The organism is Shinella agrisoli, assembly GCF_046557955.1.
Taxonomy (GTDB): Bacteria; Pseudomonadota; Alphaproteobacteria; order Rhizobiales; family Rhizobiaceae; genus Shinella.
Genome location: NZ_JBJIEP010000022.1, coordinates 1 through 54,890, shown reverse-complemented (window position 1 = coordinate 54,890; position 54,890 = coordinate 1). Strand labels below are relative to the sequence as shown.

The following is a 54,890-nucleotide window of genomic DNA, read 5'->3' as shown; positions in this document are numbered from 1 at the left end:
GAACTGCGGCGTCGGCGCGTCCGACATCCTCTCGTCCCTGCTCGACATGACGGACGCCGACCCGTCCGCGACGGTCGTCGTCAAGGGCAACTGCGGCATCCCGGAATACCGCGGGGCGGAAATCCACTACTCCGGCACGCCCCCGCTGATGGCCGAATATGCGCGCCTTGCCCGCGATGCCGGCGCGCGCATCATCGGCGGCTGCTGCGGCACCTCCTGCGAGCACCTCGCCGCCATGCGCACGGCGCTCGATGCGCACGAGCCGCGCGAGCGCCCGACGCTCGAAACGATCATCGAGAAGATCGGCCCGCTGCGCAACAAGACCGCCAATGAAGGCGCCGCCCAGCCGGCCCGCGAACGCAGCGGCCGGCGCCGGGGCTGACGCCCGCCCGAAGGCAGGCCGGCGTAGCTGCCGGCATTACCTGCAAGGTAATCGATCTGCCGCCGGCAAGGCCGTAGGTTTCCCGTCGAAGAAAACCTTCGCAGGAGAAACCCGATGAAAACCTACGCTCTCGCCCATCTTCGCAGCGTCACGATGGGGCCGGACATCGTCGCTTATCTGGAGGCCATCGACGCCACGCTTATGCCCTTCGGCGGAAAGTTCGTGCTGCACGGCGACGGCAACAAGCGCGTGCTCGAGGGCACGTTCGCCGGCGACGTCATCCTCTTGTCCTTTCCCGACCGCAAGGCCGCCGAAGCCTGGTACGCCTCGCCAGCCTACCAGGCGATCCTGCCGCTGCGCACGAGGAATTCGGAAGGCGACGTGCTGCTGATCGACGGCGTCGAGGACGATCACAGGGCGACCGACATTCTCGGCCGGAAATAGCTTGCGGCAGGGCTTGCAGCCCCTTTTTCGTCGTCCTATCCAGAAGCGGGACGATTCACCGGGGGATGATCATGAGCGCCGACCTTGCAGCCTTTCCGGACCGGGAGACCGTGGCCGACAAGTTCGGCGCGCTGGGCGAAGGCGACCAGGCCTATCTGCGCCTGCTGATGGAAAACCCGCAGCAGGACGAGAACCTGCTGGAGGGGCTCGCCCTTCACCTCGACCGTGCCGCCGGTGCCCGCTTCCTCAATTCGCTGAAGCTGGAAAAGCTCGGCGAATGGCTGGGCGAAGCTGCGCCCGCGCGCCTGCAGATCCGTCTGATGGAGATCGCCCGCTCCAGCCAGCATGCCGCCCATGCCGCCTTCCGCGCCGGTCTCACCCGCTCGGGCGGGCTCGAACGCGCCTATCCGAAAGCCTGATCCGCCGCGGTCTTCAGCGGCCCGAAGGATTTGCGGATCACGTCCGCCATGCCGTCGATCGCCGGCCCGCCGCGGCGCGGATTCCGCTTGAGGATGACGCGCGAGGAATCGATCGGCGGAAAGCCATCCGCCGCGGTGAGCTCGCGCGCGCCGGGCGGGATGTTGCTGCGCGAGAGCGGCGCGATGGCAAGCCCGCTCGCAACGGCGGAACGCAGGCCCCCGCTCGTATCGCAGGTATAGGCGATGCGATGGGCGATCGTATGCCGCTCCAGCGAGCGTAATGCAAAGTCCCGGCACCAGCTCGACCGCCAGTAGACGGCGACAGGCACGGGCTGCTCCAGATGCCGGTTGTGCGCGACGGAGGTGACCCAGACGGTCGGGTCGATCGCCAGAAGCTCGCCGGAAATCCCATCGCACCAGTCGAAGATGACGGCAAGGTCGAGCTCGTCCGCCTCCAGGGCACCGAGCTGCTGCGCGCTATATCCGCACAGCACCGTCACCTCGATATTGGGATGGATCTCCGCGAAGGCGGCAAGGGCGCCGGGCAGGACCGTCCGGTTGTACTCCTCCGGGATGCCGACCCGCACCGGCCCGTCGAGCGGCGCCGTGCGCATCGCCGCCGTCGTCTCGTCGACAAGGCCGACGATGCGCCGCGCATAGGGCAGCAGGCGCTTGCCTTCCATCGTCAGCGCCACGCCGCGCGGGCCCCGTTCGAAGAGAGTCGCGCCCACGGATGCCTCCAGCTTGCGCACCTGCATGCTGACCGCCGATTGCGTCCGCCCGAGCCTTTCGGCGGCATGGGTGACGTTGCCGGCGTGGGAGACGGCAACGAAAATCCTGAGCAGGTCGCTTTCGAGAGGTGGATACATGACGCCATCGCTTTATCTGATACCAGCCATCATCGCTATTCGTTTGTGAAATGTCTACAGCTTTGCTTGGCTGTCTCCAGGAAATGGAAGGCGACGGGCATGACGATCTGGGAAAAGCTTCTTGGAATGTGGACGTCCTATAGCCAGCGGCAGGCGGAACGGAAGGCCTTGCGGCTGCTCGTGGCACGAAAGGACAGGCGGCTGCTGCGCGATGCCGGTCTGAATCTGATCGAAGGGAGTGCGCCGCGCTGCGAACCTCTTCCCCGAAGGAAGGAAAGGCGCTGGACCGCGCCCCTCATCCGGCTGCCGCCTCCTTCTTTCCGGTTGCGGGGCGAAGGACACGGGACGCCGTTTTCTTCAGACAATGCGCAAGGGACCGAGGAAAAGCCCGCCGCATAGTTCCTTCTCCCCGCTTGCGGGAGAAGGTGGCCGGCAGGCCGATGAGGGGCGGTCGCCCTACTCCGCCTTCTCGCCGGCAAGGCCGCCGGCGAGCTGGACGAGCTTCACGAACTCTCCCCGGTAGCCGAACGGGTCGTTGCCCTTTGCGGCTTCCGCCAGGCCGAGGATCGAGCCGTAGGCATAGTCCTCGAGCGCCGTCACGCCATTCAGCTTCTGCCCGAAGGCGGCGACGGCGACGGAGAAGCGGATGTCGGCGGACGCCGCATTCACGTCGGCTACCGCGTCGGCGTCGGTCACCGGCACGGTGGAAAGCTCGCTCGTGTCGCTGTCCGGCTTCTTCCAGCGCATCTTCAGGAAGGCAAGTTCGTCGCCGCCCGCGGCCGGCGCCGCCGCCGTTTCCTCCTTGCCGTAGCGCAGCGGATCGTTCAGCATGGCGGGGCTCCCCTTCGGCGTCACCTCGTAGATGGCGGTGACGCGATGGCCGGAGCCGATGTCGCCCGCATCCACCTTGTCGTTGTTGAAGTCCTCGCGGTTGAGCAGGCGGGTCTCGTAGCCGATCAGGCGGTATTCGGCGATGCGCGCCGGATTGAACTCGATCTGGAACTTGACATCCTTGGCGATCGGGAAGAGCGAGGACCCCGCCTCCTCCACCAGCGTCTTCTGCGCTTCGGCGAGCGTGTCGATATAGGCGGCCGTGCCGTTGCCGTTCTGCGCCAGCGTCTGCATCATGCCGTCATTGTAGTTGCCGCGGCCGAAGCCGAGCACGGAAAGGAAGATGCCGCTCCTGCGGCGCTCCTCGATGATGCGCTTCAGCTCCGCATCGCTCGCCGGGCCGACGTTGAAATCGCCGTCCGTCGCCAGCATGACGCGGTTGACGCCGTCCTTCCTGAACGCCTTCTCGGCCAGCCGGTAGGCCGTCTCGATCCCTTCCGCGCCGGCCGTCGAGCCGCCCGGCTGGAGGCCGTCGATGGCGGAGAGGATCTTGTCCCGCTCCTTCACCGCCGTCGGCTCCAGCACCACGCCGGCATTGCCGGCATAGGTGACGATCGAGACCGTGTCCGTATCCTTCAGCTTGCCGACGAGCAGGCGGAAGGCGCTCTTGAGCAGCGGCAGCTTGTCCGCCGCATTCATCGAGCCGGAGACGTCGATGAGGAAGACGAGGTTGGCGGCGGGCTGCGCCGCCGGCACCGTCTCGAACCCCTTGATGCCGACATGGAGAAGCTGCGTGCCCTTGTTCCACGGCGTCGGCATGACGGTGACGGTGGCGTTGAACGGCTTCTCCGCCGTTTCCGGCCCCTTCCAGTCGTAGGGGAAGTAGTTCACCAGTTCCTCGACGCGCACGGCATCCGGGTCCGGCAGGCTGCCGCCGAGCAGCGAGCGGCGCACGTAGGAATAGGAAGCCGTGTCGACATCCGCCGAGAAGGTCGAGACCGGATCGGTCGCAACGCTCTTCACCGGGTTCGGATCGGCCGAGGCGAAGCGTTCGCGGTCCTCGGCCGGCACGGGCATGGCGATGCTGTCCGCCGTGCCGGACGGCCGGGTGGCCATGCGCGTCAGCGTCTGCGTGCTGGCGGCACCGCCGACCGCAAGCGATTCCGGCACGGCGGCAGCGGCCTCCTCCTCGCGGCTTTCGGCAAGCGGTGCCGGCTCCACGGCCTGCGTGTTGGTGGCCTGCGCCGTATCGGCGGCAGTCCTTGCGGCGGCGTCCGCCTCGGCCTTGGCCTTCTCCGCCTCCGGCTTGCGGGCGCGCTGGTCCTGCTCGGGCCCGGCCGCGATCTCCGTCCCGGACGTCAGCGGCACCGTGCCGCTCACCAGTTGATAGGTGACGAGGCCGGCGACGGGCACGACGAGAAGCGTGGCAAGGGCCGAGCCGGCGAGAAATCTGCGGTTCATGACGGGGCTCCATATCCGGTTGAAGATGGAGCTTCGACGCCCGCCGCTGGTCGATCCTTGGGAGGCGTCCGATATTTTTTCCGCATCGTCGAAAGCCTGCATGGCGGCGGCGAGCGTTTTCGCACGGGCGGACGAATCCGGGGCCGGCGGCTTGCGGCGGGCGAGTTTGTCGAGGTCGAGATCGGTCATCGTCTGTCCTTCCGTCACGCGGCGGCGTCGCGCAGCAGCACCTTCAGGCGCTTGCGGGCCTCGTGCACATGCCAGGAAATCGTCGTTTCGGCGCAGCCGAGCACCTCGGCGGCAGCGGCGTGGCTGAGACCCTCGCCGTAGATGAGCAGCACGGCGTCGCGCTGCTTGTCGGGAAGCTGGCGCACGGCCTGCCAAAGCTCCTCGCTGCCGTCCTCGTCGGCACCGCCCTCCATCACCGCCTGCTCGCGAAGATATGCGGCCTCGCGCCATTCGGCCCTGCGCCGCTTGCGCATCTGGTCGCGCGCCGCGTTCAGCGTCACCGTATAGAGCCAGGTGCCGAAGCGGCTCGCCCCCTTGAAGCCGCGGATGGCGCCGGCGAGGCGCATGCACACCTCCTGCGCCACGTCCTCGGCGTCCTGCCGGTCGCCGCACCATCGCCAGGCGACGGCATGGATGAAATCATAGCGGCTTTCGACGAGCGCGGCGAAAGCCTGCCTGTCGCCCATCGCCGCCTTTTCGACGAGTTCTGTTTCCACGGGCCCATCCCGATTGCGTGCACTATCCTGTGAGACGTCCGGCGGACGGCAATCCTTGGGCGGCGGACGGATTTTTTTCTCACCAGGGCAGATCTTTCACGACGGCGATGATCGTGCCCATGAGCGCATCGCGATCGTGGCGGCGGATTTCCGGGGAATAGAGGCTGGAAATGCTGCCGTCGAGGAAGAGCGCGTTCCGGCAGCCGAGCCGGTCGCGGAAGAGCGTCGCGAAGTCATGGAAGCGCACCGGATCGTTGGAGATCGCGAAGACGACGCGCCCGTCCGGCAGGACGCCGACACCGTTGCGGATCTGCAGGCTCGTGGCATCCGGCAGGAACCGCGGATGGATCCTTCCGTCGATGACCAGCATCGGCCCGGACTGCGTCGCCTCGCGCGGCGAAAGGCCGGCCTTCGCGAAGGCTTCCGTCTCCATCACACCCGCCTTGCCGTCTCCCACCCAGAACACGCCGTTCGGCTTCATGAAGAAATTGCCGAACGCATCGCCGCGGTTGAGCGCGCCCGTCGCCCGGCCATGCTCCACCAGCAGCCCCACGGGCCCGTAGTCCGGATGGTACATGCCGCCGTTCATGGCGAAGCTCACATGCTGCCCGTTGCGCAGGAGATGCGTGTTGAGCCGGCCGTATGTCGCCCCGCCCTTGCCCAGCGTCGCCGCGCCGAAAAGCCGGATCGTGTCCCTCGCCGGGTCGAAGGTGCAGACGGTGTAGCGGCCGGAAAGATGCTCGATCCCGGCGCATTTCGGCGGTTCGGCCATGGCAGGCCCCTGAAAGGAGAAAAACAGCGAAAGCAACAGCGGATAGCGCAGCACGGCAAACTCCGGCCTCCCGTCAGCGGGCAAGTCCGATGAAGACAACGAGAGCTTGGCCGAGGCGCCGCATATCCTCTCCCGAGAGCATTCCGACCCGCATGCCAAGCTTAGACTTGTGCACTGTCGTGATCTTGTCGGCCATAATGCGGCTTTCCAGCTTCAATCCGTTGCCGGGCTCCGGCGATACCTTGACGCGAAACAGCGGCAGATCGGCGGGATCGCTGGTGAAGGGGCAGACGGTGACGGACGCGAGCGCATCGAAAGCATCGTCCTGCACGATGACGACAGGGCGTGGCTTGCCGCCATAGTCGCCGCCATCCGAGACGGTCCAGACCTCCCCGCGCCTCATTCGTCGGAGAACGCGGACATGCTGTCGACAAAGGCTTGATCGCCTTCGGCAAAGCCGCTTTGCCGCGCCGCCTTCGCCTGCCGGCGCGCTTCCTCCATGAACGTGTCCAAACGCATGTCCGGCACCCAGAGCTGAATCGGCCGCAGGCCCTGCTTGCGCAGGCGTGTGCGGTGCTCTTCCACCCGACGGCGATTTTCTGCTGGCGAACGCGCCATGGCTCGGCCTCCGATTACATGTAACCTAACATGGGCATGGCAGGCCGGCAATCAAAACGACAGCGCGGCCATGTGGAAGCGCAGCTGGGCGTCGTTGTAGCGGTAGGCGGCGCCGACGGGACAGGCGGCGCGGGCGAGACAGCCGGAGGCTACGCAGCCGCCCTGCCCTTCGGGCGTGCGAAGGTGGGTGCGGCAGGCGGCGACGTCGAAGGTCTCCATGCGCACCGCCGCGGCCGGACAGGTCGTCAGACAAGGCTTGTCGGGACAGTGATCGCAGGGGTGCGGTTCCGCTTGAGGGATCGGCGCGTCGATCCTCTCCGCAAAGCCGAGGGCGCCGCGATAACCGTGCCAGAGGCCGTAGACGGGATGGACGAGGATGCCGAGCGGCGAGGCCTTCAGCCCTTCGGCGCGCATCGCCCACTGCTGGAACGGCTGCCAGGGCGGATCGGAGGGGAACCAGGCGGCGGCGCCCGCCGAAGCCGCGACCTTGCGGATGACCGCCTTCGACCAGGTGTCGAGCGGATCGCCGCCGCCGCGGTCGGGCCGCGCCTCGCGCCAGCGGGAAAAGGCCGGCCAGATGGAGCTGCCGACATTGCCGACGAGCAGGACGCTGGCGGCAGGACGGCCGTCCGCCAGTTGCGGGGCGGCCTCGCCTTCCCTGAAATTGACGAAGCCGCGCAAAAAAAGACCGTGCGGCCCAAGAGCCGCACGGATGGTTTCGAGATCGGGGCGACGCGCCCTCACCGGGTCACGTCCCCTTTGAGTTCGTAGTGCGGGCGCCAGACTTCCTTCTGGATCATGTCTGCCACCTTCGCCGCTCCGCCTTGCTCCCTGGCGCGATCGGGACCCTTTCAGGTGAACGCGTCGGGCATCGATTCCTTGCGCTTGGCGACATACTCGATGAGCGCATCGTCGATCGCCGGGTCGAGATAGGGCGCCTCGTAGCTTTCCAGCCAGGTGCGGCAGAGTGCGTTGGCGCGCTCCTCGATGCGCTTCTGGCCTTCGATCTCCCACTGCTCGAACGAGTTGTTGTCGGCGAGCGCCGAGCGGTAGAAGGCCGTCTGGAAGTTGGCCTGGGTATGGGCGCAGCCGAGATAGTGGCTGCCGGGGCCGACCTCGCGGATGGCATCGAGCGCCTGCGCGTTCTCCGAAAGGTCCACGCCCTCGGCGAACTTCTGCTGCATGCCGAGCTGGTCCTGGTCGATCATGAACTTCTCGTAGGAGGCGACGAGGCCGCCTTCCAGCCAGCCGGCCGCGTGCAGCACGAAGTTCGTGCCGGCGAGCAGCGTCATGTTGAGCGTGTTGGCCGATTCGTGCGCCGCCTGGGCGTCCGGGACCTTCGAGCCGCAGAGCGAGCCGCCGGTACGGAACGGCAGGCCGAGGCGCCGGGCGAGTTGGGCGGCGCCGTAGGAGACGAGCGAAGGCTCGGGCGAACCGAAGGTCGGCGCGCCCGACTGCATGGAGATCGAGGCGGCGAAGGTGCCGAACAGCACCGGCGCGCCCTTGCGGATGAGCTGGGTGAAGGAGGCGCCGGCGAGCACCTCGGCGAGGATCTGCGTCAGCGTGCCGGCGACCGTGACCGGGCTCATGGCGCCCGACAGGATGAAGGGCGAGACGACGCAGGCCTGGTTGTGGCGGGCATAGACCTTCAGCGCGCCCACCATGGTCTCGTCGAAGACCATCGGCGAGTTGGCGTTGATGAGGTTGAGCGTCACCGTGTTGTTCTCGACGAAATCCTCGCCGAAGACGAGCTTGGCCATGGCGATCGTGTCTTCCGCCCGCTCCGGCGCGGTGACGGAGCCCATGAACGGCTTGTCGGAATACTTGATGTGGCTGTAGACCATGTCCAGGTGGCGCTTGTTCACCGGAACGTCCACCGGCTCGCAGACCGTACCGCCGGAGGAATGCATGGACGGCGCCATGTAGGCGAGCTTCACGAAGTTGCGGAAGTCCTCGATCGTCGCATAGCGGCGGTTGCCCTCGAGGTCGCGCACGAAGGGCGGGCCGTAGACCGGGGCGAAGACGGTGGCCTTGCCGCCGATATGGGCGCTGCGCTCGCCGTTGCGGGCATGCCAGGTGAAGTCGGAGGGCGCGGTCTTCAGGAGCGCGCGGCAGAGGCCCTTGGGGAAGTGCACGCGCTCGCCCCTGACGTCGGCGCCGGCCTCCTTCCAGAGCTTCAGCGCTTCCGGATCCTCGCGGAATTCGATGCCGATCTCCTCCAGCACGCGGTCGGCATTCGCCTCGATCAGCGTCAGGCCTTCCTCGTCGAGGACCTCGTATTCCTTGATCTTGCGGGTGATGTAGGGCAGCGACGGGCCCGGACCGCCCCCCGTGCGCGATGCGCGCCGCGCGGCGGCGCCGCGCCCCTCACGCGAGCGGCGACCGCCGCCCTCGCTTGCCACCTGCTGAATGTCCTCGCTCATGATCCGTCTTTCCTTGTTATTCCCGCGCCGCAGGGACGCCTCTCATCTATGCTAGCAAGCCGCCGGGGCGGGGCGGTTCTCAATGCGCCAAGCGGTGGCGCACGCTGGATACCGGCCCGGCGGGACTATAGCGGGATTGCGACGGCGATCGTAGCGCCATTGTCTTGTTTGCGCTGTCAATTCACGGCTTTACGGGCTATGGAGGGAACAAGCGCCGGGCGGGTCGCTTTTCACTGTATGCGACGTCGCTTTCAAAATCAGGTTCGCGCAAGAGGAAGGCTATTCCTTGTAGAGCGAACCTGCCGAGCGCAGCGCCAATGGAGCCGAGGAACCACCATGTCTGACGACGAAATCATTCTCGCCGATCTCTCCGACGAAGAGCTTGTGCAGCAGATGCACGACGACCTCTACGACGGCCTCAAGGAAGAGATCGAGGAGGGCACGAACATCCTGCTCGAGCGCGGCTGGACGCCTTACGACATCCTCACCCAGGCGCTCGTCGAAGGCATGCGCATCGTCGGCGTCGACTTCCGCGACGGCATCCTCTTCGTGCCGGAGGTCCTGCTTTCGGCCAACGCGATGAAGGCCGGCATGGCGATCCTTCGCCCGCTGCTTGCCGAAACCGGCGCGCCGAAGCTCGGCAAGATGGTCATCGGCACCGTCAAGGGCGACATCCACGACATCGGCAAGAACCTCGTCGGCATGATGATGGAGGGCGCCGGCTTCGACGTCGTCGACCTCGGCATCAACAACCCGGTCGAGAACTACCTCGAAGCGCTCGAACGCGAGCAGCCGGACATCCTCGGCATGTCCGCCCTGCTGACGACCACAATGCCCTACATGAAGGTCGTCATCGACACGATGAAGGAAAAGGGCCTGCGCGACGACTACGTCGTTCTCGTCGGCGGCGCGCCGCTCAACGAGGAGTTCGGCAAGGCCGTCGGTGCGGACGCCTACTGCCGCGACGCGGCCGTCGCGGTGGAGACGGCCAAGGAGTTCATGAAGCGCAAGCACAACATGCTTGCCGGCTGAACCCACGATTTCGAACGGCGCCGGCCTTGAATCGGCGCCGTCCGGTTGCGATCTTTAGTTTGCGGCTCGTTCAACGCTTCGGCCGGCGTCCTGCGTCGCATCCACGGCATTGGCCGTATCCCGTCCCATGCCGCGAATGGTGTTGCCGCAGGCGCTGAGCGCGAGAAGCGCGGCGAGAACGATGCTGATCTTGGTCAGATGTGTCGCAGTCATGGTCGGAGTCCCTCTACATGGATGTGGTTGACGCAGAACTTCAGCTCGGAAGTCTGACCGGTGAACGCACGAACGCGGAAAAAGTTCGCGTGATCGCATGCGGCGCGATCGCCCGCGAGGTCCTTGCCATCCGGCAGGCGAACGGGCTTGACCATATCGACCTCCTCTGTCTTCCCGCCATCTGGCACGCCCATCCCGAAAAGATCGCCCCCGGCGTGGAAAAGGCGATCGCCGAAGCGCGCGCGGAAGGCTTTTCGCGCATCTTCGTCGGCTATGCCGATTGCGGCACCGGCGGCCTGCTCGACCGCGTCTGCGAGCGCGAGGGGGTCGAGCGCATCGCAGGCCCGCACTGTTATTCCTTCTTCGCCGGGAACGAGGCCTTCGCGGCGAAGGACGACGACGTGACCTCCTTCTTCCTCACCGACTTCCTCGCCCGGCAGTTCCGCGCCTTCGTCATCGAGCCGCTCGGCCTCGACCGCCATCCGCAGCTGAAGGACATGTATTTCGGCAACTACACCAAGCTCGTCTACCTCTCGCAGGTGGAGGACGAAGCCTTGCAGCATAAAGCGAAGGAAGCGGCGGACTATCTGGGCCTTGCCTACGAATACCGCTTCACCGGCTACGGCGACCTGACGGGCGAATTGCTGAAGGCGCGATAGGAAGCGGCTATCTATTTCGGTCTCGCCTTAAGACGGCGATAAGCGCTTCCGGGCAACATTGCGAATCGAGAAGCCCCTTACCCCAACCCTCTCCCCGCCGGCGGGGAGAAGTGGCGGCAGCCGGATGAGGGGCAAGGACGAACGCAAAGGCCACTGATGACGCCCCCGACAATCGCCATCCTCATCCAGCCCGGCCAGAACCCCGAGATCGTCGTCAATGCCGTCAAGGCCGCGTTCCCGAACCTCGTCGTGATCGAGGAGCAGCCCGAATCGAAAGCGCTCTTCATCCGGCGGCGCGCGAAAAAGCTCGGCTGGGTGCAGGCGCTCGGCCAGCTTGCGACCATGGTGGTCTCGAAATACGGCAAGCGCTTCACCGCCGCGCGCGCTCGGGAAATCCTCGAGGAATTCGGCGCAAACCCCGTTCGCGACCCGGCGATCCGCCGCATCGCCGTTCCCTCCGCCAACAGCCCGGACCTTCTGGCCGCGCTCGACGAGATCCGCCCGGCGGCGCTGCTTCTCGTCAGCTGCCGCATGCTGAAGGCGGAAACGCTCTCCGCCATGCCCTGCCCCGTCCTCAACTTCCATGCCGGCATCAACCCGCAATACCGCGGCCTGCAGGGCGGCTACTGGTCCCGCATCCTGTCCGACGAGGAGAATTTCGGGGCGACCGTGCATCTCGTCGATGCGGGGGTGGACACCGGCGGCGTGCTCTATCAGCACAGGCTCAAACCTTCCAAACGCGACACGATGCACACCTATCCGCTGCTCCAGACGGCGGCCTCCACCGGCATCGTCGTCCAGGCGCTCGGCGATGCGGTCTCCGGCCGTCTCAAGCCTTTGAAAATAGCGGCGCCCTCGCGGCAATGGTATCATCCGCCGATCTGGACCTGGCTCTGGAACGGCGTGACCCGCGGCATCTGGTAAATCTTCCCCGCAGTCGAATCCCGCGTCGTTTTTGAGCATGGGGCAGTCGTGGCGAGTGAAGCCCGCGACGCAGCCAGAACGCATTGTCAGCGCTAAAGCAATTCCAGGAAAGTGTGCCACGGTTTTTCCGTCCGGAATTGCGAAGAGAGAGGAAGAGCGTTTGCATGAAACGCTCTTGGAGAATTTTCGACATGGCAGACCGCATCATCGTCTACTGGCGCGACATCCCCGCCCAGGTCATCATCAAGAAGGGCCGCACGAGCGCCAAGCGGGAGCTGTCGCTGCGCTTCACCGAGGCGATCGACATGTGCGCCATGCGCACCGGCGCCGCCGAGACGGACGACTATCTCGCCGAATGGCGCAAGGCCGATCCCGTTCCGGTCTCCGACGACCTGGAGGCGGAAGCCGACAAGGCCGCCGCCGAGCTCGAGGCCGCCTATGACCGTGAACGGCTCGTCGCCCTCGTCAAGGCTGGAGGCCACGAGAATGGCTGATCCGAAACCCGGCAACGCCGCCCCGGCGAAGAAGGCCGCGACCGGCGCCTATACGCCGGCCGGCGTCTCGCCGAGCCGCCGCGCCCGCCACAAATACACGATCCGCCTGTGGGCGGTGCGCCATTCGCGCTTCTTCGAGTGGTTCTACAACCGCTTCGCCCAGGGCTTCCTGCTTTTGCATCCCGTCTGGAAGTTCCTCGGCTACGAGCGCGTGGAACGGCCGATCACCTTCGTCGAGCGCCATGTGAAGGGGTTCCTCTTCGACTGTCGCATGTGCGGCCAGTGCGCGCTGTCGTCCACGGGCATGTCCTGCCCGATGAACTGTCCCAAGCAGCTTCGCAACGGCCCCTGCGGCGGCGTCCGCGCCAACGGCAATTGCGAGGTGGAGCCGGACATGCCCTGCGTCTGGGTCCAGGCCTGGAAGGGTTCCCGGAACATGGTGAAGGGAGACGCCATCATGAACGTGCAGAAGCCGGTGAACCAGTCGCTGCGCGAAACCTCCTCCTGGCTGCGCGTGACGGCCGAAGCCGCCGCAGCGAAGGAAGCGGCCGCGGCAGCCGTCGCCGGAAAGGACGCCTGAGCCATGGCGCATATCGACGAGAACCCGCTCGGCCCTCACCTGCCGCTCGATCCCCTGCCCGGCCATTCCTCGCTCGGGCGCCTTGAGCGCGTGCTGCGGCGCGGCGAGTTCGCCGTCACTGCCGAGCTCAACCCGCCGGACAGCGCGAACCCCGAAGACGTCTACGAGCGGGCCGCGGTCTTCGACGGCTGGGTGGACGGCATCAACGCGGTCGATGCCTCCGGCGCCAACTGCCACATGTCCTCCGTCGGCATCTGCGCGCTTCTGACCCGCATGGGCTACGCGCCGATCATGCAGATCGCCTGCCGCGACAAGAACCGCATCGCCATCCAGGGCGACGTGCTGGGCGCGGCGGCCATGGGCGTGTGCAACATCATGTGCCTGACCGGCGACGGCGTGCAGGCCGGCGACCAGCCGGGCGCAAAGCCGGTCTTCGACCTCGACTGCATGTCGCTGCTCGAAACCGTGCGCATCATGCGCGACAACGCCAAGTTCCTCTCCGGCCGCAAGCTGACGACGCCGCCGAAGGTCTTCCTCGGCGCGGCGATCAACCCCTTCGCGCCGCCCTACGATTTCCGCCCCTACCGCCTCGCCAAGAAGATCGAGGCCGGCGCGCAGTTCGTGCAGAGCCAGTATTGCTTCGACGTGCCGATGTTCCGCGAATACATGAAGAAGGTGCGCGACCTCGGCCTCCATGAGAAGTGCTACATCCTCGTCGGCGTCGGCCCGATGGCCTCGGCCAAGACGGCGAAGTGGATCCGCTCCAACGTGCCGGGCATCCACATCCCGGACGCGGTCATCAAGCGGCTCGAAGGCGCCGAGGACCAGAAGAAGGAAGGCAAGCAGCTCTGCATCGACATCATCAACGAGGTGAAGGAGATCGAAGGCGTTTCCGGCGTCCACGTCATGGCCTACCGCCAGGAGGAATATGTCGCGGAGATCGTGCACGAATCCGGCGTGCTGAAGGGCCGCAAGCCCTGGAAGCGCGAGCCGAACCCGGTCGACCAGCTCGTCGCCGAGCGCATCGAGATGGCGCGCAGCGGCCAGGAACAGGACCAGCAGCAGATGGCCGAAAAAGCCGCCCACCAACCCCATTGATCGGAAAATACATATTGGAGATACCCCCTCATCCGCCTGCCGGCACTTTCTCCCCGCCGGGAGAAGGGAGGAAAACGAGACGTCTCCGTCCCACTTTCTCCCCTCGGGGAGAAGGGGCCCGAAGGGCCGGATGAGGGGTCTCCACTCCAGCCGCCGCCAGCATTGCAACACTGAAAATCACGCTCTAGACCTGATCCAGCGCCCCGCTCCAGAGGACCTTACATGACACGTACCATCGTCGCCTCGGCCACCCGCGAAATCGTCATCGGTTTCGACCAGCCCTTCTGCGTCATCGGCGAACGCATCAACCCGACCGGCCGCAAGAAGCTGGCCGCCGAGATGATCGAAGGCAATTTCGAGACCGTCATCAAGGACGCGCTGGAACAGGTCGCCGCGGGCGCCACGATGCTCGACATCAACGCCGGCGTCACCTCCGTCAACCCGAACGAGACCGAACCGGGCCTGCTCGTCCAGACGCTGGAGATCGTCCAGGGCCTCGTCGACATCCCGCTCGCCATCGACAGTTCCGTGACGGCCGCCATCGAGGCCGGCCTCAAGGTCGCCAAGGGCCGCCCGCTGGTCAACTCCGTCACGGGCGAGGAGGAAAAGCTCGAAGCCATCCTGCCGCTCGTCAAGAAGTACGACGTGCCGGTCGTCGCCATCTCCAACGACGAGACCGGCATCTCGATGGACCCGGACGTGCGCTTCGCCGTCGCCAAGAAGATCGTCGAGCGCGCCATGGACCACGGCATCAAGCCGGAGGACGTCGTGGTCGACCCGCTCGTCATGCCGATCGGGGCGCTGGGCGACGCCGGCCGGCAGGTCTTCACGCTGCTCCGGCGCCTGCGCGAGGAGCTGAAGGTCAACACGACCTGCGGGCTCTCCAACATCTCCTTCGGCCTGCCGCACCGGCACGGCATCAATGCCGGCTTCATCCCCATGGTCATCGGCGCCGGCATGACGTCGGCCATCATGAACCCCTGCCGCCCGCAGGAAATGGAGGCCGTGCGCGCCGCGAACGTGCTGAACGGCACCGACCCGAACTGCACGAACTGGATCATGACCTACCGCGACCACAAGCCGGCCGAGGGCGGCGCGACGGCTGCTGCCGCTTCGGCCCCCGCTGCCGGCGGTCGCCGCGGCGGCCGTGCGGCCCGCGCCGGCGCCGGCGCGGCGCGTGAGTGACATGGCGGGCGGGCGGCAGTTCCGTCGCGACGCCTTCAGCCTGTGGCTGGAGGCGCCGCTGGTCATCGCCATGCGCTGCCACGAGATGCAGATGGCCGCGCTGACGGGCTCGACGCAGAACACTGCCGAGATGACCCGCATGGTCACCGAAAAGATGGCTGCCGCGGCGGAAAGCGCCGTGGCGGCCAATTTTGCCGTTGCGCGCGCCATGATGACGGCGGCATCGCCGGGCGCCGCCGCCCGCGCCGTTTCCGAAGCCGCGCTGAAGCCCTACGGCAAGCGCGTGCGCCGCAACGTGCGGCGTCTCGCCCGCAAGGGCTGAAACAGGAAAGCAAGACCGATGCGCATCGAAGGCGAGAAAGAGACCAACATGACGGAAGCTTCGGCAAAGGAACCGCTGGTCCTCTTCATGCCCTCCGGCAAGCGCGGCCGTTTCCCCGTAGGCACACCCGTGCTCGAAGCCGCGCGCAAGCTCGGCGTCTATGTCGAGAGTGTGTGCGGCGGGCGGGCGACCTGCGGGCGCTGTCAGATCGAGGTGCAGGAAGGCAACTTCGCCAAGCACAAGATCGTCTCCTCGCTCGACCACATCTCGGAGAAGGGGCCGAAGGAGGAGCGCTACGAGAAGGTGCGCGGCCTGCCGGAAGGCCGGCGCCTGTCCTGTTCCGCCCTCATCCTCGGCGACCTCGTCGTGGACGTGCCGCAGGACACCGTCATCAACGCGCAGGTCGTGCGCAAGGCTGCGACGGACCGCGTCATCGAGCGCAACGCCGCCGTCCAGCTCTGCTATGTCGAGGTGGACGAGCCCGACATGCACAAGCCGCTCGGCGACCTCGACCGGCTGAAGGCGATGCTGGAGAAGGACTGGGGCTGGAAGGACCTGCTGGTCGCCCCGCACCTCATCCCGCAGGTGCAGGCAATCCTGCGCAAGGGCAACTGGGGCGTCACCGCCGCCATCCACCGCGACATGGATTCCTCGCGCCCCTTCATCGTCGGCCTCTGGCCCGGCCTCAAGAACGAGGCCTACGGCATTGCCTGCGACATCGGCTCGACGACCATCGCCATGCATCTCGTCTCGCTGCTCTCGGGCCGCATCGTCGCCTCCTCCGGCACGTCGAACCCGCAGATCCGCTTCGGCGAGGACCTGATGAGCCGCGTCTCCTACGTCATGATGAACCCGGACGGCCGCGAGGCGATGACCAGGGCGGTGCGCGAGGCCGTCAACGGCCTCATCGGCAAGGTCTGCGCCGAAGGCGAGGTCGACCGGCACGACATCCTCGACATGGTGTTCGTCGCCAACCCCATCATGCACCATCTCTTCCTCGGCATCGACCCGACGGAGCTCGGCCAGGCGCCTTTCGCGCTCGCCGTATCGGGCGCGCTGCAATATTGGGCGCATGAGCTCGACATCGAGGTGAACCGCGGCGCGCGGCTCTATACGCTGCCCTGCATCGCCGGCCATGTCGGCGCGGACGCGGCGGGCGCGACGCTGGCCGAAGGCCCTTACCGGCAGGACCGCATGATGCTGCTCGTCGACGTTGGCACCAATGCGGAGATCGTGCTCGGCAACAGCAACCGCGTCGTCGCCGCCTCCTCGCCGACAGGCCCCGCCTTCGAGGGTGCGGAGATTTCCTCCGGCCAGCGCGCCGCCCCCGGCGCCATCGAGCGCGTGCGCATCGATCCCTTGACGCTGGAGCCGCGCTTCCGCGTCATCGGCGTCGACAAGTGGTCGGACGAGGAAGGCTTTGCTGAAGCGGCCGCCGGCGTCGGCGTCACCGGCATCTGCGGCTCGGCGATCATCGAGGTGGTCGCGGAGATGTACCTTAGCGGCATCATTTCGGAGGACGGCGTGGTCGACGGCGCGATGGCGGCGAGGAGCCCCCGCATCCTCTCGAACGGCCGCACCTTCTCCTATCTCCTGCACGACGGAGAGCCGCGCATCACGGTGACGCAGAACGACATCCGCGCCATCCAGCTCGCCAAGTCCGCGCTCTACGCCGGCATCAAGCTGCTGATGGAGAAGCAGGGCGTCGACCGCGTCGACACGATCCGCTTCGCCGGCGCCTTCGGCTCCTTCATCGATCCGAAATACGCCATGGTGCTCGGCCTCATCCCGGACTGCGACCTTGCCGAGGTGAAGGCGGTCGGCAACGCCGCCGGCACCGGCGCGCTGATGGCGCTGCTGAACCGCGACCACCGCCGCGAGATCGAGCGGCAAGTCGCCCGCATCGAGAAGATCGAGACGGCCCTGGAGCCGCATTTCCAGCAGCTCTTCGTCAACGCCATGGCGCTGCCCAACAAGGTGGACCCATTCCCCGAGCTGGCGAAGGTGGTGGCGCTGCCGGAACGCAAGGTGCTGTCGGACGACGGCGGCGGCGAAGGCGGCGGGCGGCGGAGACGGCGCAGCCGGGAGTAACTGCCGCTTGCGGCTTCCCTCGCCCCCTCAGCAGGCGACCTGCAGCATGTCCATCGGCCGGCGCTCCATGCGGGCGAAGACGGCGCGGATATAGTCCGCCACGGCCTGCGCCGGCGTTTCGGCCTCCTCGCTGACGACGAGGCCGATGAGGTAATGGCCGAGGTCCGGCAGGCCGTCCTTCTCGCCGAGCGCGACCATGTCCTCGCCGACGAGGAAGCGGGCGAGCGGCGCGACGGCGAGGTCGGCGCGGATCGCGGCGCGCTGGCCCATGTGGTGGGCGCAGAAATAGGCGACGCGGAAATCGCGGCCCGACCGGCTGAGTTCCTCGAGCGCGCGGGCACGCCAGATGCAGCCCTCCTCCCAGACGGAGACCGGAAGCGGGTTCTTCAGATGCGCATTGCCGCAGTTCTTGCCCGCCCAGACGAGCTGCTCCTTCAGCAGGATTTCGCCGGGCACGGGGATCGCGCCGTCCGTCGCATTGAAGATCGCCAGGTCGAGCCGGCGTTCGGCAACGGCGCGGCGCAGATTGGCGCTCGTCTCGATCGACACGTTGACCGCGATCGAGGGATAGGTCTCGGCAAAGCGCCTGAGCACCTCCGGCAGGATGAGCTCGCCGACGTCGTCGGGCGCGCCGAGCCGCACCACGCCGTTCATCTCCGGCATCATGAAGCGGGAAACCGCTTCGTTGCTGAGGGCGATGAGGCGCCGCGCATAGGACAGAAGCACCTCGCCGTGATGGGTCAGCACGACGGAACGCGCATCGCGGCGGAACAAGGTGCAGCCGAGCAGCTCTTCCAGCTTCTTGATCTGCATGGACACCGCCGAGGGCGTGCGATGCACCGTTTCGGCTGCCGTGGTGAAATTTCCCGTCTCGGCGATCGCCACGAAGGTCTTGAGGATATCGAGCTCCAGCAAGGGGAGCGTCTGGCGCATCAGCAGATTCATTTTCCGCCTCCATGGATCAGAAAATCTGAAGCAAAGCGTCACTTCATTTCGTTTGATTGAAAACCGAGACAGGCGGATAGTCAACCTGCAAAGCAATCGAACGTGAGGAAAAAACGCCATGAACACGCAGAAATCGCTCGAAGACGGCGGGAATCTGGCCGTTCTCGCCCGCGGCAACGGATTCTACTATGCAATACGGCGCTTCGTGGGCGACGCCATCGAGGCCCGCCGCAGGCGCAGCGTCGCCCGCCACACGGCCGAGGAACTGGCGCAGCTGCCGGATTACCTGAAGCAGGACATCAACTGGCCGACGATCGCTCAGCATGAAGAACGCTGATCGATCCAATCAAATATATTCGTTTGATTGATGCATGAGGTTGCGGCACAGTCACGATCAAGGTCGCGACCTTTCGAAACCTCCCAAGCTCGAAAGGACCCTGAAATGGCAATCGCATTGGAACATCGTCCGGTCCGGCATGCGGCAGGCAGCCGCGGCACCGGCAGCCCGTCCCGTCTCCTCCATCACGTCTTCGGACGCATCGTGTCCGCCTGGCGGCGCCATCGGGCCGAACGCGAGATCGAAGGCATGTCCTACGACCTGCGCAAGGACATCGGTTTCCGCTCGTGGGACAAGACCACGCGATGACGGATGACTGCAACGGCAACATGCCGAAAGAAGACGACGCCGAACGCCGCCGGAGCTGACCTTCAAAAGTCTCTCCGGCGGTTTTCTTTCAGGGCCGCAGGATCGGCACCTGCGAGGCAGCCGTTTCCGGCAGGACGCCCGTGAGCCGCGGATCGTCGAAGACCTCGATCTGGCGCTTGACCGGCGTGAAGCCCGAACGGATGTAGAAGCCGAGCGCCTGCGGCGAATCCAGCGTGCAGGTGTGCACCCAGAAGCGGCGGATCGGCGCATGGCCATCCCGCGACCAGGCGCGGGCGATCGCCCGGTTCATCAGCCACCGCCCCGTCCCGTTGCCGATCGCCGCCGCCGTCAGGCCGAAGAAGGCGAGTTCGCAGACCCCCTCCTGCCGGAAATCGAGCTCCAGCAGCCCCTCCCCGCGGCCGTCCTTCATCACCGCATAGACCTCGACATCGGGGTGGTGGATGATCGCGGCAAGCTCGCCTTCGGCCATGGCGAGGCGGGAGGCCCAGAGCCAGTCCGCGCCGACACGCCCGTAAAGCTCGCGGTACCAGGCGACATCGGGCCTTTCGACGTGCTCGAGGGCGATGCCCGGCTGCCCGGGATCGGCGCGCCGGTCCGGCGGCGACAGCATTTCAAGGCAGGTCACCACGGCGACGAGCTTTCCGGCAGGCACGTCCGTATATCCATCCGGCAGCATCGATGATCACCCCTCAGAAAATCCGCCCCGTATGTGGCCGGCCCCGCCGGCCTTGTCAAACGGCTGTCTTGGCGCCCATGCCCGAACGGCTTGTCGCAATCGGACGATGCCCGAAAGCGGGTCGCAAATATGCAAGCAATGGACATTCGTCACAATTCCGCCGGAAGGCACTGACATCTCAACGATACGCCGCGCAATTCAGTCGCAACCATCCTTTTGACTGTCGCAAAAATGCTACCGCGGCGGCCGTTCTGCCTGCGACGATTGCGACATCGCGCACCCCAGCATGGACACTCCGATGAACAAGCAAAACGTCAAGAAGCGCTCTCTCGTTTTCTTCCTCGTGCCCAACTTCTCCATGCTGCCCTTCTCGGCGGCGATCGAGACGCTGCGCATCGCCAACCGCATGCTCGGCTACGAGGCCTATACCTGGCGCCTTGCCTCCACGGACGGCCAGCAGGTGCTCTCCTCCAGCGGCATCGGCATAGAGGTGAATTCCTCGCTCGCCGACGAGCGCAAGTATCTCGGCGGCGAGAACCGCCCCTCCATGGTGCTCGTCTGCTCCGGCATCTATGTCGAGGACTTCCACAACAAGTCGGTCAATGCCTGGCTCCGCGAGGTCTACAACCGGGGCATCGCCGTCGGCTCGCTCTGTACCGGCGCCCATGTGCTCGCCCAGGCGGGCCTGCTCACCGGAAAACGCTGCGCGATCCATTGGGAGAACCTGCCCGGCTTTGCGGAGGCCTTCCCGCAGGCGGACGTCTACGCCGACCTCTACGAGATCGACAGCAACATCTATACCTGCGCCGGCGGCACCGCCTCGCTCGACATGATGCTGAACCTGATCGACCAGGATTTCGGCGAGAACCTTGTCAACCGCGTCTGCGAGCAGGCGCTGACCGACCGCGTGCGCGGCCCGCACGACCGCCAGCGCCTGCCGCTGCGCGCACGGCTCGGCGTGCAGAACGCCAAGGTCCTGTCGATCATCGAGCTGATGGAAAAGAACCTCTCCGAGCCGCTGTCGCTGCTGGAGATCGCCGACAGCGCCGATCTCTCGCGCCGCCAGATCGAGCGCCTGTTCCGCCAGGAAATGGGCCGCTCCCCCGCCCGCTACTATCTCGAGATCCGGCTCGACCGCGCGCGCCACCTGCTCGTGCAGTCCTCCATGCCGGTGGTGGAAGTGGCCGTCGCCTGCGGCTTCGTCTCGGCCTCGCACTTCTCCAAATGCTATCGCGAGCTCTACAACCGCTCGCCCCAGCAGGAGCGCGCCGAGCGAAAGCTGACGCTTTCGGCCATCGCCCGCTGACGGGCAGAAGATGAAGGGCTCCCGGCTATGGCGGGGGCTCAGCTCGCCAGCGCGCTCATCAGCGACAGCTCGGAGAAGACGCGGTTCCGCCCGGCATGCTTTGCCATGTAGAGGAACTGGTCGGCGGCGTTGAGATAGTTGTCGAAGGTTTCCCGGCCGGAGATCGCCGCAAGGCCGGCGGAGACGGTGATCGTCAGCGGTTCGCCGTCCGCGACGATCGGCTGGGCCGCCAGTTCGAGGCGCAGCCGCTCGCAGGAATCCAGCGCCTCTTCCAGCGCCAGGCCGTGGAAGATGATGCCGAATTCCTCGCCGCCGAGACGCGCGAGGAGATGGCGGTCGTTGATGCGGTGCTTGAGGCGCCGCGAGACGGCCTTCAGCACGATGTCGCCGACCTCGTGGCCGTAGGTATCGTTGAGGCGCTTGAAGTGATCGATGTCGAGGATGGCGATCGACATCGACTCGCCCCGGCGCAGGGCCTGCTCGACGAGCCGCGGCCCGGCCTCGAAGAAGTAGCGGCGGTTATAGATATCCGTCAGATAGTCCCGCGCGGCGATGCGGTGCAGCGACTGCACGCGCTTCTGGATCGCCGCGACGTGGAAGATGCGGCTGTTGAACTCCTCGATGAGGAACGGCTTCTGGATGTACTCGTCGCCGCCGGCCCGCAGGAAACGCGCGGCGACCATGCGGTCTTCCGATTTCGACAGGCCGACGACACGCACGGCATCATCGCCGTGCCGCTGGCGGATTTCGTTGAGCAGCGCAAAGCCGTCCATGTCGACAAGGTCGAGGTCGCAGACCACCATGTCGATCCCGCCGTGGGTATCGAGCGCCTCGAGCGCGGCCGCCCCGCTTTCGACGGCGACGATCTGGAAGCGCTGCTTGGCGATCAGGCTCATCTGCTGTTGCAGGCTCTCGGGATCCGAATCGACGACGAGCACCTGCGTCTTGCCGCTCGTCAGGATGCGGTCGACGGCGAGGACAAGCTGCTGGATCGCCGCGGGGCTGTCCTTGACGACGTAGTCGAGCACGTTCTTGGCGAGGATCTGGTCGCGGGTCGCGTCGCTGAACGAACCGGTGAAGACCAGCGGGGCGATGCCCTTGGAAATCACGTAGTCGAGCGCTTCGCAGTTCGGCGCGTCGGGCAGGTTGAGGTCGAGGACGGCAAGGGCGAATTCCGGCGCGTCCGACTGGAAGATCGCCCGGACCGCCGCCATGCTCGGGCAATGGGTGACGGAAAGGCCGAGCTCCTTCTCCAGCCGGTACGTGAGCGCCGTGGAGAACATGCGCGAATCCTCCACGAGCAGCACCTGCTGGCCGGAGTGGCGCAGAAATGCAGGCCCTCGCTGCGGATTTGGATCCACTCCCACGTCGTCCGGTACCCTAGATGATGTCTCGTCCTATACCCATTACAAACCAGCGGTTTTACTAAGTGGTTAATCCGCCAAGAAATATCTCACGCTACGTAAGGGACAGATCTGGGTGGACCGCCCTTCACGCGCTCAGGCGCTGATGGGCCGTCCTGATCTGCGTCAGCGTGTCGAGGTTCTGGTTCACGCGGCAGTAGAACTCCTCGTCGATGAAGGGGCGCATGATGAAATCGTTGCCGCCCGCCTTGAGGAAACGGGCGGAAAGCAGCCGGTCCGTCGAGGAGGAGATGCCGATGATGCGCAGCTGGTGCGAGCCCGTCGTGCCGCGGATGCGCCGCGTCAGCTCGAAGCCGTCGATATCCGGCATGTTGTAGTCGGTGATCATCAGTCCGATGTCCGGGTTCGCCTTGAGCAGCGAAAGGGCCCCCGCCCCGTTCTCTGCCGTGCTGACGCGGAAGTTGTAGCGCTTGAGGCGCGTCGAAAGCAGCGCGCGGGCCGTCGCGCTGTCGTCGACGATCAGCACGTGGTGCTGGTGGTTGGTCAGGAAGCGGCAGACCGACTCCGCCAGCATGTCGATCGCGAAGATATTGTCCTTGATAATGTAGTCGACGATCTCCTTCGAGAGGAGCTGGTCGCGCGTCGTCTGCTGGAACGTGCCGGTGAAGACGATCGTCGGGATGGAGAGGTCGATCAGGTAGTTCAGTGCCTCGCCGTTCTCCGCGCCCGGCAGGTTGATGTTCGAGATCGCCAAAGTGATCTTCTCGCTGGACTTGTCGTAGGCCAGCTCCAGCTCCTCGAAGCTGCGGCAGATCTCGACGGTGATGCCGAAAAGCTCCTTCAGCCGTTTCGATATCATGGACGTGAAGACGTTCGAATCCTCGGCGACAAGAATGCGGTGATGCGAGAGAGACGCGCCGGAATACTGCATTCCGGAAATGCCGATGAACGCCATGACCTGCCTTCGTAATATGGATTTTCCCCAGCTTAATGGGTAGCCGCAACCCTTTGCGAAAGCGTTAAGTTTAGAGGGCATGAAAACATGATGGGCGGCATCTCGCGAGCGGCCTGCGCGCAAGGTAAAACGGCGCGGTGCTCTGCCGCGCCGCCCGGAAAACCGTCCTTGGAGGGTTACTTGACCGAGGCCGAACCGCCGACGATATCGACGTCCTCGCCGCCGTCGAGCGCGATGCGGTCGCCGTTCGGCAGGGTGACGAAACAGCCGGAGGGGCAGATGGTTTCGGTCGAGCCGGGCTCCAGCGCGATCTCCACGCGGCTGCCGCCTTCGACGATGATGAGCACCTGCGTATCGGCGTCCCTGTTGGTGACCGAGGCGGCCATGGCCGGAGCGGACATCGCGGCCGACACCAGCAGCATCAGGATCATTCGGTTCATCTTCGCCCGGCGTCGCGCCGCCCCTCTACACAAGCCCTGGAGGAACACTATCGCTCCTCGATCGGATTTGCATGTGTTTTATGCCGGAACGGCTGAATGCAACGTGAATGCGGCGTTCATGTGCCGGAAATCGGGCGGGCGGTCAGGCCTCGGGCGCCTGCGAGGCCGGCTTGCGCCGCCGTCCCCCCGACGAGCGGACCTTCTCCGCCGCCTCGTCGAGAAGGGCGGAAAGAAGCTCCGCGCCTTCCGGCGAGATCTTGACGGGGACTTCGGGTGCCGCGGGCCCGCCGATGGCGATTTCCTCTTCGCGGAAGCGCTCCAGGATCGCCGCGCGCAGCTCCGACTTCACCCCGGTTCCGTTGAGGATATCCGCCAGGAAGGCCCGGATCTCGAAATCGAGCGTCGAGGAGGAGAACGCCTTGAAGACGACCACCGGCTCCGGATTGCGCAACAGGCCCTGCTGCGCGCGCAGCACCTCCAGGAGGATCTCGGACACCCGGCGCGGATCGTTGCCGGCATGGACGCTGAGCTCCAGTTCGACGCGGCCCAGCTTGTTGCGGTGGGTCCAGTTGCCGACCTGGCCGTTGATGAGCAGCGAGTTGGGCACGATCACCGTCTGGCGCTGGAAGGTCTCGATCTCGGTGGCGCGCACGGAGATGCGGCGCACGAAGCCCTCCGTCGTTCCCGCCACCACCCAGTCGCCCACCTTGAACGGCCGCTCGGCGAGCAGGATGAGGCCCGAAACGAAGTTCGAGACGATGTTCTGGAGGCCGAAACCGATACCGAGCGAGAGGGCGCCGGCAACGAGCGCAAGACTCGAAAGGTTGATGCCGGCCGCCGATATGCCGACGAGCCCGGCGAGCGCCACCCCGGCATAGCCGACCGCCGTGCGCACCGAGTTGCGCACGCCGGTATCGACCTGGCTGCGCGCCAGCACATTGCCGTCCACCCACTTCTGGAACCAGCGCGTGACGACGAGGCCGACGACGAAAAGCACGATGCCCGCCAGGATCCCGACCAGCGAGATGGTGATGCTGCCGATGCGGATCTCCGTGAAGATGCGGTAGGCCCAGGACTCGATGTCGGCGACCTGGAAGCCCCATTGCAGGAGGATGAGCGGCACGAAGCAGACGAAGATCAGGAGATAGATGGCGAGTCCCGCCGCGAGCCCGATCTGGTCGAGCGCGACCTGGCTGAGGCCGAAACGTTCCTCCAGCCGCTTGCCGACGGCCGTTTCCGCAAAGGCGTTCGGTGCCGAGACCGCGCGCCCGGACAGGAAGCCGATATACATGGTCACCACGACCGCGCCCGTCACCACGATCTGGGTCGCGACGAAGCGCGCCATGCCGACATAGCCGAGCAGCGACGCGAAGATGAGGCCGAGGCCTGTCAATATGAGCAGGACGAAGATCGACCGCGGCCACGGACGCCCTCCCGAATCCGGCGTCTCGCCCTTGTGCAGCACGGGCTTGATGAAGGCCGTCACGACGAGCAGCGCGCCGATGATGATGGAGGCGAAGAAGCTCTTGACGACGGTGAGCACGACCGGCGACCCCAATACCTCGCTGATCGTGCCGAGGAAGTAGTCGGCACCGTTGACGATCGCCATGCTGAAGATCAGGAGCCACAGGAGCTGTGCGCCGCGATCGGAAACCCGCACCAGCCGCCAGTGCCCGTCACCCGGCGAAAGCACAGCATTGGCAAGCTGCGCGACGAAATAGCCCGCCACGACCACCCCGAGCGCTATCGCCACGATCGGCGCGATATCGGGGCGCAAGACCTTGAACGCGTCGAGGAAGAAATAGCTCGCCCCCGCGAAGGCCCCCGCCGCCATCGTCGGCAGGACCGTCGACCAGAAGGCGACAGACAGGCGCGTGATGTAGTGCGGCTTCTCCTCGCGCGCGGCGCGCGTGATGTAGGGCGAGAAGAGCCGGTAGCTGCCGGACAGCAGCACGAGGGCCGCCATCAGCGACAGGGCGACGGCGCCAAGCAGCGGCATCCGCTTGAATTTCCATACGAACTGCAGCCAAGCCGACACGGTGCGGCCAAGCGTCTGCGTCTCCGCATCGAGTGCGGCGGAGGCTTCCGTGAAGAGGGCCGAGTTGATCTCGGTGCGCTTGAGAATGGCGTCGGTGAAGAGCTGCCGGCGGATTTCGGTGATGCGGTTCGAGAGCTTGGTCGCCTCGATCGAGAGGTTTTCCGCCTCCCCCGTCAGCGCGTTGATCTCGTTCCGCTCGGCGGCAAGCTTCTTGCGCTCCTCGACGACCACGTCGGCCTCGGCGGGCGCCCCTTCCGCCGGCGGATCGCCAAGTTCGGCCTGCCGCGCCTTGATTGCCTCCAGCCGCGGACGCGTCGCCACCGAGATCGCAAGGATCGACCGGTTCAGCGCCTCGGCCTCCACCTTCAATTCGACGAGGCGCGCGTCGTCGTCCCGATTCCTGTCGACCCGCTCGCGGATGGCGTCGAGCTGCGCGCCGGCCCGGTCGAGATCGGCATTCGCCTGCTGGAGCTGCGCCGTCGTGTCGGAAACGGGCGCTTCCGCCGTTTGCGCCAGGACGGGCGATGCCGCCAGCAGGACAATCGCAAGAAGGATAGAGAGAAGACGGGAAATCGGCACCAGGCCATCCTCGTTGGACAGAGACAGACGACGCATCGCAGCCATGCGATTGCGCACTCTTCTAGCCATGATTGCGGCCATTTTAAACCGGATCGCGCTCGCGGCTAGAATCCGGCGCCGGGTTCCGCAAGATAGGCCTCCTCCGCGGGCGTCGAAACGCGGCCGAGGAAGGCATTGCGATGCGGGAAGCGGCCATACTCGGCGACGACGTCACGATGCCGCACGGCATAGTCCAGATACATCTCGTCGCCATGCGCCTCGAAAAGCGAGACGGAAAGGTCCTGGTCCGCCAGTTCCTCGGAATGCTCGAAGGGCATGTAGAAGAAGTGGCGGCGGCCGTAGTCCACCAGCTTGTCCGCCCCGACCTCCAGCGCCAGCCGCGCCTCGCGCCGGGCGATCCAGTCCGTGGCGAAGGCCATGGGCGAAGCGCGGTACATGTTTCGGGGAAACTGGTCGAGCACGATGATCGCCGCCAGCCGCGCGTCGGGCGTCGCCCGCCATTCCGGCGTCACCGCGCGCGACAGGGCGAGGTGCGTCGCGGCGAACCGCTCGCGGACGCGGGCATCGAGTTCCGGCGTGGATTGCCACCAATCCTTCGCCGTCAGCGTCTCGCACCAATAGCCCACGACCTCTTCCGGCCGCCTGATATTGCCGTCGTCCATACTCATGCCTCCTTCGTCTCAGCGGAATATGGCGGCACGGAAAAACGTTGCAAGAGGCGCCAGCGGAAAGCGCCTTGTGAAAGATTCGGCAAAAATCGCGAGACGCGGGAATAAGGCCGCCTCATCCCCGTTCTTCCAAAGGTCACGAACCCCAAGGAACAGGAGATGACAATGAAACGCTTCCTCGTCCTCAGCCTCGCGGGCATGCTCGCCGCCTTTGCCGCTCCGCCGGCTCCGGCCTTCGCCTCCGAACCGCTGGTATCGAAATCCTATCTGATCCTGATCGATGACGACGACGACGATGACGACGACCGCCGCCGCTACTTCCATCGCTATGACGACGATGACGATCGCAGGAGCTACCGCAGGTATTACCGCGACGATGACGATGATGACGACGATGACTGATGTTCCTGCCGAATGAAAATCGCCGGCCTCGGAAAGCCCCTCTCCCCGGCCATTCCCGGGCGGGGCCGGATGCCGGCGCGCAAAGCGGGCCCGCGCCTGTCATGCCTCGAATTTTGCGCATTGCGCGTTACAGTGCGGCCATGGACAAGTCAGGCCTTCTATTCGTGATACTGCTCGGCGCCTTGATCGCTCTCGTGGTCAGCATTCTTCTCATAGAAAACGAGCCAGCCACCCAACCGGACGACGGATCGCTGATCCCGCCCCCCGCGGTGGACCAGACGCCGTAGAAGCGATCGGCGAGCCGGCCAGGCGATTCGGTACGCGGACGAACCGTGCCAGCGATCCTGCCGCGGTTCCTGCGAATCGGCTCGGGATGGCCGGACATCGCCCTCATTGAAACGGGAAAATAAAAGCCGCTCCCCGCACGTTTCCCCGTCATCGGAAGTGACACGCAACAGCTTATGCTTCTCTTATCCCGGGGGGTTGAATGCGCCTCAAGACAGCCTGTGGGACCGCGCTCCTTTGCGCATTTTACGCCGTCGCGGACGCGCACGCCGATACGGTCTCGAACCTCGCCGCTTGTGCCGACGAACGGGTCAAGACGGCGATGCTGCCTTTGGAGCAGCTGACGGCCGCGGAAGCGTCGTGCAGCCGTGTGCTGGAAGGTGCGGCAAGCGAGCCGGACAGACAGAAAGCCGCGTTCTTCCGCGGCCTCATGCGCTTCCTGCAAGTGATGCAGCAGGGCATGGCGCTGGGCACGGAACCGGACGGCTCGATGTCGGAATACAAGCCTCCGACAAAGCAGGACGTAACGGCGGCGCTTTCCGATATCGAGACGGCAATCAGGCTGGAAGGTCCCTTGAAAGGGGAGGCCCTTGCCCTCCGGGTCACGATAAACCAGGCCGTTGGAGAGACGGCCGACATTGCCGGCGATATCGAGGCAACGATGCGTGATGCGCCCGAAAACGCGACGCCCTTCGTGCAAAGGGCATTGGAAGCCGAGCGACGAGGCGACCTCGGTGCAGCGTTGGCGGACCTCGACCGGGCCATCGAGCTCGATGCACGCTCCGGGCCGGCGCTGACTGCCCGCGCGCTTCTGCTGCGGCGGGTGGGACATCTCGCCAAAGCGCGTGAGGACCTGGTGGCGGCGATCGCGCTCGGCTCGCCCTTCCGACGGTTTGCGCTCATACAGAAATCGCAGATCGAGGCACGGACAGGCGACCTGCGCGCCTCCTTCGAGGATATGCTCGCGGCCGCTCGTGAGACCGGCGACATGTCGGCCGAGGATGCGAAGGCGATGAATGTCGACCTCCTGATCCGTGCCGGCGACCTCGCGCTCGATAGCCTGAAGGACCCCGGCACGGCCGAGACCCTCTTCAACGAGGCGGCAAAACTCTCGCCCGGCGACTGGCGCTGGCGGTTGGGTCTCGGGCGGTCCGCAGAAGCGCGCGGCGACAAGGAAAAGGCCATCGAAATCTACAGGCAGATCCTCGAAGGCACCCGATCGACCCCGAACCTGCTGGAGCGAAACGATGCCGCGTGGCGGCTGAAGCGGTTGACGCAGGGCATCCTGCAACGACGCGCCGGAGAATTCGTGCCGGGCTTCGAGTTCGGCGTCACGCCGGAAAATCCCTCGCCCGATGGATTGAAGCGGCTCGCCTTCGTCATCGGCTCCAGCAACTATACCGAACTGTCGCGCCTGCCCAATGCCCGGCGCGACGCCACGGTGCTCGCGAACCGGTTGGCCGACATGGGATTCGACGAGGTCGAGATCGCCGAGGACGTCGGCCGCGAGAATCTCGCCGGCCTGCCGTCCTACATCGCCCGCCGCGCGGCCGAAGCCGACATCGTGGTCGTGTTCTATGCCGGCCACGGCATCGAGACCGGCGGCGTCAACTATCTCATTCCGGTGGATGCAACGCTGGAGAACGAGGTGGAAATGCAAACGATCGGACTGGCGGCGCAGGAACTGACGGCGGCGGCGAGCAAGGCGAGACGAGGCGCGCTCGTCATCATCGATGCCTGCCGCGACGACCCCTTCGTCGAGGCGAAAACGGTCGCGGCATCGCGGGGTCTTGCCCGTCCGTCGCGCGACCCGGTGCCTGAAAGGATGCATATGGGCCTCGCCGTCTCTCCCGTGCCGCCGCTGAACAGCGTGGTCCTCCATTCCACCCAGCCCGGGCAGACGGCCGCCGATGGCGAGGCGTTGGACAGCCCGTTCGTGATCGCGCTGCTTCAGACCCTCTCGACACCCGGTCTTTCCTTGAACGAGGTCGTGCGGGAGACGGCTGCGCGCGTTTCGGAACTGACAAACGGCAAGCAGCTCCCCGCTGCCTATGGCGACGTCGCCGCCATCCGCATCCTGCCCGACGGCGCGCAGCAATAGCCTTCGGTGGCCGGCCTGCAACGGCAGCCACCCGGAGGCGGCGGCCGTTCACTCGTCGCTCGACGCGTGAACGGCCGCAATGGTCGCGTCGAACATCATCGAGGAGCCGACATGCCAGGCGGTGAAGGGAAGCCCCAGCCTGCCCTGCATCGTCACCTCTTTCCCGACGACCTCGCTCCAGCCGGCGGCTTCGCCGTCCTTCGGCGCCAGGTGGACATCCCGGAGGACGACATCCTCGGGCTCGCCGTCCACGCCCTCGATGGAAACGCATGCGCCGCCCTCGATGAAGACGACGAAGGCGCGGATAGGTGTTCCATCCGGGTGTCTGGTTTCGACAATCCGCATCTGGCCGGTGACGGTTGTCGGTGCGGGCGAGCAGTCGTTCGCATGGGCCGGCGAAAATCCCGCAAGCGCCGCGCAGCCGAGATACGCCAACCCTGCAAGCGTGCCGCCCTTCCCGTCTGGCATCCGTCGCATCGTCTAGCCGGCCTTCCGATAGGTGAACGGCCATACGGGAGCGGCATCCTCGTCCGGTAATTCGCCCATCGCGCCGGGAACGCATGCGCCGATCGATGTCAACGCGCCGTCGACGCTGCGCTGGAACGGATGCATCGACAGGCCGAGGTCTATGCGATAGACTTCGTTCTGTTCCGCATTACGTGCCACGAAGATTTTCCTATCCGCGTCCTGCCGGTCCAGCTTGCCGGTGTAGGTGATAAACCGGTCGCCACCTTGGGCATGCTCCTGCAACTCTCCGGTTTCGGTATCAATCCAAAACAGCACCGGGTTGCCCAGGTCCTTGTCGGCTGCGGATATCGTGAGGGGACCCGGCGTGCCTATTTCTTCCGCGACGGCCACAGGCGCACAGACCAGCACCTCCGCGTGAGCCGGCAAGGCAGGATAGAAAGCGACGGCAATCATCATGCGGACAAAACGCGACATGCAGGGCCCCTGCTGAGCATGACTGAGACGATCGGAATCCGACAATGCTTGCCGTGCAGTCTATCAGGGACCAGCCCGGCGGCAATGGCTCCGACCTGAAAATGGCACCGGCTGCCCATCATGCATCGGCCATATCGTCGGAATCTGCCGTTATTCTGCCAAAACGCCCGGCTGCCAAATCTTCGATCATCTCCGCTGTCGGCGCCCGGGGCTAAACCTGGACGAAATGCCGCTCCGAGACCTCATGGTAGCTGCGCCTGGGCGGGGTGTAGCCGAGGGGACGGACGGGGCTTCTCGTCTCATCGGTGGAAAGGCACCGCCGGATGGTGCGCCGGGCGGGATCGGGTATCGGGACGGCGGCCATCAGCTTCTTCGTGTAGGGATGCTGCGGATTTTCGAACACTTCCCGCCGCGGGCCGATCTCGACGATCTCGCCGAGATACATCACCGCCACCCGGTGGCTGACCCGCTCCACCACGGCCATGTCGTGGCTGATGAAGAGATAGGCGAGGTTGAAGCCCTGCTGGAGGTCGAGGAGGAGATTACACACCTGCGCCTTGACCGAGACGTCGAGCGCCGACACCGCCTCATCGGCGATGATCACCTTCGGATCGAGCATCAGCGAGCGTGCGATCGCGATGCGCTGGCGCTGGCCGCCGGAGAATTCGTGCGGGAAGCGCCGCATCATGTCCGGGTCGAGACCGACGCGCTCCAGCAAATCGGCCGCCTTGTCCCGCGCCTGCTGCGCGGTGCCGAGGCCGTGCTCGATGAACGGCTCCATGACGGCCGCGCCCACCGTCATGCGGGGGTCGAGGCTGGCGAACGGATCCTGGAACACCATCTGGACGCTGCGCCGCATCCTGCGCAGCGCGCGGCGGTCGAGGCCCATCACATCATGGCCGCCGAGCAAGACCGCCCCGCCTGTCGGCTCGACCAGCCGTATGATCGAGCGCCCCGTCGTCGACTTGCCGCAGCCCGATTCGCCGACGAGCGACAGCGTCTCTCCGGCTTTCAGGTCGAAGGAGACGTCCTCCACCGCATGCACCGCACCGCTCTTGCGGCCGAAAAGGCCCGAGCGGATGTCGAAGCGCGTCGTCAGGTTCTTCACCTCCAGAACGGGCCGCTCGGCGGCGGCGGGCACCGGCCCTTCGCTCTCCGCCCGGCGCGTCTCGCCGGTCACGATGTCGATCAACGGGAAACGCATGGGCCGGGGACGCCCCGCCATGGAGCCGAGGCGCGGAACCGCCGAGAGCAGCGCCCGCGTATAGGGATGCCTGCCGCGGCTGAAGATATCCTCGGTCGCCCCCGTTTCCACCGCATCGCCGCGGAGCATCACGATCGTCCGGTCGGCGACTTCTGCCACCACGCCCATGTCGTGCGTGATGAAAAGCACCGCCATGCCCTCCTCTTCCTGCAGCGTCTTGATGAGGTCGAGGATCTGGCCCTGGATCGTCACGTCGAGCGCCGTCGTCGGCTCGTCCGCGATCAGCAGCCTTGGCTTCGAGGCGAGCGCCATGGCGATCATCACGCGCTGGCGCATGCCGCCGGAAAACTGGTGCGGGTAATCGTCGAAGCGGCCCTTGGCGTTTGGAATGCGCACCTTTTCCAGAAGCCGGATCACCTCCGCCCGCGCCTCGCTTCGGGAAAGGGCACGATGGCAGGTGATCGCCTCGGCGATCTGCTTGCCGATCGGGAAGATCGGGTTGAGCGAGGTCATCGGCTCCTGGAAGATCATCGCGATGTCGTTGCCGCGGACCTTGCGCATCTCCTCCTCGCCGAGCCTCAGCAGGTCGCGGCCGCCGAGCGAGACCGTGCCTTCGATCCGGCTCGAATATTTCGGAAGCAGCCGCATGATCGAGAGGGACGTCACGCTCTTGCCGGATCCGGACTCGCCGACGATCGCCACCGTTTCGCGCGGGGCGATCGAGAAGGAGAGATTGCGGACGACCGGCTTCCATTGGTCGCCCGCCCTGAACGAGGTCGTGAGATCGCCGACGGACAGGACCGGCGGCTGGGCGGAACGTGTGTCCATCCTGTTTTCCCTCCTGGAGCAGCCGAAGCCAGGCGCTTCGGGGATCGGACAATGCGGCAAACGGAAATGCGCTAGGCGGCGGTGTGGATCGGATCGACCGGATGCTTGGCCAGCGGAAGCACGTCGATATCGTACATCCAGGGATTGGCCGGCAGGCTGGTGATGATCTCGTGCAGCTGCGTTGCATCCGCCGCACGCCACAGGCCCCAGTTCTCGAAGCGGCAGGGCACACGCCACATGCGGACAAGATGGCCCTCCTTGATGAGCTCGGCGGCGTGGGCGCGCTCGTCGCGGATCACCTTCTCTTTCAGTTCGGGATCCATGTCGTCAGACCAGCGAAGCTTGATGTTGACCAGAAATTCCATTGCGTGTTCCCTCATGATGTGACGTCCAGATCCTTGATGATGGTGTTTGCGGCGTTGTAGCCGGGGATGCCGGTGACATAGCCACCCGGCCAGGTGCCGCCGCCCGAGAGGTAAAGCCCGGAAAGAGGCGTGCGGTAGTCATGCGCATTCCGGTGCGGGCGCGCGCCGAAAAGCGCATTCGGCAGCATGTCGCCATGCGTGATGTTCGACTGGACGAGACCCAGCTCCTCTTCGATCTCGACGGGATTGAAATAGCGAAGACCGATGAGGCGCGAGCGCAGGTCCGGCATGTAGCGGGAAAGTGCGTCGATGCAGATATCCGCGAAGCGCTCGCCCGCCTCCGGCCAGCTGCCCTCGGCAAGCCTATAGGGCGCGTGCCAGGCATTGACGCTGAGCAGGTGGCAACCTGCCGGCGCCATATCCGGCGAGGTCACCGACGGCATCAGGCCCCACATGATCGGGTGTTCCGCCAGCCTGCCGGCCAATCCGTCGGCAATCGCCCGCTCGATATAGTCCAGCGAGGGCGCGATACGAAACTGCACCTGCGCTGCCTGCGCCGGGTCGACATCCGCCGGCAGGCCGGCATAGCGGGGCACCCCGTCGAGCGCCAGGACCAGCTTGAACGCCGAGCCTCGCATCGGCACGGCGGCGATCTCGCGCCTGGTGTCGGCGCCCACCGCCTCGTCGTCGAGCATCGTGCCGAAAAGGGTCTTGGGATTGATCGCCGAGAGCACCACCGGCGCCAGGAATTCATCGCCCTTGGCCGTGACGACGCCCCTCGCCCTGCCCGACACATGCAGGATCCGCTCGACCGGCGCATCCTTGAGGATGGTCGCGCCATGCGCGACGCAGCAGGCTTCGAGCGCGTCGATGATGGCTCCCATGCCGCCGACCGGCAGGCCGGTGGAGCCGCGAAGCGCCGCGCGCCGGGGATCGTCGTCGTCCAGCGCCGCATAGGAGGCGAGCGAGATCGGCCGCATCATCAGGCCTACCGCCGAGCCGGGCGCGGACGGCGGGGTCAGCGTCGCGTTGAGCGCCAGCATGCCGAGCAGCGCCTTGGCTTCTTCCGATTTCAGCCGCTCGTCGAGCAACTGGCGCAGGCTGCCGCACATCACGCGGTCGAAGAGGCCGGCAAGATGGCCGGGCACGTTGCGGGCGGCGTCGACCAGGCCGGGAGATGGCGCGAACATCGACGCGCCCAGATGCCGCCCGAGTTCTTCGAGGTCGGACAGGAGGCCGAAGTAGCGTTCGGCCTCGCCCGGCGCATAGGCGTCGAACTGTGCCGCCAGCCGATCCCGGTCGCGCCAGCCGATGAAGGCCCCGCGCGGGAAAGGGTGCACGACCGTCGGGTCGGTGCGAACGAATTTCAGGCCGAAGTGCTCGAGCCGCAGCTCGGCGATGAAGCGCGGCTCGAAGCTGCCGGGCGAGTTGGTGAAGGCGCAGCGGTAGCCGGGCAGGAACTCGAAGGTTCCGCACGGCCCCCCGAGCGTCGGCCGGGCCTCGACCAGCAGCGGGCGCAATCCGGCCTTGGCGAGATAGGCGGTCGCAACGAGACCGTTGTGCCCTCCCCCCACGACGATGGCGTCGTATGTGCCAGTCGATATATCGGCAATGTTCGACATGCGATTTCCATTTGCTTGCTGAAGAGGGCGGGCGGTCGAACCGTCCGCGTTCACGCCGGGGCTACTGCGGCAGATGGTCGTTGGAGAAGTAGGCGGTCGCCTCCTTCCTGCCGAGCATCGAACCGAATTCGGCGAGCGTCTCGTTCATCGCCTCCCAGTCCGCCTCGGCCATCCAGCCGAGCGGCTTGCCCTCGCTCTGCTTGGTGTGGAGCGAGGCCTCGTAGGCTTCGAGCACGCTGCGGTGGAATTCGGCCGGCTGGGTGTTGCCGGAGACCTTGAGGAAGATTTCGACGGCCTCGTCCTTGTGGGCGAACGTGTATTCCATGCCCTTCCTCGTCGCGGCGAGGAAGCGCTTCACGATGTCGGGATTCTGCGCCAGGTAATCGTTGTTGACGACGATGCCGAAGCCGAGATTGGTCACGCCCCAATCGGCATATTTCAGCACCGATACCTCCTTGCCCTGCGCCTTGAGCTGCGGGGCGTAGAAGTAGTCGTCGCCGCTGATGCAATCGAGCTGGCCGGAGGCGATGCCGGCGAACTTCGCGTCGCCGGGCATGTTGACGAGCGAAATATCGGTCAGTTCGAGGCCGTTGGCCTTGAGGAAGGCGGGCAGGATCTGGCCGTCGGAGCCGGTCGGCGTGGAGCCGATGCGTTTGCCCTTGACGTCGGCCGGCGTCTTTATGGACGGGTCGGCGCAGATCAGCGAGATCGGGCCCTGTTGCCACCAGCCGGCGACGGCCGTGATCGGCACGCCCGCGGAGACCGACTGGGCGACGGTGGAGAGGTTGGCATGGCCGATCGGATCGGCATTCTCGCCGACCACCATGGTCGTGGTCTTCGATCCCTGCCCCTGGACGATCTCCACGTCGAGATCGACCTCGTCGTAGAACCCCTTCTCCTTGGCGAGGATCATCGGCGTCTGCCCCGCCCACCAGCTCCAGTCGAGGCGCAGGCGGATGCTGTCGGCGGCAAGCGCTGTCGTGCTCATCAGGGCAAGGGCGAGGAGCGTGCCGCCCGCCTGCTTGAAATGTCTCATGTCGGGTTCCTTTCCAAGGGTGTCAGGCTGCGTCTTCGGCGTCGTCGCGGATGACGCCCATGCGTTCGAAATGAGTGAGGATCCGGTCGACGATCGCGTTGAATTCCGGCATGCCGCGCACGGAGAGCCGGCGACGGCGCGGCAGCGGCACGTCGAGCACTGCCTCGACGCGGCCGGGGCGCGGCGCCATCACCACGATGCGGTCGGACAGGAACACGGCCTCCTGGATGGAGTGCGTGACGAAGACGACGGTCGGCCGGGAGCGCAGCCAGAGCGACTGGAGGTCGACCATCATCTGGTCGCGGGTGAGCGCATCCAGCGCGCCGAACGGCTCGTCCATCAGGAGCAGGGACGGATCGTGCACGAGTGCGCGGCAAACGCTGACGCGCTGGCTCATGCCGCCCGAAAGCTGGTGCGGATAGGCGTTCTCGAACCCGGCCAGACCGGCGGCGGCGAGGAGGTCCTTCGCCTTGGCGCGGTATTCGGCGTCCGGCAATCCGCGCGCTTCCGCCTGCAGGAGGATGTTGTCCATGACGCTGCGCCATTCCAGGAGGACCGGCGACTGGAAGACGAAACCGAGGTCCGTCTCCGCCGTGGTGACCGGCCGGTCGCCGATGCGAAGCATGCCCGAGGTCGGCAAATCAAGGCCCGCGATGATGCGCAGCAGCGTGCTCTTGCCGCATCCGCTGGGCCCGACGATGGAGAGGAACTCGCCCGGCCGGATGTCGATGGAGGTCGGCACCAGCGCCTCCAGTCCCGCATAGGACCGCGATACCTTGTCGATGGCGATGGACTTGCCCATGGCGCGCTCCTCAATGTCCGTCGTTGCGCTGCGAGCGATGCCACGGCATCACGCGCGCCTCGACGAATTGCACGATGGCGAAGCTGACGACCCCGATCAGCACGAGAAGGATGAGAGCGGCGAACATCAGCGCCGTCTGCAACTGTCCGCTGGAGAGCAGGATCAGATAGCCGAGGCCGCGGTCCGAACCGACGAACTCACCGACGACGGCCCCTACCACGGCGAGCGTCACGCAGACCTTCAGGCCGCCGAAGAGGCTCGGCAGCGAATGGGGCAGATAGATCTTGCGGAACATCTGCGCCTGCGAAAGTCCCATCGTCCTGCCGAGGAAGATCATGTCCTGCGGCACGCTCTTCAGGCCCACCACGCCGCTGATGACGACCGGGAAGAAGGCCATCAGGACGCCGACGACGATGTTGGTGTGCAGGCCGAAGCCGAGCCAGACGAGAATGAGGGGCGCCAGCGCGACCTTCGGCACCGCCTGGCTGGTGACGAGCAGCGGATAGACCGCATCCTCGAACCAGCGGAACCGTGCGATCATCACCGCCAGCGGCAGCGCGATGACGATGCTGAGCAGGAAGGCGATCAGGGTTTCGAAGGCGGTGATGCCCGCATGATAGATCAGCATGGGAAACTGCGAGACCAGCGTGGAGGCGACGGAAGCGGGGGACGGCAGGAGGTAGGGTGCCGGCTTCAAGACCGAAACGACGACCTGCCACAGCACGATGATCACGATCAGCGACAACAGCGGATAGACCACGCGGGATATCCGCCCGGGAAACCCCAGGCCTCCGCTCGCCTGAATTGTCATATCGGTCTGGCTCATCGTGCCCTCCGGTTCGATCCTGATGGGTGATGGCGGGGCGACAGGTGCCTCCCGCCATCCCCGCCTTTTCAAGCGGCGTTGGCCGTTGTCGCCGAGGCAGCTGGAACGAAGCCTTCGCGGAAGAGCTTCAGCCAGTTTCCACCGGCGATTCGTGCGATTTCCTCGCTGGAGAAGCCGCGCTTTTCGAGACCTTCCAGGATGTTCGGGAAGTCGGCGGGCGACTGGAACCAGGACGGCCACTTGGAAAAGCCCTTGATCGGGATAGCGCTCTCGCGCGCCCAGCGGCCGGCGCGCCACCACTTGATCTGGCTTTCCGGCCAGCCGTCGTAGAAGTCCGTACCGAAGCCGACATGCTCGGAGCCGACGAGATCGACCGTCCAGGAGACCATGTCGAGGAAGGTGTCGAGCGTGCAGTCCGACCCGTTCTTCATGATCTTCGGATAATTGCTGAGGCCGATGACGCCGCCGGTCTCGGCGAGGCGTTTGATCAGCGCCGTCGACTTGTTGCGGCGGTTGAGTTCGATGTCCGTGCCCACGAATTCCTGCGGATTGGCGTGGGTGACGGCGATCGGGCGCGACGAATACTCGATCGCGTCGAAGCAGGTGCGCTCCGTGCAGTGCGAGACGTCCACGACCATGCCGACGCGGTTCATTTCCGCAATGACATTGCGGCCGAAGAATTTCGAGACGCCGGCCTCGTCGGGCTCCCAGCACCCCGAGGCGACGCGGTTCTGGACGTTGTAGGTAAGCTGCGCGATGCGCACACCGAGCTGGTAGAAGACCTCGATCAGCTCGATGTCGTCCTCGAAGGGCGAGGTATCCTGGAAACCGTAGACCACGGCGGTGCGCCCGGAGGCGGCGATGCGCTCGATGTCCTCGCCCGTCGTCGCAAGCGCGATCAGGTCCGCGTTCTTCTCGAGAAGGCGATTCCATTCGCCGATCACGGTCAGCGTTTCGCGCGCGTTCTCCCAGATCGAGAGGGTGACGTGCACGCAGCCCACGCCACCGCGCCGCCACTCCTCGAAGCGTGCGCGCTCCGGCTTGTTGTACTGCAGTGCGTCGATCAACAGGGGCTTTCTTGCCGATAGTGTCATCGGTTTTCCTTTCCGTTCGGATGTCAGTTTGCGAAGGGGTCGGCTGCCGGGCCGTATTCGACGACGATCGCCTTGATCTGCGAGAACTCCTCCATTGCCTCGACGCCGTTCTCGCGGCCGATGCCGGATTGCTTGTAGCCGCCGAAAGGCACACGCAGGTTGATCGCCCGGTAGGTGTTCACCCAGACCGTCCCGGCCTGCAATTGCCGGGAGACGCGGCGCACGCGGGCGACGTCACGGGTCCAGAAGCCGGCGGCGAGGCCGTATTCCACGCCGTTCGCCATGGAAATCGCCTCCTCTTCGGTCTCGAAACGCTGCACGGTGACGACGGGCCCGAAGATCTCCTCGCGGCAGATCCGCATGTCACTCGAGACATCGAGCACGACCGTCGGCGCGATCCAGTAGCCATCGTTGAGCTCCGGCCCGAGATCGGGTTTCCGGCCGCCGCAGGCAAGGCGCGCGCCCTCTGCCACCGCCTCGTTCACAAAGCCGTTGATCCGCTCGTATTGCCGCCTGTTCGCGACCGGGCCGATATGCGCCCTCGGGGAAGAGGGATGGCCGAGCCGGATACGGCTCACCGAGGCGATGTAGCGCTCGACGAAGCTGTCGTAGATTTCGGCCTGCACGAGGATGCGCGAGCCGGCGACGCAGGTCTGGCCGCTGCCGGAAAAGGCCCCTTGCGTCGCGGCGATGACGGCACCGTCGATGTCGCCGTCGGCAAAGACGATGTGGGCCGACTTGCCGCCCGCCTCGCAGACGAAACGCTTCATGCCGGCGGCGACTTTCGCGCCGAGGACCTTGGCGGTCGCCGTGCTGCCGGTAAAGCTCACCATCTGCACGTCCGGATGGGTTGCGAGCGCCTCGCCGGCGACCGCATCGCCGATCACGGCGTTGACGATGCCGGCCGGGAAGCCCGCTTCCATCGCCAGTTCCGCAAGCGCGATGCTGGAGCCCGGCGCTTCCGCCGGCGGCTTCAGGATGACCGCGTTGCCCATGGCAAGCGCCGGCGCCAGTTTCCAGGAGCCGAGCGAGAGCGCGCCGTTGAAGGGCGTGATGGCGACGACGACGCCAAGCGGCTCGCGCACGATGCGGGCGTCCGCCGTGCGCGAGACGGTGCGGAAGATATCGTCATGGGTATCGAGAGCGCTGGCATAGTAGTCGTACCAGGCGGCGGTCGCCTTCATCTCCGCGGCGGTGGCGGCATGGCTCTTGCCGTTGGCGAGGCTTTCCAGCGCGCCCAGGCGATCCGCATTGGCGGCGATCAGGGCGCCCAACCGGCGCAGGAGCGTCGCGCGTTCATATCCCGTCATCGACGCCCAGGGCTCCGAGGCGAAGGCCTCGGCGGCGCTGGCGACGGCAAGCTCCACCGCTTCGTCCGAAACGAAGGCGCTTGCCCAGACCTTGCCGGTCGAAGGGTCGTGAAGCGGGATTTTCCGGCCGGCGGGCGCGGTCGTGGCGCCGCCGACATAAGAGGTGAAGACGTCCTGTTGGGCGGATGTGGGCATTGTCGGGATCGGGTCCGTTTGCAGCGTGAAGGAAGACATGGCCGGCTCCTTCACAGTTTGATCTTCGGGTTGAAGTACGAGTAGAGGACGTCGACAGCGAAATTGATCAGCACGAAGGCCAAGGCCAGGATCAGGATGCCGCCCTGGATGAGCGGTATGTCGCGGGTCGAAATCGCCTGGTACATGGCAAGGCCGATGCCGGGCCAGGAGAAGATCGTTTCGGTCAGCACGGCGCCGCTGAGCAGGAAGCCCATCTGCATGCCGATCACCGTGATGATCTGCGGCATGGCGTTCGGCAGCGCATGGCGCAGCACCACGCGGGATTCCCGCATGCCCTTCGCCCGGGCCGTGCGCACGTAGTCGCTGTTGATGACCTCCAGCAGCGAGGACCGGGTCATGCGGGCGATCGTCGCCAGCGACCAGGCGGCAAGGGTGATCGACGGCAGGATCATGTGGGCGGCAAGGCCGAGAACGCCATCGCCGCCGCCGACGCTCTGCATGCCGCTGACCGGCAGGAGCCGCAGGTGGAGGCCGAAGATCATGATGAGCACGAGGCCGAGCCAGAAGGACGGCATTGAATTGAAGAACAGCACGATCACCGAAAGCGACTGGTCGCGCAGCGAGCCAGGCTTCAGCGCCGCCCAGGTGCCGGCCGCGACGCCGACGATGGCGGCAAGGACGATGGCGGCGACGGCGAGAAGAGCCGTGTTGCCGAGGCGGTCGGCGATGACATCCGCAACGGGCTGCGCGAATGTGAACGACTGGCCGAGATCGCCCTGCAGCAGGTTGCCGACATAGATCAGGTATTGGACATGGGCCGGCTCGTGCAGCCCCATGCTCAGCCGCAGCGCTTCCTTCGCCTCTTCCGAGGCCGTGGCACCGAGCAGCATGTCGGCCGGATCGCCCGGAATGATCTTGGCGAGCAGGAAGGTCGCGATCGTCACCCCGATGATGACCGGAACGATCTGGAACGCACGTCTGAGGGCGAACACGAGCATCGTCCTAGTCCCGCTGCTTGTTGAAACGTGGATCGAGGTAGTCGCGGGCACCATCGCCGATGAGGTTGAAGGCAACGGCCAGGACGACGATGGCAAGGCCCGGAATGGTCGCGACATGGGCTGCGGTCGCCAGCGCCGTGCGGCCGCTCGACAGCATCTGGCCCCATTCGGGAGCGGGCGGCTGGGGGCCGAGGCCGAGAAAGCTGAGGCTTGACGACAGGATGACGTTTCGCCCGGTCTGCAGCGTGCCGTAGACGATGGCCGGCCCGAGGATATTCGGCAGGATATGCCGAAACGCGATGCGCCGGGCGCGGAAGCCGAGGGCATGGGACGCCTCGATGAACACCTCTTCCTTGACCTGCAGCACCGCGCCGCGAACGATGCGGCCGAAGGCGGGAACGGTGACGACGACCATCGCGATGATCATCGAGGAAAGGCCCGGCCCGAGCGCCGCGCTGATGCCGAGCGCCAGCAGGATGCCCGGAAAGGCGAACATGATGTCGAAGAACCGCATGATCACGGTATCGACGAACCCGCCGATATAGCCGGCGACCATTCCGAGCAGGCCGCCGATGGCCAGCGCGATGACCGTCGGCACGATCGCCACCATGAGGGCGTAGCGCGTGCCGTAGATCAGGCGGCTCAGGATATCGCGCCCGAGTTCATCGGTGCCGAGGATGTTCCAGCCGGAAAACACGCCCCTGTAGCGGGCGAGCGGGTTAGCCCTCAACGGATCGAACGGCGATATCCAGTCGGCGAAGAGAGCGGCGAAGACGATGACGGCCAGGATGCCGAGACCGATGGCCAGCGCGGGATTGTCCAGGATGCCGACGAAGGCATCTCGCCATTTGCGTGCAGGCCTGATTGTCTGTTCGATCACGGTCGTCATCGTTCTCTTCCGTCGCGGTTCCTGCGATCAGGCGGCGTACCAGAGCTTGCCGAGGTTCGGGATCTGGTCCTTCAGGCCGACGGCCCTCAGCGCCCGCCAGAGCGTCGCCTGGTTGCTCGACACCACGGCCGCACCCGTATCCATTTCCAGGTAGGGAAGGATCGGGAATGTCCGGTAGGTGCCGCAGGAAATCAGGATCGCATCGCAGGTTCCGGCGGCCTTGAAAGCCTGCTTGCCGAGCTTGTAGGCGCTGTCGGCGTCATGCACGCTGGCATCGAAGGGATCGGTGATCTGGAGGCCCAGCATGGAGGCGATCTTGAAGCCCTTGGCCTCCATGAAGGCGCCCATCTTCTCGTTCACCTCGTCGGAATAGATCGTCGCGACCGCGATCGAGGTGGCGCCCAACGCTTTCAGCGCATCCATCTGCGCCGCCATCATCGTGATGGCGGGAATGCCGGTTTCCGCTTCGATCTGGGCGCAGACCTCCTCGTCATGGCCGACGCCGCGCAGGAAGGTGCCCGGCGCACCGCACTGGACGATGAGGTCCACCTTGGCGGTCGCCAGCTGGCGCGAGGCCTCCAGCACTTGCGACATCATCACCTTGAGGCCTTCTTCATCGACGCGCGGCACGATGGTCCGGGCATCGGCGAAGGCGACGCCGACGGGCGCCACCGACCGCCATTCCTCGGCCCCCTCGATCGCCGTCGCCGGCCTCATCTGCCCGATACGTGCGCGCCAACCTAACATCATCTGCGTATTCTCCTCTTTCAAATCCGAATAAAAACAGTGGGTTACTTTACCTGTATGCGGGGATAGTCGATGAAGACGGATCTTGCCGGCAGGACGCCGCCGATGCGCGCGCTCAGCACGCGCGGCAGCCGATCCTGATAGAGGAAGATCCACGGGCTATCGTCGGCGATGCGTTCGGCCGCCTGCCGGTAGAGGTCGAGGCGCTTCGCCTCGTCGCTTTCGCCGCGCGCCTCGGTGAAGAACCGGTCGGCCTCGGCATTGGTGAACCAGCCGCGATTGACGCCGCGCGGCGGCTGCTGGTCGCCGGCGAACATGCGCTCCAGCCAGTAGGCGCTGTCGGCGCCTGTCGTCCAGCCGTTGAACGAGCCCTGGACGTCGTCCTTATAGCCGGGCCCCTCGGTCGAGACGAGCGTCGCGAATTCGAGGAACTGCGGCTCCAGCGTGATGCCGACCTCGCCGAGATCCTGCTGGAGCAGCGCGATGACCTCGGCGGCCTGCCCGAAACCGGGGCCGCTGTTCGGCGCCATCAGCTTGATGGTGACGCCGGTCGAGAAACCGGCCTCGGCCAGCAGCGCCTTCGCCTTCGCCGGATCATAGGCGTAGGTCGATCCGGCCGCGCTCGGCAGCTCGTTGCCCGAGGGAACCGGACCGCCGAGCGGCGTGACCTGTCCGTTGAGCAGGGCCGCCAGATTGTCGCGGTTGACGGCGTAGTTCAGCGCCTGCCGGAACAGCTTGTTGTCCGTGTACCGGGCCTTGGTGTTGAGCCGCACGAAATACTGGTTCGCCGGCTCGGGATACTGGATCTGCAGGCTGGGATCGACGGAAAGCTGGGCGACCTGCTGCGAGCTTGCGCTGGGGATGATGTCGACCTGGCCGGTCTGCATGGCGATCGCCATGGCGGTCGGGTCGGTCACGGGCCGGAAGATGAGGGTATCGACGGCGGCCGCGCCGCCCCAATAGGCATCGTTCCGCTTCAGGTCGAGCTGCTGCCCCTGCTGGAAGGTCTCCAGCCGGAAGGGGCCGGTTCCCACGGGGTTCAACCCCATCGCGTCCCCCTTGTGGGCGGCCATCGCCGTCGGGCTGATGATGCCGGAGCGGCGGTCGCTGAGAAGGCGCAGCAGACCCGAGAACGGTTCCTTCACCCTGATCTCGAAGGTCTGCGCGTCGATCGCCGCCGTGCCGGCGATCCAGCGGGTCAGGAAGGTCATGTTGCCGGCAGCGCGCTCGTCGTGAAGGGGCGAGGCCTTGTCCATGATCCTGGCGAAATTCGCCTGAACGGCCTCTGCATTGAAATCCGTGCCGTCGTGGAACTTGACGCCGGAGCGCAGCGTGAAGCGGTAGACGAGGCCGTCGTCGCTCACCGTCCAGCTTTCGGCAAGGCCGCCCTTCAGCGCCGGCGCGGTGTCGGTCACGACGGAAAGGTCCTCGCGGACGAGCGGATCGTAGATCGCATCGATCACCCGCAAGCCCGGCGTTCCGGTCATGCGATGCGGGTCCAGCGGCGGTATCGCCCCCTCGGAGCCGATGACGACGGTCTGCGCATGCGCCGAAACGGGCGTTACGAGAGCGGAACTGGCGACAAGGCAAGCGAAAGCAACCGCCGAACGGCGTTTCGTCAACATATTCAACATCCTGTTCCCCTTATTGGTTGGGTTTCTTCCGCGCCGAGGATGAGTGGCTGCGACCCGTGCCGATCATTAAATGCGCCGACATTCGATAAATCAAATTGAAAAACTTTCGAAACTGATCAGGATTGCCTATAAATGATCATCTGGAGACATCCGATGGCCGACCCACAATCGCAGGCTCTACCTCCGCCGTCCTACACCGCGACCATCCGCCATCTGCGGGCGTTCCTCAGCGTCGCGAAACACCGCAGCTTCACGCGCGCGGCCACCGAGCTGCACCTGTCGCAGCCTTCGCTGACGATGACCATCCAGCAGCTGGAGGATATTGTCGGTGGAACGCTGTTCGACCGGACCACGCGCAACGTGATCCTGACGCAGGAGGGAAACGATCTTTTCCCGGTCGCCGAGCGGGTCGTCGACGATTTCGACCTGGCGATCCGCAACATCCGGCTGACTGCCTCCAGCCGCAACAGCTGCATCCGCGTCGGCGTCGTCAGCTCGATAGCGACCAAGATCATGCCCCGCATCCTGGAAGGCTTCCTTGCGTCCCGGCCAGGGCTTCGCGTCCAGCTGCGCGAGGGAAATTCCAACGACGTCCGCCGTCTCGTGCGGCGCAACGAGGTGGACATCGGTTTCGCCAGCATGGACGGTCCCGATGCCGATCTCGTGTTCAAGCCGCTGTTCAAGGACCAGCTCGGCCTCTTCCTGCGCCATACGCATCCCCTGCACATGCTTGCGAAGGACGGCGTGCTGCGTTGGGCCGATCTTGCCGGCCACAATTTCGTCGGCCTCACGCTCGACACGGCGACCGGTCCGATCCTCTCGCAGATGGAAGACCTCCCGGAATCCATCCGCGTGCCGAAATACGAGGTATCGACCTATCCCACGCTCTGGGCGCTGATCGAAAACGGCTTGGGCGTCACCACGGCGCCGGCATTGGCGGCGGAGTTCATCCCGGATAACCGCATCGCCTTCCTCGGGCTCATCGAACCGGTGGCGTGGCGCAGCGTTTATATCGTCAGCCGGCTCGGGCGCGCCCTTCCGCCAATGGTCACTGCCCTCGTGAAAACCGTGGAGGCGGAACTTGCCGCGATTTCCAACGGCCATTCGAGGATCACGACATCGGGAATATCGGCTTCCGAAGAATGATTCAGATGTGGTCCGGCGAGTTGTCCCAGGAGGGTTTGACGCGCGTTCCCGTCTGCGCAGCGGCAGGACACCGTCGTGTTTAGAGAATGCCAGAAGAAATCAGCGCAAGCCATTGATCTCATTTGAGAAAAAATGGTGGGTGATCACGGGCTCGAACCGTGGACCCGCTGATTAAGAGTCAGCTGCTCTACCAACTGAGCTAATCACCCACATGACCGCTCCGGCGGTCTGGAGGGGCGTATAATGGCCTTCGCCGGGCTTGTCCATACCGCAGTTGGAAAAAATGCGTGTCCGCCGGAAATTTTCTTCCTGTCACAAATCCAGCACTCCGGATGCGATGCGCACGGCTTCCCCGCCGATGCGCGCACCGGCGATGGTGCCGCCGGAGACATCGAGATGCAGGTGGATCAGGGAGGGACGGCCCATCTCGACCCCCTGCTCGACCAGGAACGGATGATGGCCGTCCACCAGCTTGTCGAAGAAATGGATGGCGCCGGACATGGCGGCGACGGCCGAGCCCGTCGCCGGATCCTCGGCGATCCCCATGTCGGGCGCGAACATGCGGGCGTGGAACCTGGCGATATGGTTCACGCCGCCGCGGCAATAGAGGTAGGCGGAGGCAAGCCGGCCCTCGGCGAATGGCGCGCAACGTTCCCAGAGCACCGGGTCGAACTCCACGGCCGCCGCGGCCGCAAGGTCATGCACCGGGATCATCACGTAGGCGACGCCGGCGCTCCAGAGGGAGGGCACGTGGTTCTCGAAGCCGATCTGGGCGGGTTTCAGGCTGAAGGCATCGGCGAGCGCCTGCTTGTCGAAGGCGGCCTCCAGGCGCGCGGACTTGCGCGGCAGGTCGAATTCGGCAAAGGCCGCCTTGCCGGCACCGAGCTTCACGGCGCAGCGCACCGGGCCGACATTCTCCTCCAGCACGCTCACCAGATCGCGCGGTCCCGCCCCGTTGCCCTCGCCGGCCTCGGCGATGGCGATCGCCGCGCCCACCGTCGGATGGCCGGCGAAGGGCAGTTCCCGGCCGGGCGTGAAGATGCGCAGGCGCGCGGTGTGCGCCGGCTTCTCCGGCGTCTTGACGAAGACCGTTTCGGAGAGATTGAACTCGCCGGCGATGCGCTGCATCGTATCGTCATCGAGTCCGTCGGCATCGAAGACGACGGCCAGCGGATTGCCGGCGAGCCGCGCGTCGGTGAAGACGTCGTAGATGGCGTAGCGACGGGACAAGGCATTCTCCGTATTCGTCTTTTGCCCGAAGGCATCTGCCTAAACCTGCCCGAGGCCTCCGCCGCGGGCAAGCGGAAATGACGCCATGGACCGCTCACAGATCGAGCGTCATGACCACCGGGCAATGGTCGGAAGCCTTCGGCCTGTCCCAGCCGACGCGCGGATAGCGCTCCACCTCCTGCCCCGGCGGGAAGAGCGTGCGGAAGGGCTGGCCGGCGCGGATGATTTCCGGAACATGGTGCGCATTGCGCTCGGCAAGCGACGGCGAGAGCCAGATATAGTCGAGCTGGCAGAGATGGCGCTCCTCCGGCCCGCGGCTATGGTAGAGCGTCCAGCGGTCGTCCACCGGGCGCCGCAGCATGGGGTTCACCGCAAAGCCGTCCGCGCTGAAGACGTCGAGGGCGCTCACCTCCTCTTCCTGCGGCACGAAGCGATAGCCGTTGCGCCTGTCGCCCTCGATCGCAAGCTTCTCCTGGTAGTCGTTCATGTCGCCGCAGATGGCGAAGGCCTTGCCGGCGGTACGGCCGGCGCCGAACCGGTTCTCGATGATCCGGCGCACGGCCCGCGCCTCCGCCATGCGCACCGGCATGGTCGACTGCCGGCCGTCCAGGCCTTCCCTGCCCGGCCCCATCGACTTGAAATGCACGACATAGAGCGTCAGCGGCCGCCCGCCGATGCGCAGGTCCATCTCCAGGCAGTCGCGCTTGAAGATCTTGTCGTCCGGGTTGATGCCCGGTCCCAGGTCCGGCGTGAAAAGATCGAACTCGCGATAGGTGACGGATGCGTGGCTGCGGATGTCGACGCACTCGATGCGCTGGCCGTCGCGCGTTTCCTCCCGCATCAGCACCGAAACGTCGATGCCGCGGCTGTCATTGCCCTCGATCAGGTATTTCTGCCGGTAGCCATTGCCCACCATGCGGAAGAGGTAGCCGTATTCGAAGGCCTGCAGCGCCGCCATGTTGTCGGTTTCCTGCAGGCAGAGGATGTCGGCGTCCGCATCGGCGATGGCAAGCGCCGAATGCTGGCGGGCGTCGTCCGTATGCGCGATGGTGCGCGCCTCCTCCAGCCGCTGGTATTCCGCCTCGTTGCGGATGTCGAAAAGGCGCAGCACACGATCCTGGCGAAGCTGGTTGCGAAAGCCCGTGAAGTCGAAACGGGTCATGAGGTTTTCGATGTTGAACGTGGCAAGGCGTAGCGACATGAGGTCCTTCCGATAATGCCGGCGGAGTGTAACCGGCTGGCCGGCGATGGAAAGCGCCTTTTCACGCGCCGCCGCCTTTGCGGATGAAGCGCATCCCGGCAAGGCGGAGGACCGGCGCGCATCACCTGTTCATCGGCGGGCGAGGTCATCGACATCGCGATGCCCTGACCTCAGAGGGTTGTCAGAAGCAGGCTCGTTTCCGATTTCGAGACGCCGTCCATGGCGCGGATGCCGCGCAGCACGCGCTCGAACTCGACGAGATTGTCCGCCTGTATCTCCGCCACGAGGTCCCATGCACCGTTCGTCGTGTGCAGGGCGCGAACCTCCGGGACGCCGCGCAGCGCCTTGATGGCGGCGAGCGTCTTCTGCCCGGTGATCTCGATCATCATGATGGCGCGCACGGCATGGGGATCGTCGGCTTCCGTCACCCGCACGGTGAAGCCGCTGATTATCCCCTCGCGCGTCAGCCGGTCGATACGGTTCTGCACCGTGCCGCGCGAGACCTTCAGTTCCCCTGCCAGGGCCGAAAGCGAGGCGCGGCCATCCTTGCGCAGGAGGGCGAGAAGTTTCCGGTCGATTGCGTCCATGCCTGCTGCCGAATTGCCAATCCACTATGGCGAAACGGCAATATGGCGTGCAAAATTCTCAAAAAATTGCCGTTTCGCTTGCCGCCATCCTTGGCTAGCCTTTGCCTCAATGCAATCCCCTTTCGACGAGTCCCCAGCCATGAAGAACGAGAACGCCATCCGCACGTCCGCCGCGCGCACCCGCGCGCTCTCTCTGCTGATGACAGGCTGGCCGAGCGTCACGGGCTCGCCGGACGAGGCGGCCTTTTCCGGAAAGCTCAGGGCGCAGCTCGCGCAAACACCCTATTTCCGGCGCCATCCCGACCGGCTCTTCACCGTGGACAGCCATGGCGAACCGATGACGCGGAGCGTCGTGGCGCTGGTGCGCGGCGGCGGGCGGAGGACGGTGGTTCTGGCCGGTCATTTCGATACGGTCTCCATCGCCAACTACGGCACGCTCGCGCCGCTCGCCTGCGATCCGGAGCCGCTGACGGAAGCCCTCGTGAAGGAGCTTCGCAGCCGTCCCCTCAACGGCGCGGAAATGAAGGCGCTCGAGGATTTCGAGAGCGGCGATTTCATCGCTGGGCGCGGCCTGCTGGACATGAAGAGCGGCCTTGCCGCCGGCATCGCGGTTCTGGAGCGCTTCGCCGGGCTGGAGGCACCGGACGGCAACCTGCTCTTCGTCGCGACGCCGGACGAGGAGAACCGTTCGCGCGGCATGCGAAGCCTGCGCGACGCCCTGCCGGAGATCGCCCGGCGCTTCGACCTCGACATCGTCGGCGGCATCAACCTCGATGCGTCGAGCTGCGAACGCGGCGGCGAGGAAGGCCGTGCGGTCTATCTCGGCTCGATCGGCAAGTTCGCGCCCTTCGCCTTCGTCATCGGCCGGCCGACCCATGCGGGCTATCCGTTCAACGGCATCAGCGCCCACCGCATCAGCGCCGAGATCATACGCGCCATGGATACCGTGCCGGAACTTGCCGACGCGGCCTTCGGCGAGCGGTCCCCGCCCCCCGTCTGCCTCGAAGCGCGCGACATCCGCGACGGCTACGACGTGACGACGCCGGATCGTGTCTGGCTTTCCTTCAACTGGCTGACGCACCGCCGCAGCGCCGGCGACGTTCTCGGCGAGTTCCGCGCCATCGTTTCCGGCGCGCTGGCCACCGCCCTCGAAACGCAGGATGCCCACCAGGCCCGCTACGGCAACCGCCCCGCGACGAGGACGGAAGGCGCGGTGCTGACCTATGCGGAGCTTGTCGAACGGCTGAAGGCGCGCGGCGGCGATGCGCTCGACCGGCTCGCAGACCTCGACCGCGCGCTTTCCGGCAGCACCGATCCCCTGAGGGTCAGCCGCGAGATCGTCGCGGCGGCGGCGACGCAGGCCGGCGTCGAAGGCCCGGCCGTCATCATCGGCTTCGGCAGCCTGCATTACCCGCTGGTGCATCTGGAGCGCTCCGGCGCCGGCGAGCGGCGGGCGCGGCTTCAGCGCGTGATGGCCGAGGTCGCACAGCGGCACGGCACGTCGATCAAGTTCAAGCAGATCTTCGCCGGCATTTCCGACATGAGCTTCTTCGGCCACCGGCCCGAGGCGAGCGAAACGGGGTTGCTCGCCGCCAACACGCCCTCCGTCGCCTTCACCGACGATGCGCCGGAAGGGCTGCTCTCCTTCCCGACGGTCAATATCGGGCCCTGGGGACGCGACTATCACCAGAAATGGGAGCGCGTGCACGCACCCTACACGTTCGAGGTCCTGCCGGATCTGGTCTACGAATCGGCGATGGATTGGTTGCGGGGCTAGATCGCCTCTCATCCGGCCCTGCCGGCCACCTTCTCCCCGCAAGCGGGAGAGGGTCAGGGTGAGGGTGAGGGGCAAAGGCCTCCGCACAGGTCGCGCCAATCAGGCAGCCAGCTGCTCCTTGCTCAGCAAGCGGCAGAGGCGGGAAATGCCCTCCTCGATCGTCGCGGCGTCGGCGCAGGAGAAGCTGAGCCGCAGCGTGTTCGCGCCGCTGCCGTCCGCATGGAAGGCCTGGCCGGGCACGAAGGCGACTTTTTCCGTCTCGATGGAGCGGGCAAGCAGCCTTGCGCCGTCCATGCCGGCCGGCAACGTGACCCAGACGAACATGCCGCCTTCCGGCTTCGTCCAGGCAACGCCTTCGGGCATATATTTCTGCAGCGCGGCCAGCATGGCATCGCGGCGCCGGCTGTAGGCGGCGCGGATCTTGGCGACCTGCGCATCGAAACCGCGCTCGGCGACATGGGCGATCGCCATCTGGTTGATGGTCGAGGAATGGAGGTCGGCCGCCTGCTTCATCAGCACGAGCTTGCGGATGACGGGCGCCGCCGCGACGATGTAGCCGACGCGCAGGCCCGGCGCGAGCGTCTTGGAGAAGCTGCCGCAATAGATGGTGCGCGTGTCATCGATAGTGCCCTTGCGGGCGATTTCGAGTGCCAGGATCGGCGGAACCGCCTCGCCGTCGTAGCGCAGCGACTGGTAGGCGGCATCCTCGATGACGGGGATTTCCAGCTCCTCGGCAAGGTCGAGCAGTTTTTCGCGGCCGGCGCGGTCGACGGTCTCGCCGGTCGGATTGGCGAAATCGGCGGAGAGGTAGGCGAACTTGACGCGCCCGCCCGCTTCCGCCGCCGTCGCGCGGTAGGCGTCCGGCGTGCGGTTGCCGGAAAGGTTCAGCCGGTCGTAGGTCGGCTCGTAGGCGTTGAAGGCCTGGAGCGCGCCGAGATAGGTCGGCCAGGTGACGAGGGCCGTGTCCTTCGGCGAAAGGAAGAGCTTCCCGAGATAGTCGAGGCCCTGCTGCGAGCCGGAGACGATGAAGACGTTCTCCGCCGTACAGGCGATGCCGATCTTGCCCATCTCGCCGGCGAGCCATTCGCGCAGCGGCCTGTAGCCCTCGCTGACGGAATATTGCAGGCCGGCGGCGGCACCCTCGCCCGCAAGCACATCGGCATAGGCGGCGGAGAAGGCTTCCTTCGGGAACAGCGCCGGATCGGGAATGCCGCCGGCGAACGAGATGATGTCGGGTCGCTCCAGCAGCTTCAGCAGCTCACGGATTTCGGATGCCTTCATGCGCGACGCGCGCGTCGCGAAGGCCTGTTCCCATTTGAACATAGGGGTTTCCTCGGGCTTGTTGTTTGAACGCACCTCATCACGGCACCGCTATTATGTCAACAATGCTGACCTAAATATTCGTGCGATGAGAAAAGAAGCACAACCCGAGTTTCCAGGCGGTTTTACTCCGGTCGGAGCAGCCTGCTTTCATCGGCATTTGAGCCGAGGAGGCTCAGGTCGCCCGGTCGCTGTAAAGGCTGAGCAGCACCAGCGTGGCTATACTGCCCAGGATGAAAAGGTCGAACCAGGCGAAGTATTGGATAATCGTGGTCATCGCACTATCCTCCCGACAGCGGAACGAAACACTCCAGTATTTTGTTCCTCTTCGGCGCGTCACGCAAGGTTATTACTTGCTGCGCCGCAATAACGCGGAAGAATGCACTGCACTATTTCAGTTTCCCTGAAATAGGAGGCCGGGCGGAAATCCCGCCCGGCCGGCCGTTCTGCCCGAGGGCAGGAGCGGTCAGTTGACGGCCTTGTCGACCAGCTTGTTCTTGCCGATCCACGGCATCATGCCGCGCAGCTTGGCACCGACTTCCTCGATCTGATGGGCGTCGTTGTTGCGGCGGATACCCTTGAAGCGTGCGCCGCCGGCTTTCCATTCCTGCATCCATTCGGAGGTGAACTTGCCGGTCTGGATGTCGGTGAGAACGCGCTTCATCTCGGCCTTGGTCTCGGCGGTGATGATGCGCGGGCCGGAGACGTATTCGCCCCATTCGGCCGTGTTGGAGATCGAGTAGTTCATGTTGGCGATGCCGCCTTCATAGATCAGGTCGACGATCAGCTTGACTTCGTGCAGGCACTCGAAATAGGCCATTTCCGGCGCGTAGCCGGCTTCCACCAGCGTCTCGAAACCGGCGCGGATGAGCTCGACGAGACCGCCGCACAGGACGACCTGCTCGCCGAAGAGGTCGGTTTCGCACTCTTCCTTGAAGTTGGTCTCGATGATGCCCGAACGGCCGCCGCCGACGCCGCAGGCGTAGGAGAGCGCGAGGTCGAGGGCGTTGCCGGACGCGTTCTGGTGAACGGCGACGAGGCAGGGAACGCCGCCGCCCTTCTGGTATTCGCCGCGAACCGTGTGGCCCGGACCCTTCGGCGCGATCATGACGACATCGACCGAGGACTTCGGTTCGATGAGGCCGAAGTGGACATTGAGGCCGTGCGCGAAGGCGATGGCCGCGCCGTCGCGGATGTTGCCGGCGATCTCTTGTTTGTAGATGTCGGCCTGGAGTTCGTCCGGCGTCGCCATCATCAGGAGGTCGGCCCACTTGGCGGCTTCCGCGACGGTCATGACCTTGAAGCCGTCGGCCTCGGCCTTCTTGACGGTCGGCGAACCGGCCTTGAGGGCGATCGCGACGTTCTTGGCGCCGGAGTCCTTGAGGTTGAGGGCGTGGGCACGGCCCTGCGAGCCGTAGCCGACGATGGCGACGTTCTTCGCCTTGATGAGGTTGAGATCGGCATCACGATCGTAATAGACGCGCATCGATGGTTCCTTCCCTTAGCTTGTCTGTTTAACCCGAGCCGGCGGCCTTCGCCGGCTTTACCCTTTCGCGCCGTGAAGCGTCAGGAAGGCGTCCACCGCCTTCTCCGCGCGTGGCGAGAATTCCTTCTTGAGTGCGCTCGCATCCTCGCCCAGCAGCATGCGCAGGTGCATGTCCGAGACGATCAGGCCGTAGAGCGTGCCGTATGCCTCGTCGGCGCTGTCGAAGGCGAGCAGCTTCGCCTTGCGGCCGGCCTCCAGCAGCGCCGCGGCGCGCCTGCCGATCTGCCGGCGGCCACGCTCCTGCAACAGGCGGCCGAGCCCGGCGCTGTCGCGGCTCGCCTGGCCGATGGCGAGGCGGTTCAGCGCCAGGGAGACGTCGCCGGAGAGCACGTCGACGAGGTCGCGCGCGAAGGAGACCAGATGCTGGCGCAGCGTCTCCGCCGTCAGCTTGCCCGCCTCGACCTCGACCGTGCGCACCTTGCCGGCCTGGTAGGCGATCATCGCCGAGATCAGCCCGTCGCGGTCGCCGAACCATTTATACAGGCTTTCCTTGGAACAATTCGCCGCGCGCGCCACGCCGGCCGTCGTCAGCGCCCGTTCGCCGCCCTCGACGAGCAGGCCGAGCGCATGCTCCAGCACCGCGCCCTGACGTTCCGTCAGTCCCGCGGCCGCCGCGCCTGCCCTTCCCTGCTCCATCATCCGCAAGATAGCCACCTGTCGATATTGCGTACCGTACGGTACGGTTCGCCGTCTTCTAGCGGTCTGCGCCGATCCGGTCAACAGGCAACTTGCCGCCGTGCAAAGAAGAGTGATTTGCCGCGCCGAATCCGGTTGTGGACGGCGCGTTGCGGCACGCAAGCATTGCTGCGACGCACAATCATACAGAAATTTTCTTTCCGCTATCCCGCTGTTTTGAAACAGAAGTCCACCGAAACACGCCCTTTGCCGCTGGCCGCACAATATTTTTCGCTTCCCAATCCGTTTCCTGTTGTTAAGATTTGTGAGACCTGCGGTGCAGCAGGCCGCATGCGGGAACGCATGGGCAAGCCGGCATCCTGGGCCCCAGTTAGGAGTACGAAGCGAAACGCCCTTACGCCAAGGAGACAGAAAATGTTGAATTTCCTGCCTGACCTTCACGAAGGACATGCTCCCATCACTCTGCAGCAACTGTTCGGCGATGCCCTGGAAGCCTTCGAATCCTGGGAAGACGAGCGCGCCGAACCGATGGTGATCTACGAGGAAAAAGTCATCCCCATCGGGGCCGTCTTTGAAAGCATGCGCGATTGCACCGACATCCTGCCGCGTACCATGGCGGATATCGTCGGCGACGCGCTCGCCCGCACGCCGGCGGCTGCGGACGCCGAGATCGTCACCTTCGGCGATGCCGCCCGTCTTGCGATGGCGGCCACCGAGCAGCGCCGCCTCTACGGGGAAGCGGCGATCGCAGCCTTCCTCGACCACAATCGCGTCGACAAGCGGCGCCCTGCCTGAGCACCTCCAAATGAAGGCCCCGGAAACGGGGCCTTCAGCTTGTTGGTGAAGTCCGCCAAACCTCTCTTCCGTCATGGTCGGGCTTGACCCGACCATCCATAAGCCTTTGAAAGAAATGGATCCTCGGGTCAAGCAACCGTGGAGTTATGGTTTGAAGGCTGGGTCTGTTCTTGCGATGGCGTTTAGGATCGT

General features: G+C 65.6%; 57 protein-coding genes and 1 tRNA gene (1 of these 58 running past the window's edge). 21 read left to right on the top strand and 37 right to left on the bottom strand.

Features of this window, described 5'->3' with window-relative positions:
* The 3 genes from bmt to ACIIOY_RS21105 form a co-directional block, all read left to right on the top strand.
* Positions 1 to 382: the end of a betaine--homocysteine S-methyltransferase gene (bmt, locus tag ACIIOY_RS21115; protein ID WP_411036648.1), read on the top strand. Its footprint begins 635 nt before the window's first position; only the last 382 of its 1,017 coding nucleotides appear in the window; its start codon lies off the left edge, out of view; its stop codon occupies positions 380 to 382.
* A 114-nt stretch (positions 383 to 496) separates the two neighbouring features.
* Positions 497 to 826, top strand: coding sequence for a DUF1330 domain-containing protein (locus ACIIOY_RS21110; RefSeq protein WP_411036647.1), 330 nt, complete (start codon positions 497 to 499; stop codon positions 824 to 826).
* A gap of 71 nt (positions 827 to 897) precedes the next feature.
* Positions 898 to 1,245: a hypothetical protein gene (locus ACIIOY_RS21105; protein WP_411036646.1), complete on the top strand. Its 348-nt coding sequence runs from the start codon at positions 898 to 900 to the stop codon at positions 1,243 to 1,245.
* Here ACIIOY_RS21105 and ACIIOY_RS21100 read toward each other — a convergent pair.
* On the bottom strand, positions 1,230 to 2,114 hold the full coding sequence (locus tag ACIIOY_RS21100) for a LysR family transcriptional regulator (RefSeq protein ID WP_411036645.1): 885 nt from the start codon (positions 2,112 to 2,114) through the stop codon (positions 1,230 to 1,232). The two genes, ACIIOY_RS21105 and ACIIOY_RS21100, sit on opposite strands and share 16 nt — an antisense overlap.
* A 99-nt stretch (positions 2,115 to 2,213) precedes the next feature.
* Here ACIIOY_RS21100 and ACIIOY_RS21095 point away from each other — a divergent pair, with 99 nt between their 5' ends.
* A complete protein-coding gene (locus tag ACIIOY_RS21095) occupies positions 2,214 to 2,513 on the top strand; it encodes a hypothetical protein (RefSeq protein WP_411036644.1) in 300 nt (99 codons plus the stop codon).
* A gap of 57 nt (positions 2,514 to 2,570) precedes the next feature.
* Here ACIIOY_RS21095 and ACIIOY_RS21090 read toward each other — a convergent pair whose 3' ends face one another.
* The 7 genes from ACIIOY_RS21090 to ACIIOY_RS21060 form a co-directional block, all read right to left on the bottom strand.
* Positions 2,571 to 4,595 carry a vWA domain-containing protein gene (locus ACIIOY_RS21090; protein ID WP_411036643.1) on the bottom strand — a complete coding sequence of 675 codons (2,025 nt, stop codon included), beginning with the start codon at positions 4,593 to 4,595 and terminating at the stop codon, positions 2,571 to 2,573.
* A gap of 14 nt (positions 4,596 to 4,609) precedes the next feature.
* The gene (locus ACIIOY_RS21085) at positions 4,610 to 5,131 is read right to left on the bottom strand and encodes an RNA polymerase sigma factor (RefSeq protein ID WP_411036642.1); all 522 of its coding nucleotides are present in this window, start codon (positions 5,129 to 5,131) and stop codon (positions 4,610 to 4,612) included.
* 79 nt (positions 5,132 to 5,210) lie between these two features.
* A complete protein-coding gene (locus ACIIOY_RS21080; RefSeq protein WP_411036641.1) occupies positions 5,211 to 5,903 on the bottom strand; it encodes a phosphodiester glycosidase family protein in 693 nt (230 codons plus the stop codon).
* A 73-nt stretch (positions 5,904 to 5,976) separates the two neighbouring features.
* Positions 5,977 to 6,306: a type II toxin-antitoxin system PemK/MazF family toxin gene (locus ACIIOY_RS21075; RefSeq protein WP_411036640.1), complete on the bottom strand. Its 330-nt coding sequence runs from the start codon at positions 6,304 to 6,306 to the stop codon at positions 5,977 to 5,979.
* Positions 6,303 to 6,521: an antitoxin MazE family protein gene (locus ACIIOY_RS21070; RefSeq protein ID WP_411036639.1), complete on the bottom strand. Its 219-nt coding sequence runs from the start codon at positions 6,519 to 6,521 to the stop codon at positions 6,303 to 6,305. The genes ACIIOY_RS21075 and ACIIOY_RS21070 overlap by 4 nt, the downstream gene beginning before the upstream one ends.
* Before the next feature lie 51 nt (positions 6,522 to 6,572).
* A complete protein-coding gene (locus tag ACIIOY_RS21065) occupies positions 6,573 to 7,265 on the bottom strand; it encodes a ferredoxin family protein (protein WP_411036638.1) in 693 nt (230 codons plus the stop codon).
* Positions 7,266 to 7,372: 107 nt separating this feature from the next.
* A complete protein-coding gene (locus tag ACIIOY_RS21060) occupies positions 7,373 to 8,944 on the bottom strand; it encodes a trimethylamine methyltransferase family protein (RefSeq protein WP_411036637.1) in 1,572 nt (523 codons plus the stop codon).
* A 336-nt stretch (positions 8,945 to 9,280) separates the two neighbouring features.
* Between ACIIOY_RS21060 and ACIIOY_RS21055 the strand changes: the two genes are divergently transcribed.
* Positions 9,281 to 9,976, top strand: a complete 696-nt coding sequence (locus ACIIOY_RS21055; RefSeq protein ID WP_411036636.1) for a corrinoid protein — start codon at positions 9,281 to 9,283, stop codon at positions 9,974 to 9,976.
* Positions 9,977 to 10,030: 54 nt separating this feature from the next.
* Here the strand turns inward: ACIIOY_RS21055 and ACIIOY_RS21050 are convergent, their stop codons facing one another.
* On the bottom strand, positions 10,031 to 10,189 hold the full coding sequence (locus tag ACIIOY_RS21050; protein ID WP_411036635.1) for an entericidin domain-containing protein: 159 nt from the start codon (positions 10,187 to 10,189) through the stop codon (positions 10,031 to 10,033).
* A 17-nt stretch (positions 10,190 to 10,206) separates the two neighbouring features.
* Here ACIIOY_RS21050 and ACIIOY_RS21045 point away from each other — a divergent pair, with 17 nt between their 5' ends.
* From ACIIOY_RS21045 to ACIIOY_RS21010, 8 genes are all read left to right on the top strand, one after another.
* Positions 10,207 to 10,848, top strand: coding sequence for a DUF1638 domain-containing protein (locus ACIIOY_RS21045; RefSeq protein ID WP_411036634.1), 642 nt, complete (start codon positions 10,207 to 10,209; stop codon positions 10,846 to 10,848).
* Between the two features lie 156 nt (positions 10,849 to 11,004).
* Positions 11,005 to 11,772 carry a formyl transferase gene (locus ACIIOY_RS21040; RefSeq protein ID WP_411036633.1) on the top strand — a complete coding sequence of 256 codons (768 nt, stop codon included), beginning with the start codon at positions 11,005 to 11,007 and terminating at the stop codon, positions 11,770 to 11,772.
* A 191-nt stretch (positions 11,773 to 11,963) separates the two neighbouring features.
* Positions 11,964 to 12,266 (top strand): virulence factor, encoded by a 303-nt coding sequence (locus ACIIOY_RS21035; protein ID WP_411036632.1) that lies wholly within the window; start codon positions 11,964 to 11,966, stop codon positions 12,264 to 12,266.
* Positions 12,259 to 12,846, top strand: a complete 588-nt coding sequence (locus ACIIOY_RS21030) for a methylenetetrahydrofolate reductase C-terminal domain-containing protein (RefSeq protein ID WP_411036631.1) — start codon at positions 12,259 to 12,261, stop codon at positions 12,844 to 12,846. The genes ACIIOY_RS21035 and ACIIOY_RS21030 overlap by 8 nt, the downstream gene beginning before the upstream one ends.
* Before the next feature lie 3 nt (positions 12,847 to 12,849).
* Positions 12,850 to 13,944 carry a methylenetetrahydrofolate reductase gene (locus tag ACIIOY_RS21025; RefSeq protein WP_411036630.1) on the top strand — a complete coding sequence of 365 codons (1,095 nt, stop codon included), beginning with the start codon at positions 12,850 to 12,852 and terminating at the stop codon, positions 13,942 to 13,944.
* 222 nt (positions 13,945 to 14,166) lie between these two features.
* Positions 14,167 to 15,129 carry a methyltetrahydrofolate cobalamin methyltransferase gene (locus ACIIOY_RS21020; RefSeq protein WP_411036629.1) on the top strand — a complete coding sequence of 321 codons (963 nt, stop codon included), beginning with the start codon at positions 14,167 to 14,169 and terminating at the stop codon, positions 15,127 to 15,129.
* A 1-nt stretch (position 15,130) separates the two neighbouring features.
* Complete coding sequence (locus tag ACIIOY_RS21015; RefSeq protein ID WP_411036692.1) at positions 15,131 to 15,451, top strand: hypothetical protein; 321 nt, start codon at positions 15,131 to 15,133, stop codon at positions 15,449 to 15,451.
* A 48-nt stretch (positions 15,452 to 15,499) separates the two neighbouring features.
* Positions 15,500 to 17,542, top strand: a complete 2,043-nt coding sequence (locus ACIIOY_RS21010; RefSeq protein ID WP_411036628.1) for an ASKHA domain-containing protein — start codon at positions 15,500 to 15,502, stop codon at positions 17,540 to 17,542.
* Between the two features lie 27 nt (positions 17,543 to 17,569).
* Here the strand turns inward: ACIIOY_RS21010 and ACIIOY_RS21005 are convergent, their stop codons facing one another.
* A complete protein-coding gene (locus tag ACIIOY_RS21005) occupies positions 17,570 to 18,487 on the bottom strand; it encodes a LysR family transcriptional regulator (RefSeq protein WP_411036627.1) in 918 nt (305 codons plus the stop codon).
* Between the two features lie 118 nt (positions 18,488 to 18,605).
* Between ACIIOY_RS21005 and ACIIOY_RS21000 the strand changes: the two genes are divergently transcribed.
* Both ACIIOY_RS21000 and ACIIOY_RS20995 read left to right on the top strand, forming a co-directional pair.
* Positions 18,606 to 18,824, top strand: coding sequence for a hypothetical protein (locus ACIIOY_RS21000; RefSeq protein ID WP_411036626.1), 219 nt, complete (start codon positions 18,606 to 18,608; stop codon positions 18,822 to 18,824).
* 105 nt (positions 18,825 to 18,929) lie between these two features.
* Positions 18,930 to 19,133 carry a hypothetical protein gene (locus ACIIOY_RS20995; protein ID WP_411036625.1) on the top strand — a complete coding sequence of 68 codons (204 nt, stop codon included), beginning with the start codon at positions 18,930 to 18,932 and terminating at the stop codon, positions 19,131 to 19,133.
* 88 nt (positions 19,134 to 19,221) lie between these two features.
* On the opposite strand, the gene ACIIOY_RS20990 is transcribed toward ACIIOY_RS20995, so the two are convergent.
* Complete coding sequence (locus ACIIOY_RS20990) at positions 19,222 to 19,830, bottom strand: GNAT family N-acetyltransferase (protein ID WP_411036624.1); 609 nt, start codon at positions 19,828 to 19,830, stop codon at positions 19,222 to 19,224.
* A gap of 298 nt (positions 19,831 to 20,128) precedes the next feature.
* Between ACIIOY_RS20990 and ACIIOY_RS20985 the strand changes: the two genes are divergently transcribed.
* On the top strand, positions 20,129 to 21,136 hold the full coding sequence (locus ACIIOY_RS20985) for a GlxA family transcriptional regulator (RefSeq protein WP_411036623.1): 1,008 nt from the start codon (positions 20,129 to 20,131) through the stop codon (positions 21,134 to 21,136).
* 38 nt (positions 21,137 to 21,174) lie between these two features.
* Here the strand turns inward: ACIIOY_RS20985 and ACIIOY_RS20980 are convergent, their stop codons facing one another.
* From ACIIOY_RS20980 to ACIIOY_RS20960, 5 genes are all read right to left on the bottom strand, one after another.
* Positions 21,175 to 22,503, bottom strand: coding sequence for a GGDEF domain-containing response regulator (locus ACIIOY_RS20980; protein WP_411036622.1), 1,329 nt, complete (start codon positions 22,501 to 22,503; stop codon positions 21,175 to 21,177).
* Positions 22,504 to 22,627: 124 nt separating this feature from the next.
* Positions 22,628 to 23,455, bottom strand: a complete 828-nt coding sequence (locus tag ACIIOY_RS20975) for a response regulator (RefSeq protein WP_411036621.1) — start codon at positions 23,453 to 23,455, stop codon at positions 22,628 to 22,630.
* Between the two features lie 176 nt (positions 23,456 to 23,631).
* Complete coding sequence (locus tag ACIIOY_RS20970; protein ID WP_411036620.1) at positions 23,632 to 23,895, bottom strand: hypothetical protein; 264 nt, start codon at positions 23,893 to 23,895, stop codon at positions 23,632 to 23,634.
* A gap of 142 nt (positions 23,896 to 24,037) precedes the next feature.
* The gene (locus ACIIOY_RS20965; RefSeq protein ID WP_411036691.1) at positions 24,038 to 26,548 is read right to left on the bottom strand and encodes a mechanosensitive ion channel family protein; all 2,511 of its coding nucleotides are present in this window, start codon (positions 26,546 to 26,548) and stop codon (positions 24,038 to 24,040) included.
* 68 nt (positions 26,549 to 26,616) lie between these two features.
* The gene (locus ACIIOY_RS20960) at positions 26,617 to 27,174 is read right to left on the bottom strand and encodes a DUF924 family protein (RefSeq protein WP_411036690.1); all 558 of its coding nucleotides are present in this window, start codon (positions 27,172 to 27,174) and stop codon (positions 26,617 to 26,619) included.
* 171 nt (positions 27,175 to 27,345) lie between these two features.
* Here ACIIOY_RS20960 and ACIIOY_RS20955 point away from each other — a divergent pair, with 171 nt between their 5' ends.
* Together ACIIOY_RS20955 and ACIIOY_RS20950 are read left to right on the top strand one after the other, a co-directional pair.
* On the top strand, positions 27,346 to 27,582 hold the full coding sequence (locus ACIIOY_RS20955; protein WP_411036619.1) for a hypothetical protein: 237 nt from the start codon (positions 27,346 to 27,348) through the stop codon (positions 27,580 to 27,582).
* Between the two features lie 487 nt (positions 27,583 to 28,069).
* Positions 28,070 to 29,968: a caspase family protein gene (locus ACIIOY_RS20950; protein ID WP_411036618.1), complete on the top strand. Its 1,899-nt coding sequence runs from the start codon at positions 28,070 to 28,072 to the stop codon at positions 29,966 to 29,968.
* A gap of 48 nt (positions 29,969 to 30,016) precedes the next feature.
* Here ACIIOY_RS20950 and ACIIOY_RS20945 read toward each other — a convergent pair whose 3' ends face one another.
* The 14 genes from ACIIOY_RS20945 to ACIIOY_RS20880 all read right to left on the bottom strand — a co-directional run bounded on the left by ACIIOY_RS20945 (position 30,017) and on the right by ACIIOY_RS20880 (position 44,451).
* On the bottom strand, positions 30,017 to 30,436 hold the full coding sequence (locus ACIIOY_RS20945; protein WP_411036617.1) for a hypothetical protein: 420 nt from the start codon (positions 30,434 to 30,436) through the stop codon (positions 30,017 to 30,019).
* A 12-nt stretch (positions 30,437 to 30,448) separates the two neighbouring features.
* Positions 30,449 to 30,910, bottom strand: coding sequence for a hypothetical protein (locus ACIIOY_RS20940; protein ID WP_411036616.1), 462 nt, complete (start codon positions 30,908 to 30,910; stop codon positions 30,449 to 30,451).
* Positions 30,911 to 31,121: 211 nt separating this feature from the next.
* On the bottom strand, positions 31,122 to 32,942 hold the full coding sequence (locus ACIIOY_RS20935) for an ABC transporter ATP-binding protein (protein ID WP_411036615.1): 1,821 nt from the start codon (positions 32,940 to 32,942) through the stop codon (positions 31,122 to 31,124).
* 71 nt (positions 32,943 to 33,013) lie between these two features.
* Complete coding sequence (locus tag ACIIOY_RS20930) at positions 33,014 to 33,307, bottom strand: muconolactone Delta-isomerase (RefSeq protein WP_411036614.1); 294 nt, start codon at positions 33,305 to 33,307, stop codon at positions 33,014 to 33,016.
* Positions 33,308 to 33,318: 11 nt separating this feature from the next.
* Complete coding sequence (locus tag ACIIOY_RS20925; RefSeq protein WP_411036613.1) at positions 33,319 to 34,929, bottom strand: phytoene desaturase family protein; 1,611 nt, start codon at positions 34,927 to 34,929, stop codon at positions 33,319 to 33,321.
* 61 nt (positions 34,930 to 34,990) lie between these two features.
* Positions 34,991 to 35,965 (bottom strand): ABC transporter substrate-binding protein, encoded by a 975-nt coding sequence (locus ACIIOY_RS20920; protein ID WP_411036612.1) that lies wholly within the window; start codon positions 35,963 to 35,965, stop codon positions 34,991 to 34,993.
* 22 nt (positions 35,966 to 35,987) lie between these two features.
* A complete protein-coding gene (locus ACIIOY_RS20915) occupies positions 35,988 to 36,767 on the bottom strand; it encodes an ABC transporter ATP-binding protein (RefSeq protein WP_411036611.1) in 780 nt (259 codons plus the stop codon).
* Between the two features lie 10 nt (positions 36,768 to 36,777).
* On the bottom strand, positions 36,778 to 37,593 hold the full coding sequence (locus ACIIOY_RS20910) for an ABC transporter permease (RefSeq protein WP_411036610.1): 816 nt from the start codon (positions 37,591 to 37,593) through the stop codon (positions 36,778 to 36,780).
* A gap of 68 nt (positions 37,594 to 37,661) precedes the next feature.
* On the bottom strand, positions 37,662 to 38,660 hold the full coding sequence (locus ACIIOY_RS20905; RefSeq protein WP_411036609.1) for a dipeptidase: 999 nt from the start codon (positions 38,658 to 38,660) through the stop codon (positions 37,662 to 37,664).
* A gap of 50 nt (positions 38,661 to 38,710) precedes the next feature.
* Positions 38,711 to 40,231 (bottom strand): aldehyde dehydrogenase family protein, encoded by a 1,521-nt coding sequence (locus ACIIOY_RS20900; protein WP_411036608.1) that lies wholly within the window; start codon positions 40,229 to 40,231, stop codon positions 38,711 to 38,713.
* 11 nt (positions 40,232 to 40,242) lie between these two features.
* Complete coding sequence (locus ACIIOY_RS20895; protein WP_411036607.1) at positions 40,243 to 41,190, bottom strand: ABC transporter permease; 948 nt, start codon at positions 41,188 to 41,190, stop codon at positions 40,243 to 40,245.
* 4 nt (positions 41,191 to 41,194) lie between these two features.
* Entirely contained in the window at positions 41,195 to 42,079 is an 885-nt protein-coding gene (locus ACIIOY_RS20890; protein ID WP_411036606.1) for an ABC transporter permease, read from the bottom strand.
* 27 nt (positions 42,080 to 42,106) lie between these two features.
* The gene (locus tag ACIIOY_RS20885; RefSeq protein ID WP_411036605.1) at positions 42,107 to 42,829 is read right to left on the bottom strand and encodes a maleate cis-trans isomerase family protein; all 723 of its coding nucleotides are present in this window, start codon (positions 42,827 to 42,829) and stop codon (positions 42,107 to 42,109) included.
* 41 nt (positions 42,830 to 42,870) lie between these two features.
* Entirely contained in the window at positions 42,871 to 44,451 is a 1,581-nt protein-coding gene (locus ACIIOY_RS20880; protein WP_411036604.1) for an ABC transporter substrate-binding protein, read from the bottom strand.
* 162 nt (positions 44,452 to 44,613) lie between these two features.
* Between ACIIOY_RS20880 and ACIIOY_RS20875 the strand changes: the two genes are divergently transcribed.
* Positions 44,614 to 45,606, top strand: coding sequence for a LysR family transcriptional regulator (locus tag ACIIOY_RS20875; RefSeq protein WP_411036603.1), 993 nt, complete (start codon positions 44,614 to 44,616; stop codon positions 45,604 to 45,606).
* A 133-nt stretch (positions 45,607 to 45,739) separates the two neighbouring features.
* Here the strand turns inward: ACIIOY_RS20875 and ACIIOY_RS20870 are convergent.
* The 4 genes from ACIIOY_RS20870 to ACIIOY_RS20855 form a co-directional block, all read right to left on the bottom strand.
* Positions 45,740 to 45,815: transfer RNA gene (locus ACIIOY_RS20870), tRNA-Lys, on the bottom strand.
* Between the two features lie 103 nt (positions 45,816 to 45,918).
* Positions 45,919 to 46,836 (bottom strand): PhzF family phenazine biosynthesis protein, encoded by a 918-nt coding sequence (locus tag ACIIOY_RS20865; protein WP_411036602.1) that lies wholly within the window; start codon positions 46,834 to 46,836, stop codon positions 45,919 to 45,921.
* A 94-nt stretch (positions 46,837 to 46,930) separates the two neighbouring features.
* Complete coding sequence (locus ACIIOY_RS20860) at positions 46,931 to 48,037, bottom strand: endonuclease/exonuclease/phosphatase family protein (protein ID WP_411036601.1); 1,107 nt, start codon at positions 48,035 to 48,037, stop codon at positions 46,931 to 46,933.
* 170 nt (positions 48,038 to 48,207) lie between these two features.
* Entirely contained in the window at positions 48,208 to 48,624 is a 417-nt protein-coding gene (locus tag ACIIOY_RS20855) for an Lrp/AsnC family transcriptional regulator (protein WP_411036600.1), read from the bottom strand.
* A 139-nt stretch (positions 48,625 to 48,763) separates the two neighbouring features.
* Here ACIIOY_RS20855 and ACIIOY_RS20850 point away from each other — a divergent pair, with 139 nt between their 5' ends.
* On the top strand, positions 48,764 to 50,401 hold the full coding sequence (locus ACIIOY_RS20850) for a M20/M25/M40 family metallo-hydrolase (RefSeq protein ID WP_411036599.1): 1,638 nt from the start codon (positions 48,764 to 48,766) through the stop codon (positions 50,399 to 50,401).
* 99 nt (positions 50,402 to 50,500) lie between these two features.
* Here ACIIOY_RS20850 and ACIIOY_RS20845 read toward each other — a convergent pair whose 3' ends face one another.
* The 3 genes from ACIIOY_RS20845 to ACIIOY_RS20835 form a co-directional block, all read right to left on the bottom strand.
* Positions 50,501 to 51,724, bottom strand: coding sequence for an aminotransferase-like domain-containing protein (locus tag ACIIOY_RS20845; RefSeq protein ID WP_411036598.1), 1,224 nt, complete (start codon positions 51,722 to 51,724; stop codon positions 50,501 to 50,503).
* A 463-nt stretch (positions 51,725 to 52,187) separates the two neighbouring features.
* Positions 52,188 to 53,207 carry a ketol-acid reductoisomerase gene (ilvC, locus tag ACIIOY_RS20840; RefSeq protein WP_411036597.1) on the bottom strand — a complete coding sequence of 340 codons (1,020 nt, stop codon included), beginning with the start codon at positions 53,205 to 53,207 and terminating at the stop codon, positions 52,188 to 52,190.
* Positions 53,208 to 53,264: 57 nt separating this feature from the next.
* On the bottom strand, positions 53,265 to 53,906 hold the full coding sequence (locus ACIIOY_RS20835; protein ID WP_411036596.1) for a TetR/AcrR family transcriptional regulator C-terminal domain-containing protein: 642 nt from the start codon (positions 53,904 to 53,906) through the stop codon (positions 53,265 to 53,267).
* Positions 53,907 to 54,020: 114 nt separating this feature from the next.
* Between ACIIOY_RS20835 and ACIIOY_RS20830 the strand changes: the two genes are divergently transcribed.
* Complete coding sequence (locus ACIIOY_RS20830) at positions 54,021 to 54,698, top strand: BRA0787 family protein (RefSeq protein ID WP_411036595.1); 678 nt, start codon at positions 54,021 to 54,023, stop codon at positions 54,696 to 54,698.
* Positions 54,699 to 54,890: the final 192 nt, after the last annotated feature.

Coding starts and splice junctions, on each gene's coding strand:
- ACIIOY_RS21110 (WP_411036647.1), top strand. CDS start 497: ATGAAAACCTACGCTCTCGCCCATCTTCGCAGCGTCACGATGGGGCCG.
- ACIIOY_RS21105 (WP_411036646.1), top strand. CDS start 898: ATGAGCGCCGACCTTGCAGCCTTTCCGGACCGGGAGACCGTGGCCGAC.
- ACIIOY_RS21100 (WP_411036645.1), bottom strand. CDS start 2,114: ATGTATCCACCTCTCGAAAGCGACCTGCTCAGGATTTTCGTTGCCGTC.
- ACIIOY_RS21095 (WP_411036644.1), top strand. CDS start 2,214: ATGACGATCTGGGAAAAGCTTCTTGGAATGTGGACGTCCTATAGCCAG.
- ACIIOY_RS21090 (WP_411036643.1), bottom strand. CDS start 4,595: ATGACCGATCTCGACCTCGACAAACTCGCCCGCCGCAAGCCGCCGGCC.
- ACIIOY_RS21080 (WP_411036641.1), bottom strand. CDS start 5,903: ATGGCCGAACCGCCGAAATGCGCCGGGATCGAGCATCTTTCCGGCCGC.
- ACIIOY_RS21075 (WP_411036640.1), bottom strand. CDS start 6,306: ATGAGGCGCGGGGAGGTCTGGACCGTCTCGGATGGCGGCGACTATGGC.
- ACIIOY_RS21070 (WP_411036639.1), bottom strand. CDS start 6,521: ATGGCGCGTTCGCCAGCAGAAAATCGCCGTCGGGTGGAAGAGCACCGC.
- ACIIOY_RS21060 (WP_411036637.1), bottom strand. CDS start 8,944: ATGAGCGAGGACATTCAGCAGGTGGCAAGCGAGGGCGGCGGTCGCCGC.
- ACIIOY_RS21055 (WP_411036636.1), top strand. CDS start 9,281: ATGTCTGACGACGAAATCATTCTCGCCGATCTCTCCGACGAAGAGCTT.
- ACIIOY_RS21050 (WP_411036635.1), bottom strand. CDS start 10,189: ATGACTGCGACACATCTGACCAAGATCAGCATCGTTCTCGCCGCGCTT.
- ACIIOY_RS21045 (WP_411036634.1), top strand. CDS start 10,207: ATGGATGTGGTTGACGCAGAACTTCAGCTCGGAAGTCTGACCGGTGAA.
- ACIIOY_RS21040 (WP_411036633.1), top strand. CDS start 11,005: ATGACGCCCCCGACAATCGCCATCCTCATCCAGCCCGGCCAGAACCCC.
- ACIIOY_RS21035 (WP_411036632.1), top strand. CDS start 11,964: ATGGCAGACCGCATCATCGTCTACTGGCGCGACATCCCCGCCCAGGTC.
- ACIIOY_RS21030 (WP_411036631.1), top strand. CDS start 12,259: ATGGCTGATCCGAAACCCGGCAACGCCGCCCCGGCGAAGAAGGCCGCG.
- ACIIOY_RS21025 (WP_411036630.1), top strand. CDS start 12,850: ATGGCGCATATCGACGAGAACCCGCTCGGCCCTCACCTGCCGCTCGAT.
- ACIIOY_RS21020 (WP_411036629.1), top strand. CDS start 14,167: ATGACACGTACCATCGTCGCCTCGGCCACCCGCGAAATCGTCATCGGT.
- ACIIOY_RS21015 (WP_411036692.1), top strand. CDS start 15,131: ATGGCGGGCGGGCGGCAGTTCCGTCGCGACGCCTTCAGCCTGTGGCTG.
- ACIIOY_RS21010 (WP_411036628.1), top strand. CDS start 15,500: ATGACGGAAGCTTCGGCAAAGGAACCGCTGGTCCTCTTCATGCCCTCC.
- ACIIOY_RS21005 (WP_411036627.1), bottom strand. CDS start 18,487: ATGAATCTGCTGATGCGCCAGACGCTCCCCTTGCTGGAGCTCGATATC.
- ACIIOY_RS21000 (WP_411036626.1), top strand. CDS start 18,606: ATGAACACGCAGAAATCGCTCGAAGACGGCGGGAATCTGGCCGTTCTC.
- ACIIOY_RS20995 (WP_411036625.1), top strand. CDS start 18,930: ATGGCAATCGCATTGGAACATCGTCCGGTCCGGCATGCGGCAGGCAGC.
- ACIIOY_RS20990 (WP_411036624.1), bottom strand. CDS start 19,830: ATGCTGCCGGATGGATATACGGACGTGCCTGCCGGAAAGCTCGTCGCC.
- ACIIOY_RS20985 (WP_411036623.1), top strand. CDS start 20,129: ATGAACAAGCAAAACGTCAAGAAGCGCTCTCTCGTTTTCTTCCTCGTG.
- ACIIOY_RS20975 (WP_411036621.1), bottom strand. CDS start 23,455: ATGGCGTTCATCGGCATTTCCGGAATGCAGTATTCCGGCGCGTCTCTC.
- ACIIOY_RS20970 (WP_411036620.1), bottom strand. CDS start 23,895: ATGAACCGAATGATCCTGATGCTGCTGGTGTCGGCCGCGATGTCCGCT.
- ACIIOY_RS20965 (WP_411036691.1), bottom strand. CDS start 26,548: ATGCGTCGTCTGTCTCTGTCCAACGAGGATGGCCTGGTGCCGATTTCC.
- ACIIOY_RS20960 (WP_411036690.1), bottom strand. CDS start 27,174: ATGGACGACGGCAATATCAGGCGGCCGGAAGAGGTCGTGGGCTATTGG.
- ACIIOY_RS20955 (WP_411036619.1), top strand. CDS start 27,346: ATGAAACGCTTCCTCGTCCTCAGCCTCGCGGGCATGCTCGCCGCCTTT.
- ACIIOY_RS20950 (WP_411036618.1), top strand. CDS start 28,070: ATGCGCCTCAAGACAGCCTGTGGGACCGCGCTCCTTTGCGCATTTTAC.
- ACIIOY_RS20945 (WP_411036617.1), bottom strand. CDS start 30,436: ATGCCAGACGGGAAGGGCGGCACGCTTGCAGGGTTGGCGTATCTCGGC.
- ACIIOY_RS20940 (WP_411036616.1), bottom strand. CDS start 30,910: ATGTCGCGTTTTGTCCGCATGATGATTGCCGTCGCTTTCTATCCTGCC.
- ACIIOY_RS20935 (WP_411036615.1), bottom strand. CDS start 32,942: ATGGACACACGTTCCGCCCAGCCGCCGGTCCTGTCCGTCGGCGATCTC.
- ACIIOY_RS20930 (WP_411036614.1), bottom strand. CDS start 33,307: ATGGAATTTCTGGTCAACATCAAGCTTCGCTGGTCTGACGACATGGAT.
- ACIIOY_RS20925 (WP_411036613.1), bottom strand. CDS start 34,929: ATGTCGAACATTGCCGATATATCGACTGGCACATACGACGCCATCGTC.
- ACIIOY_RS20920 (WP_411036612.1), bottom strand. CDS start 35,965: ATGAGACATTTCAAGCAGGCGGGCGGCACGCTCCTCGCCCTTGCCCTG.
- ACIIOY_RS20915 (WP_411036611.1), bottom strand. CDS start 36,767: ATGGGCAAGTCCATCGCCATCGACAAGGTATCGCGGTCCTATGCGGGA.
- ACIIOY_RS20910 (WP_411036610.1), bottom strand. CDS start 37,593: ATGAGCCAGACCGATATGACAATTCAGGCGAGCGGAGGCCTGGGGTTT.
- ACIIOY_RS20900 (WP_411036608.1), bottom strand. CDS start 40,231: ATGTCTTCCTTCACGCTGCAAACGGACCCGATCCCGACAATGCCCACA.
- ACIIOY_RS20895 (WP_411036607.1), bottom strand. CDS start 41,190: ATGCTCGTGTTCGCCCTCAGACGTGCGTTCCAGATCGTTCCGGTCATC.
- ACIIOY_RS20890 (WP_411036606.1), bottom strand. CDS start 42,079: ATGACGACCGTGATCGAACAGACAATCAGGCCTGCACGCAAATGGCGA.
- ACIIOY_RS20885 (WP_411036605.1), bottom strand. CDS start 42,829: ATGATGTTAGGTTGGCGCGCACGTATCGGGCAGATGAGGCCGGCGACG.
- ACIIOY_RS20880 (WP_411036604.1), bottom strand. CDS start 44,451: ATGTTGACGAAACGCCGTTCGGCGGTTGCTTTCGCTTGCCTTGTCGCC.
- ACIIOY_RS20875 (WP_411036603.1), top strand. CDS start 44,614: ATGGCCGACCCACAATCGCAGGCTCTACCTCCGCCGTCCTACACCGCG.
- ACIIOY_RS20860 (WP_411036601.1), bottom strand. CDS start 48,037: ATGTCGCTACGCCTTGCCACGTTCAACATCGAAAACCTCATGACCCGT.
- ACIIOY_RS20855 (WP_411036600.1), bottom strand. CDS start 48,624: ATGGACGCAATCGACCGGAAACTTCTCGCCCTCCTGCGCAAGGATGGC.
- ACIIOY_RS20850 (WP_411036599.1), top strand. CDS start 48,764: ATGAAGAACGAGAACGCCATCCGCACGTCCGCCGCGCGCACCCGCGCG.
- ACIIOY_RS20845 (WP_411036598.1), bottom strand. CDS start 51,724: ATGTTCAAATGGGAACAGGCCTTCGCGACGCGCGCGTCGCGCATGAAG.
- ilvC (WP_411036597.1), bottom strand. CDS start 53,207: ATGCGCGTCTATTACGATCGTGATGCCGATCTCAACCTCATCAAGGCG.
- ACIIOY_RS20835 (WP_411036596.1), bottom strand. CDS start 53,906: ATGATGGAGCAGGGAAGGGCAGGCGCGGCGGCCGCGGGACTGACGGAA.